General features: G+C 66.5%; 41 protein-coding genes and 1 pseudogene (1 of these 42 only partly in view). 26 read left to right on the forward strand and 16 right to left on the reverse strand.

Going from position 1 to position 42345, the window contains the following annotated elements:
* The 3 genes in view from A5732_RS25360 to A5732_RS25370 are tightly spaced (each overlapping or abutting the next) and all read left to right on the forward strand, a layout consistent with a single transcriptional unit that may run on beyond the window.
* Window positions 1–1079, forward strand: partial view of a PHB depolymerase family esterase gene (locus A5732_RS25360; RefSeq protein WP_076103614.1) — the 3' portion only. Its footprint begins 58 nt before the window's first position; the window shows 1079 of its 1137 coding nt (coding positions 59–1137); its start codon lies beyond the left edge, outside the window; its stop codon occupies window positions 1077–1079.
* Window positions 1079–1459: a nuclear transport factor 2 family protein gene (locus A5732_RS25365; RefSeq protein WP_064952343.1), complete on the forward strand. Its 381-nt coding sequence runs from the start codon at window positions 1079–1081 to the stop codon at window positions 1457–1459. The genes A5732_RS25360 and A5732_RS25365 overlap by 1 nt, the downstream gene beginning before the upstream one ends.
* Window positions 1456–2505: a TIGR03857 family LLM class F420-dependent oxidoreductase gene (locus A5732_RS25370; protein ID WP_170880002.1), complete on the forward strand. Its 1050-nt coding sequence runs from the start codon at window positions 1456–1458 to the stop codon at window positions 2503–2505. Before A5732_RS25365 ends, A5732_RS25370 begins: the two co-directional genes overlap by 4 nt.
* A 16-nt stretch (window positions 2506–2521) precedes the next feature.
* On the opposite strand, the gene A5732_RS25375 is transcribed toward A5732_RS25370, so the two are convergent.
* Window positions 2522–4018, reverse strand: a complete 1497-nt coding sequence (locus A5732_RS25375) for an acyl-CoA carboxylase subunit beta (RefSeq protein ID WP_076052297.1) — start codon at window positions 4016–4018, stop codon at window positions 2522–2524.
* Window positions 4019–4230: 212 nt separating this feature from the next.
* On the opposite strand from A5732_RS25375, the gene A5732_RS25380 reads away from it, so the two are divergent.
* The 5 genes from A5732_RS25380 (at window position 4231) to A5732_RS25400 (ending at window position 9695) form a co-directional block, all read left to right on the forward strand.
* A complete protein-coding gene (locus tag A5732_RS25380; protein ID WP_076052296.1) occupies window positions 4231–5451 on the forward strand; it encodes a cytochrome P450 in 1221 nt (406 codons plus the stop codon).
* A 57-nt stretch (window positions 5452–5508) separates the two neighbouring features.
* Window positions 5509–6330, forward strand: a complete 822-nt coding sequence (locus tag A5732_RS25385; RefSeq protein ID WP_076103653.1) for an SDR family NAD(P)-dependent oxidoreductase — start codon at window positions 5509–5511, stop codon at window positions 6328–6330.
* Window positions 6331–6479: 149 nt separating this feature from the next.
* A complete protein-coding gene (locus tag A5732_RS25390; protein WP_076103616.1) occupies window positions 6480–7124 on the forward strand; it encodes a TetR/AcrR family transcriptional regulator in 645 nt (214 codons plus the stop codon).
* A complete protein-coding gene (locus A5732_RS25395; RefSeq protein WP_076052294.1) occupies window positions 7111–7788 on the forward strand; it encodes a hypothetical protein in 678 nt (225 codons plus the stop codon). The genes A5732_RS25390 and A5732_RS25395 overlap by 14 nt, the downstream gene beginning before the upstream one ends.
* A gap of 2 nt (window positions 7789–7790) precedes the next feature.
* Window positions 7791–9695, forward strand: a complete 1905-nt coding sequence (locus A5732_RS25400; protein WP_076103617.1) for a YhgE/Pip domain-containing protein — start codon at window positions 7791–7793, stop codon at window positions 9693–9695.
* A 9-nt stretch (window positions 9696–9704) separates the two neighbouring features.
* Here the strand turns inward: A5732_RS25400 and A5732_RS25405 are convergent, their stop codons facing one another.
* Entirely contained in the window at window positions 9705–10862 is a 1158-nt protein-coding gene (locus A5732_RS25405; protein ID WP_076052292.1) for a Zn-dependent alcohol dehydrogenase, read from the reverse strand.
* Entirely contained in the window at window positions 10859–12091 is a 1233-nt protein-coding gene (locus tag A5732_RS25410) for a cytochrome P450 (protein WP_076103618.1), read from the reverse strand. Before A5732_RS25410 ends, A5732_RS25405 begins: the two co-directional genes overlap by 4 nt.
* 356 nt (window positions 12092–12447) lie before the next feature.
* Between A5732_RS25410 and A5732_RS25415 the strand changes: the two genes are divergently transcribed.
* The 3 genes from A5732_RS25415 to A5732_RS25425 all read left to right on the forward strand — a co-directional run bounded on the left by A5732_RS25415 (window position 12448) and on the right by A5732_RS25425 (window position 16018).
* Window positions 12448–13407 carry an alpha/beta hydrolase gene (locus A5732_RS25415; RefSeq protein WP_076052290.1) on the forward strand — a complete coding sequence of 320 codons (960 nt, stop codon included), beginning with the start codon at window positions 12448–12450 and terminating at the stop codon, window positions 13405–13407.
* A 213-nt stretch (window positions 13408–13620) separates the two neighbouring features.
* A complete protein-coding gene (locus A5732_RS25420) occupies window positions 13621–14763 on the forward strand; it encodes an acyl-CoA dehydrogenase family protein (RefSeq protein ID WP_076052289.1) in 1143 nt (380 codons plus the stop codon).
* Between the two features lie 10 nt (window positions 14764–14773).
* Entirely contained in the window at window positions 14774–16018 is a 1245-nt protein-coding gene (locus A5732_RS25425) for an acyl-CoA dehydrogenase family protein (protein ID WP_076052288.1), read from the forward strand.
* Here A5732_RS25425 and A5732_RS25430 read toward each other — a convergent pair.
* Entirely contained in the window at window positions 16015–17982 is a 1968-nt protein-coding gene (locus A5732_RS25430) for a SpoIIE family protein phosphatase (RefSeq protein WP_076103619.1), read from the reverse strand. The two genes, A5732_RS25425 and A5732_RS25430, sit on opposite strands and share 4 nt — an antisense overlap.
* Window positions 17983–18242: 260 nt before the next feature.
* Between A5732_RS25430 and A5732_RS25435 the strand changes: the two genes are divergently transcribed.
* Genes A5732_RS25435 through A5732_RS25445 form a run of 3 tightly spaced genes read left to right on the forward strand, consistent with a single transcriptional unit; the run spans window position 18243 to window position 20571 of the window.
* Window positions 18243–18743, forward strand: coding sequence for an oxidoreductase (locus A5732_RS25435; protein WP_076052286.1), 501 nt, complete (start codon window positions 18243–18245; stop codon window positions 18741–18743).
* 12 nt (window positions 18744–18755) lie between these two features.
* The gene (locus tag A5732_RS25440; protein WP_076052285.1) at window positions 18756–20246 is read left to right on the forward strand and encodes a molybdopterin-dependent oxidoreductase; all 1491 of its coding nucleotides are present in this window, start codon (window positions 18756–18758) and stop codon (window positions 20244–20246) included.
* 1 nt (window position 20247) lies between these two features.
* Entirely contained in the window at window positions 20248–20571 is a 324-nt protein-coding gene (locus A5732_RS25445) for a hypothetical protein (protein WP_076103620.1), read from the forward strand.
* On the opposite strand, the gene A5732_RS25450 is transcribed toward A5732_RS25445, so the two are convergent.
* The 4 genes from A5732_RS25450 to A5732_RS25465 form a co-directional block, all read right to left on the reverse strand.
* Window positions 20519–20893, reverse strand: coding sequence for a hypothetical protein (locus tag A5732_RS25450; RefSeq protein ID WP_076103621.1), 375 nt, complete (start codon window positions 20891–20893; stop codon window positions 20519–20521). The genes A5732_RS25445 and A5732_RS25450 overlap by 53 nt on opposite strands.
* Window positions 20894–20992: 99 nt before the next feature.
* Window positions 20993–22198 carry an amidohydrolase family protein gene (locus A5732_RS25455; protein WP_065056707.1) on the reverse strand — a complete coding sequence of 402 codons (1206 nt, stop codon included), beginning with the start codon at window positions 22196–22198 and terminating at the stop codon, window positions 20993–20995.
* Window positions 22199–22297: 99 nt separating this feature from the next.
* On the reverse strand, window positions 22298–23329 hold the full coding sequence (locus A5732_RS25460) for a hotdog fold thioesterase (protein WP_076103622.1): 1032 nt from the start codon (window positions 23327–23329) through the stop codon (window positions 22298–22300).
* A gap of 81 nt (window positions 23330–23410) precedes the next feature.
* On the reverse strand, window positions 23411–23770 hold the full coding sequence (locus A5732_RS25465; protein ID WP_372237006.1) for a hypothetical protein: 360 nt from the start codon (window positions 23768–23770) through the stop codon (window positions 23411–23413).
* A 225-nt stretch (window positions 23771–23995) separates the two neighbouring features.
* Between A5732_RS25465 and A5732_RS25470 the strand changes: the two are divergent.
* Both A5732_RS25470 and A5732_RS25475 read left to right on the forward strand, forming a co-directional pair.
* Window positions 23996–24289 (forward strand): annotated as a pseudogene (locus A5732_RS25470) (adenylate/guanylate cyclase domain-containing protein); the annotation flags it as partial.
* Window positions 24290–24460: 171 nt separating this feature from the next.
* Window positions 24461–24898: an ester cyclase gene (locus A5732_RS25475; protein WP_076052280.1), complete on the forward strand. Its 438-nt coding sequence runs from the start codon at window positions 24461–24463 to the stop codon at window positions 24896–24898.
* Window positions 24899–24934: 36 nt separating this feature from the next.
* On the opposite strand, the gene A5732_RS25480 is transcribed toward A5732_RS25475, so the two are convergent.
* The 5 genes from A5732_RS25480 to A5732_RS25500 are packed head-to-tail and all read right to left on the reverse strand — an operon-like array spanning window position 24935 to window position 30696.
* Window positions 24935–26440, reverse strand: a complete 1506-nt coding sequence (locus A5732_RS25480) for a class I adenylate-forming enzyme family protein (protein WP_076103623.1) — start codon at window positions 26438–26440, stop codon at window positions 24935–24937.
* A complete protein-coding gene (locus A5732_RS25485; RefSeq protein ID WP_076103624.1) occupies window positions 26437–27372 on the reverse strand; it encodes an acyl-CoA dehydrogenase family protein in 936 nt (311 codons plus the stop codon). The genes A5732_RS25480 and A5732_RS25485 overlap by 4 nt, the downstream gene beginning before the upstream one ends.
* Complete coding sequence (locus A5732_RS25490; RefSeq protein ID WP_171975096.1) at window positions 27369–28526, reverse strand: acyl-CoA dehydrogenase family protein; 1158 nt, start codon at window positions 28524–28526, stop codon at window positions 27369–27371. The genes A5732_RS25485 and A5732_RS25490 overlap by 4 nt, the downstream gene beginning before the upstream one ends.
* Window positions 28523–29620: an acyl-CoA dehydrogenase family protein gene (locus A5732_RS25495; protein ID WP_171975103.1), complete on the reverse strand. Its 1098-nt coding sequence runs from the start codon at window positions 29618–29620 to the stop codon at window positions 28523–28525. The genes A5732_RS25490 and A5732_RS25495 overlap by 4 nt, the downstream gene beginning before the upstream one ends.
* A 5-nt stretch (window positions 29621–29625) precedes the next feature.
* Complete coding sequence (locus tag A5732_RS25500) at window positions 29626–30696, reverse strand: acyl-CoA dehydrogenase family protein (protein ID WP_076103626.1); 1071 nt, start codon at window positions 30694–30696, stop codon at window positions 29626–29628.
* A gap of 76 nt (window positions 30697–30772) precedes the next feature.
* Between A5732_RS25500 and A5732_RS25505 the strand changes: the two genes are divergently transcribed.
* On the forward strand, window positions 30773–31633 hold the full coding sequence (locus tag A5732_RS25505; RefSeq protein ID WP_076103627.1) for an LLM class flavin-dependent oxidoreductase: 861 nt from the start codon (window positions 30773–30775) through the stop codon (window positions 31631–31633).
* A gap of 3 nt (window positions 31634–31636) precedes the next feature.
* Here A5732_RS25505 and A5732_RS25510 read toward each other — a convergent pair whose 3' ends face one another.
* Complete coding sequence (locus A5732_RS25510) at window positions 31637–32353, reverse strand: SDR family oxidoreductase (RefSeq protein WP_076052274.1); 717 nt, start codon at window positions 32351–32353, stop codon at window positions 31637–31639.
* A gap of 19 nt (window positions 32354–32372) precedes the next feature.
* Window positions 32373–33194, reverse strand: coding sequence for a FadR/GntR family transcriptional regulator (locus A5732_RS25515; protein WP_064952369.1), 822 nt, complete (start codon window positions 33192–33194; stop codon window positions 32373–32375).
* A gap of 94 nt (window positions 33195–33288) precedes the next feature.
* On the opposite strand from A5732_RS25515, the gene A5732_RS25520 reads away from it, so the two are divergent.
* Both A5732_RS25520 and A5732_RS25525 read left to right on the forward strand, forming a co-directional pair.
* Window positions 33289–35682, forward strand: coding sequence for a CaiB/BaiF CoA-transferase family protein (locus tag A5732_RS25520; RefSeq protein WP_076103628.1), 2394 nt, complete (start codon window positions 33289–33291; stop codon window positions 35680–35682).
* Window positions 35683–35698: 16 nt separating this feature from the next.
* Window positions 35699–35890: a ferredoxin gene (locus tag A5732_RS25525; RefSeq protein ID WP_064952371.1), complete on the forward strand. Its 192-nt coding sequence runs from the start codon at window positions 35699–35701 to the stop codon at window positions 35888–35890.
* Window positions 35891–35911: 21 nt separating this feature from the next.
* On the opposite strand, the gene A5732_RS25530 is transcribed toward A5732_RS25525, so the two are convergent.
* Window positions 35912–37210, reverse strand: coding sequence for a cytochrome P450 (locus tag A5732_RS25530; protein ID WP_371915809.1), 1299 nt, complete (start codon window positions 37208–37210; stop codon window positions 35912–35914).
* Window positions 37211–37304: 94 nt separating this feature from the next.
* Here A5732_RS25530 and A5732_RS25535 point away from each other — a divergent pair, with 94 nt between their 5' ends.
* The 7 genes from A5732_RS25535 to A5732_RS25565 form a co-directional block, all read left to right on the forward strand.
* Complete coding sequence (locus A5732_RS25535) at window positions 37305–38414, forward strand: aromatic ring-hydroxylating oxygenase subunit alpha (protein WP_139334605.1); 1110 nt, start codon at window positions 37305–37307, stop codon at window positions 38412–38414.
* Window positions 38414–39979, forward strand: a complete 1566-nt coding sequence (locus A5732_RS25540) for an AMP-binding protein (RefSeq protein ID WP_076103630.1) — start codon at window positions 38414–38416, stop codon at window positions 39977–39979. Before A5732_RS25535 ends, A5732_RS25540 begins: the two co-directional genes overlap by 1 nt.
* Window positions 39980–40070: 91 nt before the next feature.
* Window positions 40071–40496, forward strand: coding sequence for a nuclear transport factor 2 family protein (locus A5732_RS25545; RefSeq protein ID WP_064952374.1), 426 nt, complete (start codon window positions 40071–40073; stop codon window positions 40494–40496).
* A 13-nt stretch (window positions 40497–40509) separates the two neighbouring features.
* The gene (locus A5732_RS25550; protein ID WP_076103631.1) at window positions 40510–41037 is read left to right on the forward strand and encodes an FAS1-like dehydratase domain-containing protein; all 528 of its coding nucleotides are present in this window, start codon (window positions 40510–40512) and stop codon (window positions 41035–41037) included.
* Window positions 41034–41489 carry a MaoC family dehydratase gene (locus A5732_RS25555; RefSeq protein ID WP_076103632.1) on the forward strand — a complete coding sequence of 152 codons (456 nt, stop codon included), beginning with the start codon at window positions 41034–41036 and terminating at the stop codon, window positions 41487–41489. Before A5732_RS25550 ends, A5732_RS25555 begins: the two co-directional genes overlap by 4 nt.
* A complete protein-coding gene (locus A5732_RS25560; RefSeq protein ID WP_076103633.1) occupies window positions 41482–42012 on the forward strand; it encodes a maleylpyruvate isomerase family mycothiol-dependent enzyme in 531 nt (176 codons plus the stop codon). Before A5732_RS25555 ends, A5732_RS25560 begins: the two co-directional genes overlap by 8 nt.
* A 112-nt stretch (window positions 42013–42124) precedes the next feature.
* Window positions 42125–42345: DUF222 domain-containing protein (locus A5732_RS25565; protein ID WP_142256675.1), on the forward strand; the 221-nt coding region annotated here is incomplete at its 3' end.

Here is a 42345-nt window from a genome sequence, read left to right on the forward strand (position 1 = left end):
TGGCACCGCGCACGGTGGCCGGCCTGCAGGAGTCGACCGGCTGGGCCCCGCTATCGGTACGCGGTGCGCGTCAGTTCGGCGAGGCGATGCTCGACGAGCTGGTGCTGAGCGCCTTTTCGCTGCTGGGCGGAAGCCCGGCTGCGATGCGGCCACTGGACGCTTGCACCGCGGCCGCGGAGGAGCTCTCCTCGCTGGGTATCGACCGGGCGCACGCCGACCCGAAGCCGTTGCGGGCGACCTCGATACGGAAGCGCAGCATCCCGGGTCTGGCGTATGAACGGATGGCCTTCGAGCACGACCCGGGGTTGCCGGCCACGCTGGAGGCCGATGGCCTGGGCGGCCCGGCACGGGCGGTGGTGCATCTGTGCCGGCACCGCGACGAGCCCAGGCCGTGGCTGGTCTGGGTGCACGGCGCCGGCCAGGGAGGCACCGAAGACCTGTTGTTGTCAGGGATCGGACGCATCCATCACAAGTTGGGTTTCAACGTCGCGCTCCCGGTGCAGCCCGGCCACGGGTGCCGGCGGCGCCAATGGCCGGTCTATCCCGACATGGATCCGCTGGGCAATGTGGCGGGCATGATGCGCGTGGTCTCCGAGGTGCGCGCGGTGGTGCGCTGGGTGCAGCCGCGAGCCACCGCCGTTGTGGTGGCAGGGATTTCGATGGGCAGTCCGGTGGCCGCGCTGGTTTCCCACTTGGAGAAGCAGGTCGACGCGGTCGCCCTCTACACGCCGATCCTGGGGCTCAACGCGATGATCGCGCGCCACCTGCAGCGGTGGGGCTCGTCACGCGAGGGATTCCGCGAATTGCTGGAATCGCCCGTGGTGACCCAGCTGACCTCTGTGATCGATCCGCTGGCGGTCACCCCGTCTCCGCCGCCGGATCGTCGGCTGATCGTCGGGGCGTGGCATGACCGGATGGCGATGCGCGAGCCCGCCGACGCGTTGCAGGAACTCTGGGACGGCCAACTGTACTGGTACGACGGCAGCCACGTCGGGCACATCTTCTCGCGGCGCGTGCAGCGGATCACCGACCGATTCCTGCGCGACGTGGCGGCGCGAAAAGCCGTGGTGCCCGACTGATGGCACCCACGTGGACCGCGCGAACGGTGGTCGAGCTCTACAACCTCGTCGTGTGGAACGAATGCAACATCGACCTGGCCGATGAACTGTTGGCCGACACCGTGATTCGGCATGAGGTCGGTGGTGTGCGCACGCTGACCCACGCCGAAGCGGTGCAGCGGGTGGTGGACATGTGGGAGCTGGCCGACTCGCTGCACTTCGACCTCAACATCGTCATCGAGGGCGACGATGGCGAGCACGTGGCGATCGTCTACGACTCGACCATCAAGACCAAGGATGGCACCGAGACGAACATCGCCAGCATCGAGGTGTTCCGCGTCGTCGATGGCAAGATAACCGAGGTTTGGAACTGCGGCTACCAGCAAGGGGTTTGGAATTGAGCGACCGAGCGCTTGATGAATTGGGCTTCTACCTGCTGGCCGGGGCCGGCGGTGAGGGCCCGGCAACATTGATGGACGAGGCCCGCCGCGGTGAGGAACTCGGCTTCGGCACCGGCTTCATCTCCGAGCGGTGGAACGTCAAAGAGGCGTCGTCTCTGGTCGGGGCGGCGTGTGCGGTGACCAACCGAATGCAAATCGCCACCGCCGCAACCAATCACAACACCCGTCATCCCCTGATCACCGGGTCGTGGGCGACCACGATGCATCGCCTGTCGGGCGGGCGATTCACTCTGGGCGTCGGCCGCGGCATCGCCGCGATCTACGGGGCCTTCGGCATCCCGGCGGTGACGACGGCGCAGATGGAGGACTGGGCGCAGGTCATGCGCCGGCTGTGGCACGGCGAGCTGATCTTCAACCACGACGGCCCGATGGGCAAGTACCCCATCCTGTTCCTCGATCCCGACTTCAACGAAGACATTCGGCTGGCGCTGGTGGCCTTCGGGCCCAACACGCTCGCGCTCGGCGGACGCGTGTTCGACGACGTCATCCTGCACACCTATTTCACCCCGGAGACCTTGCAGCGCAGCGTCAACACCGTGAAGTCGGCGGCGGAGAAGGCCGGCCGCGACCCGGACAGGGTGCGCGTGTGGTCGTGCTTCGCCACCGTCGGCGACCACCTACCCGAAGAACTGCGGCTGAAGAAGACCGTGGCGCGCCTGGCCACCTATCTGCAGGGCTACGGCGATCTACTGGTCAGCACCAACAACTGGGATCCCGCTGTGCTGCAACGGTTCCGCGAGGATCCGGTGGTCACCTCGATCGCGGGCGGGATCGATCACAAGGGCACGGCCGAGCAGATCGAGCACATCGCGACGCTGATTCCCGACGAATGGCTGGAACCCTCGGCCACCGGGTCGGCGCAGCAGTGCGTGGATCGCATCCGCAAGGAATTCGACTACGGGGCCGACGCCGTCATCATGCACGGCGCCACACCCGACGAGCTCGAGCCCGTCGTCGCCGCCTACCGCGCGACGGACCAGCTTTAGCCGGCCGGCGCGGCACTCACGGCATGATGACGGTCCGGCTCACCGGCTCGGCGGCGGCCTGCCTGCTGGACAGGCCACGCCTCAGCGAGGCGAGCAGGACATCGCGCGTCTCACGAGGATCGATGAGTTCGTCGAATCCCATGTGCTCGGCGGACCGGAAGGACGCCTGCAACTCGGCCTCACGCAACTTTGCGGTGACGTCCTCGCCGGCGTGAGTCGCCCGGCCCAGCGCGGCCGCGCTCATGGCACCCATCGTCGCGCCGGGGTAGGCGAAGGTCGCGGACTGGCTGTCGAAACCCAGCAGGGACATGACCATGGAGCCGAACCCGTAGGCCTTGCGCAGCGTCACATGCAGCTTCACCGTGGTGGCCGTGGTTTGGGCGGCGAACATCCGTGCGCCGGCGCGCAGCACACCGCTGCGCTCGGACCGGCTGCCGGGCAGCATGCCGGGATTGTCGGCGAGGAAGACGAGGGGCAGGTGGAACGAGTCGGCCACCATGATGAAGTGCGCCGCCTTGTCCGCGGCCGCGGCGTCGATGGAGCCGGCGAGCACCTGAGGCTGGTTGGCCACCACCGCGACCGGGTGACCACCGAGATGGGCCAGCGCGCAGATGATCGCCTTGCCGTACTGCGGCTGCACCTCGAACCAGTCGGGTCGGTCGAAGATCACGTCGAGCACGGCGCGCATGTCGTAAACGCGGCGGTTGTCGCGGGACACGATGTCGAGCAGCTCCGGCGTCGCACGTGGCTCGGTGTCCTCGTCCGGCGGCAACGATGCCGGGTACGACCATGCGCTCGGCGGAAAGTAGGACAGATAACGCCGGACATCGTCGAGGACGGACTCATCGTCCTCGGCGACATTGTGGATCACCCCGCTGGGCAACGCGACATCGGGCCCACCGAGGTCCTCCTTCGAAATGTCTTCTCCGGTGGACTCTTTGACGACGGGCGGCCCTGCGGTGAAGATCGCGCCCTGCCTGCTCATGATCCGGAAGTCGCAGACCGGGGCCACCAGCGCGCCGTGTCCGGCCGACGGCCCGAACACGGCGCCGACGGTCGGGACGCGGCCCGAGCACTGCGCCTGGGCCAGCAGGTCGGTGGGGGTGCGGCCGTAATGCCCGCCGCCGGGCCGAAAGCCGGCGCCTTCGAGCAGCATCACCAGCGGAATCTTGTCGCGCAGCGCCAGTTCGGCGATCCGGTACCGCTTGGAGTTGCCGCCGGGCCCGATGCTGCCCGCCATGGTGGTGAAGTCCTCAGCGCCCAGCATCACCGGTGAACCGTTGATCTCACCGGAGCCGACGACCAGTCCGTCGGCCGCGATCTCCCCGCCGACCAGGGTGCCGAGCTCGCGGAATGTGCCGGGGTCGAGGAGGTACTCGATTCGTGCGCGGGCGTCGAGCTTGCCCTTGTTGCGGTGCTTGTCGAGTCGCTCCGGCCCGCCCATGTCCCGCGCGTGCTGACGGCGCCGCTCGAGATCCTCGAGCGTTTCTCCCCAATCCTGGGCTTTCGGCATGCCTATGTCCTACCTCATGGAGATTCGTCGCGCGACCAGTTCTATGGTGGCGACCCGCTGCGCCCGGCTACGCCGCGCTTGCGATCACCACAGATTTGTAGGGTCACATACTGGATTGCTTACTGTAAAGTTACCCGCATGTCTGACGCCGCCTGTCCGGAGGTCGACGGGGCGTCCCAAATCGAGGAGTCTCAGCAGTGAGCGCAACGACGATGGACGAGGCCGCGAAGCTATTGACGGACCCGTTGGCCTACACCGACGAACGGCGGTTGCACGCGGCGCTGACGCACCTGCGCGCCAACGCCCCGGTGTCCTGGGTCGAGGTGCCGAACTACCGGCCGTTCTGGGCGATCACCAAGCACGCCGACATCATGGACATCGAGCGCGAGAACATGTTGTTCACCAACTGGCCGCGCCCGGTGCTGACCACCACCGAGGGCGACGAGATGCAGGCCGCCGCCGGCGTGCGTACGCTGATCCACCTGGATGATCCACAGCATCGGGTGGTGCGGGCGATCGGCTCGGATTGGTTCCGTCCAAAGGCGATGCGCGCGTTGAAGATGCGCGTCGACGAGCTGGCCAAGGTCTACGTCGACAAGATGCTGGCCGTCGGGCCCGAATGCGACTTCGTCCAGCAGGTCGCGGTGAACTACCCACTGTTCGTGATCATGTCGCTGCTGGGCATCCCGGAAGCCGACTTTCCTCGCATGCTCAAGCTCACCCAGGAGCTGTTCGGAAGCGAAGACAGCGAATTCCGGCGGGGTGATTCGAACGAGGATCAGCTGCCCGCGCTGCTCGACATGTTCCAGTACTTCAACGGCGTGACTGCCGCGCGGCGCGAGCACCCGACCGAGGACCTGGCCTCGGCGATCGCCAACGCCACCGTCGATGGCGAACCGCTGTCAGACATCGACACGGTGTCGTACTACCTGATCGTGGCCACCGCCGGTCATGACACCACCAGCGCGACCATTTCCGGCGGCCTGCAAGCGCTGATCGAGAATCCGGACCAGCTCGACCGCCTGCGCGCCAACCTCGACCTGATGCCGCTGGCGACCGAGGAGATGATCCGCTGGGTCACCCCGGTCAAGGAGTTCATGCGGACCGCCGCCGAGGACACCACCGTGCGTGGGGTGCCGATCGCCGCGGGGGATTCGGTGCTGCTGTCCTATGTTTCGGCCAACCGCGACGAGGAGGTCTTCGGCGATCCGTTCCGCTTCGACGTCGGGCGCGACCCCAACAAGCACCTGGCCTTCGGCTATGGCGTGCACTTCTGCATGGGTGCGGCGCTGGCCCGCATGGAGGTCAGCAGTTTCTTTTCCGAGCTGTTGCCGAGGCTCAAATCGATTGAGCTGACTGGAGATCCGGAGCTGATTGCCACCACCTTCGTCGGCGGTCTCAAGCACCTGCCGGTGCGCTACTCGCTGACCTGAGCGCGGCCGCGCCCTTCGGTCGGGGTCCTCGCTAAACTCCCCGTGGAGGTCGAGGCAATGGCGCGTAGGACGATTGTCATCACCGGTGCCAGCGACGGCATCGGCGCGGCGGCGGCCCGCCGGATCAGCCGGGGCGGCGACGACGTGGTGCTGGTGGGACGCTCGGAGAGCAAGACCGCGGCCGTGGCCGCGGAGCTCGATGCCGACTACTTCGTCGCCGACTTTGCCGACCTGTCCCAGGTGCGTGCCCTGGCGGACAAGATCCGGTCCGAGTACCCCCGCATCGACGTGCTGGCCAACAACGCCGGGGGAGTGTTCTCCAAGCCGCACCGGACGGCCGACGGCCACGAGATCACCCTTCAGGTCAACTACCTGGCGCCGTTCCTGCTCACCACGCAGCTGCTGGACGTGCTGATCGGTTCGCGGGCCACGATCGTCAATACGTCCAGTTCGTCGCAGCGGCTGCTGCGCAACGTCACGCTCGCCGACTTCGACGCAACCGACCGGCGGCGGCCCAGCACCGCCTATGCGTTGGCCAAGCTGGCAAACATCTTGTTCACCAAGGAGTTACATCGGCGCTTTTCCGCCGACGGCCTTGCGGTGGCGGTGGTCCACCCGGGCTTTGTCAACACCAACATCGGTCACTCGTCCGGTTCGCGGTTCCTGACCACCATGCAACGCACACCCGTCAGCCGAATGATCAAGACCGCCGATCACGGCGCCGATCAGCTGGTCTGGCTGGCGACCAGCGTGCCCGGTGTCGACTGGGCGACCGGCGAATATTACGCGAAAGGCAAAGTCGCCAAAGCCAATCGGGCCGCCAGCGATCCCGTCCTCGTGCGTGACTTGTGGGACCACACGATGGCCAAGCTCGGCTAGGCAAACCCGGGCGCGAATTCGCCCGCGGCGCTGAGCAGGCTCCGTCGGACACCGACCCGCCGCGGATAACCAGCTCAAAGTCGGCCATCGCCCGCCATCCTCTCGATACTCTGCAGTATCCAGTCGATACTGTCAAGTATGCTGTGGCCATGTCGCCCGTCAAGCCACACCGAACCCGCCCCACCCGTGGCGAGGTCCGTGACCGGATCCTGGACGCGGCGTCGAAGGTTTTCGCCGCCGAAGGGTTCGCCGGCGCCACCATCGACGCGATCGGCCAGGCCGCGGGCTTCACAAAAGGCGCGGTCTACTCGAACTTCGAATCCAAGGACGGACTGTTCCTCGCGCTGCTCGACCGGGAGTTCGAGCTGCGCGGCGAGCAGATCGCCACGGTGCTGGACAGCAGCGGCGGCGACACCGGCGCGGCCGCACGCGAATTGAGCCGGTCATGGCTCGACTCGGTTCGCGACCATTCCGACTTCTACGTGCTGTTCGTCGAATACTGGCTGCGCGCCCAGCGTGACCCCCAGCTGCGCGAGCGCCTCATCGAACGCCGCCGCGCGGCCGCCGCCGACCAGGCGGTGCACATCGTCAAATCGACCCCCTCCGTGGCGTCCGATCACGAGCTGGCCGACCTCGCCCAGCTCGTCGTCACGATCAACCTCGGCATCGCGATGGAAGAGGTCCTGCGTCCTGGGACCATCAACCCCGACCTGCTCGCGCAACTGATCACCGCGGTGCTGGAATCGGTCCCGGTTTCCGCCGATCAGGGAGAGCCTCACCATGGATACAAATGACGGGCCGCACGCTGCGGCGCCAATGATCACCGCGCGCGGTCTAGGCGTCGACGGCGAGCACGGCCCCCTCTTCTCGGATATCGATCTCGAGCTCCCGCCGGGTTTTCACGCGATTCGGATGCCCGGCGGACCAGGGCAGACCACGCTGCTGCTGACGCTCGCGGGACGTTTCAAGCCGAGCCACGGCACGCTGACCGTGCTCGGTCAAACAACCCCGCGCGCGATCCGCCGGCACTGCTCGATCGCGGCCTTCGAAGACATCGACGAGCTGGAGGAATCGGTGACCGTGGAGACCGTGCTCGCCGAGCAACGCCGATGGCTGGCGCCGTGGTACTCAGCTGTGCCGCTGCAAGCCGGCCAGGCCGAGCTGACCGAGGTGTTCGGCGAGATGACCCCGCCGTCGCACGACACGTACATCGTCGAATTGTCAGACCTGGAACTGTTTTTGCTGCGAATCACGCTGGCGTTGCTGTCGAACCGTCCGATCCTGGTGGTCGGCGACCTCGAGCAGGTTCGTGACAATTCCCGACGGGCGATCGCGGCCGACCGGCTGGGCGTGATCGCGAAGCAGCGCACCGTCGTCGTCGGGGTCACCAACCCGCTTGGCGCGGACGCACCCGCCCACGAACTTCACGATCACCGCATCCTGACTGGAGAGGACTGACGATGCTGGCTGGACTCGCCCTTGGCTCGGAGATCAAACGTTTCGGCCGCAGCCGATTGACGCGCGTGGCCATCGTCGTACTGATGCTGCTGCCCCTGGTGTATGGGGCGCTGTACCTGTGGGCGTTCTGGGATCCCTTCGGCCACACCAACAAGATGCCGGTGGCGCTGGTCAACTCCGACCGCGGCGCCGTCGTGTCCGGGCAGCAGTTCAACGCCGGCGCGGAGATCGCCAAGAGCCTGACCGCGGACGGCGGGCTGGAGTGGCACGTCGTGGACTTACCGGAGGCGCGCAACGGAGTCGACCACGGCAAGTACTACTTCATGGTCGAGTTGCCGCCGGACTTCAGCGCGGCGATCGCTTCGCCGGTGACCGGGCAACCCAAGAAGGCCAACCTGATCGCCGTCTATAACGACGCCAACAACTACATCTCCACGAGCATCGGTCGTACCGCGATCGGTCAGGTACTCAACGCCGTGTCCAGCCGGATCTCCGGACAGGCCGTCAATCAGATGCTGTCGGTAGTGGTTTCGTCGGGATCGGGAATCAAGCAGGCCGCGGACGGGGCCGCTCGACTCGATGATGGCGCCGGTCAGCTGGTGGCCGGTCTGGACACCGCGCGGTCCGGCTCGGCAACGCTTGCCGCTGGTGCCAAGCAACTTTCAGACGGAATCAACCAGGCCACCGACCCGCTGCTCGCGGTGACCAAGGCGGTGTCGCAAATCGGTGGCAGCACACAGCAACTGCAACAGGGCGCAACCGCACTTCAGCAGGCCAACGACCAGATCGGTGCCATCGCCGGGGCGCAGGATGCCGCCGCGAACTCGCTTTCGTCGGTGATCGATCAGCTCTCGGCACGACAGGATCCGCTGGCAAACAACCTGCGCGGCATCCAAGATCAGCTCCGGGGTCACCAGTTCACACCCCAGATCCGCCAGCAGCTCACCGACGCGCAGAACGCGGCGATCGCCATGACATCGGGGTTGCGTAACCCGGGCAGTCCGCTCGGGTCGGCGCTCGACCAGGTCGGCAGCAAGGGACAGGACCTGACGAACAAGCTCACCCAACTGCGTGACGGGGCCCAGCAAGTCGCCACCGGTAACGCCGAATTGGCCGGCGGCATCGCCAAGCTCGACGACGGCGCACGACAACTCAAGACGGGATCGGCCGAGCTGGCGACCAAACTCGCCGAGGGGGCCAAGCAAGTGCCCAACTGGACAACCCAGCAGAAGGAAGCGGTCGCCGACACCATCGGCGGTCCGGTGCAACTCGAGACTTCGCACGAGAACGCCGCGCCCAACTTCGGCACCGGGATGGCTCCGTTCTTTCTCACGCTCGCCTTGTTCTTCGGCGCCCTGGTGCTGTGGATGGTGCTGCGCCCCTTACAGACTCGCGCGATCGCCGCGGAGGTGCTTGCGCTCCGCGTGGTGCTCGCCAGCTACCTACCTGCCGCCGCGATCGCGGTATTCCAAGCCGTCATTCTCTACTGTGTGGTCCGGTTCGCCCTCGGTATGCACGCTGTGCACCCGGTGGCGATGCTGGGGTTCATGGTGCTGATTTCCGGCGCGTTCGTCGCCGCGACGCAGGCGATCAATGCGGTTGTCGGTCCAGCGGTGGGCCGGGTGCTGATCATGGCCCTGCTCATGTTGCAGCTCGTCAGTGCAGGCGGCATGTATCCCGTGGAAACCACGTCACGGCCATTCCAGGTCCTGCACCGCTTCGATCCGATGACCTATGGCGTCAACGGACTCCGGCAGCTGATACTCGGCGGCATCGATGCTCGGCTATGGCAGGCGATCATCGTGCTGGTTGGGATAACGGCTGTCGCACTGGCGATCTCCTGCCTGTCGGCGCGAAGAGACCGGCTCTGGAATCTCAGCAGGCTGATCCCCGCGATCAAGATGTAGGCAGAGCTGTCAGCCCACGCCGAAATCGATGATGCCGCGGACGATTTTCCCGTTGAGCAGGTCGTCGTAGGCGTCGTTGACCTCGTCGAGGCGATAGCGTTTGGTGATCATCTCGTCGAGCTGAAGCTGGCCCGTCTCGTAAAGCCTGGCCAGCCGGGAGATGTCCGCGTTCGGGTTGCACGAGCCGAATATGGTGCCCGCCAACGTCTTGTTCATCAGGATGAAGTCCTGCAGGTCGATCTTGACCGACCGGGTCAACTGCGAAGTCATGCCGGTGAGCACGCAGGTACCGCCCTTGCGGGTGAGCTTCACGGCGTCGCGGACGTCCTCCGGGGTGATCAACGAGGGCGAGACCACCACCGCGTCGGCCATCACCCCGTAGGTCAGGCCGCGCACCAGATCCAACGCCTCGTCGATCGTCGCCGCGCTGTGTGTCGCGCCGAACCGCAGCGCCGACTTCTGTTTGAAGTCAACCGGATCCACCGCGACGATCTGCGCGGCACCGTTGATGCGGGCCCCCTGGATCGCGCCCGTGCCGATCCCGCCGACGCCGATCACCACGACCGTGTCGCCGGCGCGCATGTTGGACCGGTTGGCGACGGAACCGTAACCGGTCGGGATGGCGCAGGACAGCAGAGCGCTCGGAGTCAGTGGCAGGTGTGGTTCGATCTTCACCAGTGAATTCGTCGACACCACAGTGTGTTCGGCGAATGCGCCGATCTTGGCGATGTGGCCAAGGCTGCGACCGTCGGCGGTGTGGTGGCGGAACGTGCCGTCCGTCGGCATCCCCGGGATCATGGTGCCGATGCCGACATCGCACAGGTACTCGATTCCGCTGGCGCACCAACGGCATTGGCCGCACACGGCCACGAACGACATCACCACGTGGTCACCCGGCTCGAAGTCGGTGACACCCGGGCCGACCTCACGCACGATGCCCGAGCCCTCGTGACCGCCGATCGTCGGGAACATGGTCGGCAGCCCCATCGATCGCATCACCTCGTTGGGCGCCGACATGTCGCCTTTGAGGATATGGTCGTCGGAGTGGCACAAACCGGCCGCCGCCATCTGCACCAGGACCTCACCGGCCTTGGGGGGATCGAGCTCGAATTCCTCGACGGACCACGGCCCGCCGACGTCGTGCAGGATCGCTGCGTGGCTTCTCATGCGGCGGGGGCGAACGTCACCGGAAGCTTGTTCGGCGACCGGAAGGTGAGCCCGACGATCTTGGATTCCTCGCCAGTTCCGTCGTCGGGCACGAACGCGAGATTTTCGACGCGGTCCAACAGGCTGTTCAACATGACCCGGGTCTCGAGTCGGGCCAGGTGCATGCCGAGGCACATGTGGATACCGCCGGCGAAGGCGATGTGGGATTGGCGCGGCCGGCGGATGTCGAACGTATTGGGATCGGTCCAGCGGCTCTCGTCACGGTTGGCCGAGCCCATACACATGTCGATCTGGGCCTCGGCCGGGATTGCCTTGCCGCCGATTTCGACCGCTTCGGTCGTGGTCCGCATGACCGTGGTCAGCGGCGTTTCGAACCGCAGGCCCTCCTCGATCGCCATCGGTATCAGTGACCGGTCCTGGTTGACCATCGCGAGCTGTTCGGGGTGGGTCAGCAGCAGGTAGAGCAGGTTGCCCGATGAGCGATAGGTGGTCTCCAGGCCGGCCGGGAGCAGCAGCCGCAGGAAGGAGATGATGGCCTCGTCGGTGAGTTTCTCACCATCGATCTCGGCGGCGACCAGGTCGCCGATGATGTCGTCGGTGAGCTTGCGCCTGCGCCGCTCGACCTGTTTGAGGAAATAATCGTAGAGCTCCGTAGCGGCGTTCAATCCCGCTTCGATGTCGGTCGGGATCGAGATCAGGTCGAGGGACAGCCGCCGGAAGAAGTCCAGGTCCTCAGCGGGCAGACCGAGCAGCGTCGAGATGATCCGGGTGGGAAATTCGAAAGTCACCGCCTTCACCAGATCGGCATGACCGTCGTTCTTGATCTCGTCGACCAGTCGATCGCAGACCGGCCCGATGACCGACGGTTCCCAGCGTTCCAGCGCGGTCGCGCGGAACGCCTTGGCCACCAGGTTGCGGTGATCGTGGTGTTCCCGGCCGCCCATCGCCAGGATGGTGTGTCCCATCACCAGCCCGATCGTCTTGTCATAGGCGGCCGACGTGAAGATCCGGTCGTCCCGAAAGGCTTGGGACACACCGTCGTAATCGAACAGGACCCACTCGTCACTGGGTCGCAGCTCTTCCGGCAACTGGGAGTTGTCGTTCAGGGAACCATGCCACACCGGGTCGGTGTGCCGCATATGTTGAAAGAACGGGTAGGGGCTGGTTTCACCGGTGAGATCGAGTGAGGGTACGACGGGCTGACCGTTTGGGCCAGTGCTGAGCGTCATCGGCGCTCCTCCTCAAACAACGGATAAGGCGGTTTACGCGGACCGGATGACGAGTGCCCGCGAAATCCACGGCGGGTGTACCGAGCGGAAAATAGCTATCATAGTATAGATAGCAACGAAGCCCAATGGCTGCTGCTCGCCCGGCGGACCGGCGACCCTCCGCGGCGTGCCGAAGGCCCATTCGATATGGCCCCATCTCTACCGCGGCGCCGGTCCGCCGGGGCCGTTCCGCGGCGCCGAGCACCTGGTGTGTCACCGCCTAAAAGCGCAGGTCTACCTTGAAGGTGGTTTACGGTAAGGCTGACCTTCCGGGACCGCCGATGAGCCCGCACGACGAGCCCCCAAAACGAGTTGATATGACACAGACGAACCTTGCCCGGCCGCACGGCCTCAGCCGCATCGATCCGGTGCTGCGCGATGCCGCCGTGGAGTTGGGCGCCTTCGAATTCCGCGCCGAGACACTGCAGGCCGAGCGGGAACACGCCAACCTGCTGGCCGCGCAACGCGCCGCAGCGGCCGATACTTCTGGCGTCGCCATCGATTCACGATCCATCGCCGGTCCGGACGGCCAGCAGCTGGGCCTGCGTTTGTACCGCGGCCGCACCGAATCCCCCGCGCCGCTGGTTGTGTACGCGCATGGCGGCGGGTTTGTCACCGGGAACCTGGAGACCGACCACGCGCACTGCGTGGAGCTGGCCCGTGACGGCGGCTGCCTGGTGGTGTCGGTCGACTACCGGCTGGCCCCCGAAAACGCGTGCCCGGCGGCGCTCGACGATGTCGAGGCGGCCTTCCGTTACGCCGTCGAGAACAGCGCGGAGCTGGACGCCGACGCAAGCCGCGTCGCGGTAATGGGCCGCGATGCGGGCGCGGCGCTGGTCGCGGGTCTGACCCAGCGCATGTTCGACCAGGAGGGGCCGGCGATCCTGATGCAGATCCTGCACCAGCCGATGCTCGATTCCGATGCCACGCCGTCGCGTCGGGAATTCCAGCGCACCCCGGGTCTCAACGGTCCGGCCGTGAGCCGGGCATGGAACCACTATCTCGGCGACGCCCGCGCCAACGGTCAGCACGTCCCCGCCCACCGGGCCAATCTCGAAGGGCTGCCGCCCACATTCGTCAGCTGCTCCGAGATCGATCCGTGCCGGGACGAGGCCATCGACTACGCCAACCGGCTGTTGCACGCGTACGTCCATACCGAATTGCACGTGATCGCCGCGACCTTCAACGGCTTCGACTCGATGGTCCCCGATTGGGTTGTTTCCCAGGAGAATCGGGCGCTGCACGCGCAGGCGGTGCGCCGCGTGTTCGCCATGTAGCGCAACCGTGTGCGAGTGACCCCGCCGGCCGTCTCGACTTAGCTGCTGGTCCCCGCTTTTACCGATTGAACTCCGGTATCTCTTACGGTATTGAGCGTTGCTAACATCGGAATCGGCAGCCAACCGAGGACCGATCGGGCGGATGATCAAACACTCAAACCAATTCCGTTGCAGCCGCAGCGATCGAATGTCAAGAAGGATCCCCTCGGCACTATGACCACCCTCGACTCTCCCGAAAAGGTCCTTTTCACCTCGACCACCCAGGCGTTCCTGGAAAAGGAAGCGCCGCTGCGCCGGGTGCGGGAGCTGCACGCAGCGGGCACGTCATTCGATCCCGGGTGGTGGCAGCGCGCCGCGGAGCTCGGCTGGACCGGCCTGCTCGTGCCGGAGGAGCTGGGCGGCGGAAGCGTCTCGGAGAATGGCTTCGCCGATCTGGCAATGGTCGCCGAGCAACTCGGCAAGACGGTGGCGCCCGGACCGCTGTACCCGGTCAGCACCGTGCTGGCCGGGCTTGTTGAGTGCACAAACTCCGACGAGCACGCCGACGCGATCGAGGCGCTGATAGCGGGTGAATCCGTGGCGTCGTGGGCGGTCTGTGAGCCGGGCCGGGGCTGGGCACCGCTGGATCCGTCCGTCACGGCCACCGAAACCGATTCCGGTTACCGCATCGACGGCATCAAGGACCGCGTAGAGGCGGCCGCCCAGAGTGCGCTGCTGCTGGTGGTGGCGCGCTGCGACGCCGAGATTCGTCAGTTCCTGGTCCCGACGGACGCGCCGGGGGTCCGGATCGAGCCTCAGGAGTCGGTCGATCTGGTCAAGCAATACGGCCGGGTGCACTTCGACGGCGTCGTGGTGCCGCGGTCGGCGGCCGTCGGCACCGGTGGCGAGACGGCTGCGCTCGTCGATCGACAAAGCCAGATCGCCCAGGTGCTGCAATGCGCCGAGGTGGTTGGTGCCCTGCAGACGGTGTTCGACTTCACCGTGCGGTGGGCGCTGGACCGGCACACATTCGGTCGCCCGCTGGCGTCGTATCAGGCGCTCAAGCACAAGTTCGCCGACATGAAGCTCTGGCTGGAAGCCTGTCGGGCCACCACCTCGGCGGCGGTCGCCGACGTGGCGGCCCGCGCGCCGGAGGCGAATGTGTCGGCGAGCATCGCCAAGTCGTACGTGGGCGAGATGGCGGGTCAGATCGTCCAGGCGTGTGTGCAGATGCACGGCGGCATCGGGGTCACCTGGGAGCACGACCTGCACCTGTACCTGCGCCGGATCACGTTGTACCGCGGCATGTTTGGGACGCCGGAGGAGCATAATCTGCGCGTATACGAGTTCGAGAAGGCGGGTCGTTCGGCGAAATGATGAAGATCCGATGACGTCGACCGAGTCCGTTGCCCAGTTCGCCGCCCGGGCGAGGGCATGGCTGGCGGACAACATGCCCACCATCGACAGTGAGGCCCCGCCGGCCGCGCCGCGTGACGAGGAATGGGCCTGGCTGAGGGCCAGAGAACTGCAAAAGCGTTTGTATGAAGGCGGATTCGCCGGCATCTGCTTCCCCCGCGAGTACGGCGGCCTCGGGCTGGACTACGAATACCAGAAGGCCTTCGACGTCGAATCCCTCGACTACGAGATGCCGTTGATTCTGAACACCCCGACGTTCACCATCTGCTGCGCCACCCTGCTCGACACCGGCAGTGAAGACCAGAAGAAGCAGCACATCGCCGCGGCGCTGCGCGGTGAGGAAGTGCTGGTGCAGTTGTTGAGCGAGCCGAGCGGCGGATCGGACCTGGCCGGGGTCCTCACCCGGGCCGAGCGGCGCGGTGACCGTTGGATCATCAACGGCGCCAAGACCTGGAGCACGAGCGCGTTCGCCGCCGATTACGGCCTGTGTCTGGCCCGCACCAACTGGGACGTGCCCAAGCACGAGGGCCTGACGATGTTTTTGGTGCCCATCGCGCATCCGGGAATCACGTTGCGGCACATCACGATGCTGAGCGGTTCCACCGAATTCTGCGAGGAGTTCCTGGACAATGTCGACGTCGGAGATGACGCCGTGGTCGGCGAGGTCAACGGCGGTTGGGCGGTGGCGTCCCGGCAGCTGTATCACGAACGCCGAGCGGTGGGTCAGGGGTCCGAGTTCGCCAGCGGCAGCGGCAGCGAGGGCGGCAACGCGATTCCGGTTGACTACGTGGCGCTGGCGGAGAAGACCGGGCACGCCGACAACGAGCGCGTGCGCGAGATGGCCGGTCGTGCCCTGGTCCATCGCGCGGTGGCCGACCAGCTGATCGGTCACGTGTACCGCAGCGTCAGGGACGGCGCGCTGCCGCCCGCAGCCGGAACGCTCATCAGGCTGTTCCACTCCGAGACCACGACCACCGATGTCGACACGGCGCTGGCGATAGCGGGAAGCGCCGGCGTGGTGGGGGAGCAGGGCGCCGGACTGGAAACGGGCCTGCGGTATCTATCCCGGCAGACGGTCGCCATCGGCGGCGGCACAACGGAGATGGCCCGCAACGTGATCGGCGAGCGGGTGCTGGGCTTCCCGCGGGAGTACGCCGCCGATCGCGGGGTTCCGTTCAATCAGGTGCGGCACGGCGAGCGAGCCGACCGCGCCTAACCCTCGGCGACGACGTTCTCGGCGAGGCCGCTGACCACCGGGATCTGCACCAGCGACAGCACGTGGTGCGCCGGGCTTCCCGGCGGGGCCACCAGCACGTACTCGCTGCCCTGTCGGAGCGCCCGCTCGCGGGCGGCGGCCAGCGCGCTGACCCCCGCCGATCCGAGGTGGGTGACGGCGGTGAGATCGACCGTCAACGGTGCTACGCCGGAACGGCTTTCGACCGCGATCTGACGGTCCAGGGTGGAGGCAGTGTTCGAGTCGACGTCGCCACTGACCACGATGCGGCCCGGTTCGCTGACCTCGGAGACGAATTCTGCATTGGCCCTCCGCCGGTCGGCCGCCCGGCCGATCACCGAGTCGGTGACGAAATTCGCCCGCCGCGAGAGTTGGTGCGTCAGACTGGCGGTCGTCCCGTCGGCGCCGTGACTGACGTGTGCCTCCGACACCAGGGCCTCGGCCATGGCGAGGCCGCGGCCGCGGCCGGCCTCGCCCTCGCGGTGATCCTTCCACCGTCCGCGGTCGGTCACCGAGGCGTGCAGGTTGCCATCGCCGGACAACGTCGCTTCGACGACAACGCCGTCGGGGACCTCGGCCGCATAACCGTGCTCGACCGCGTTCTCGACGAACTCCGAGATTGCGTGCACCACATCGGAGATGTCGTCGGCGTCGGCGCCGATCTCCGACAGCCACTCCCGCAGGCGGGTGCGTACCGCGCGTGCGGTCCGGATGGTCGCGTCCAGTGTCAGGTGTAGGGGTGCGGGCGGTGTCCGGCGTTGCGCCGCAAGAAGAGTCACGTCGTCGCTGTAGCCCGTCGAGCGCAGCAGTAATTCCAGTGTCTCCGAGCAGATTCGGTCGATCGGGCGCACCGATGATTCGATCACGAACCCGCGTTGGCCGCCGACGATGTTTCCGGCCAGCTCGGCGAATTCGGCGGTGCTGGCGACCAGCGGCCGGCCGGGCCGTTCGATCAGGCCGTCGGTGTACAGCAGGATCGAGTCGCCCACGTCGAGGAATTCGGTGCGCACCGGAAAGCCGGTGCCGCTACCGAGCGGACCGCCGCCGGAGGGCTCGAGATAGCGCGCGGTGGCATCCGCCGTCACCAGAAGCGGCGGCGGGTGTCCGGCGGTGCAGTACCGGAATTCGCCGGTGCCGAACTCGAGCGAGCCGACGCAGATGGTGGCCGTGTTCGAGCCGGGGACGTGCTTGCGGAAGCGGTCGACAGCCTCGAGCGCCTCGGCGATCGGATAGCCCGCGACGATCTGCATCCGCAGCGCGGTGCGCAGCTGCGACATCACCGCGGCCGCTTCGACGCCGTGGCCGACGACGTCTCCGACGACGAGCACCAGCCGGTCGCCGAGGGGTATCGCGTCGAACCAGTCGCCACCTGCCGCGGTGTCCTCGGCGGCGACGAGATACTGCGCGCTCACGTCCGCCCCGGGAATGATGGGCACCGACGGTGCCAGCAGCGCCTGCTGCATGACGGTGGCGGAATCGCGGACGTTGCGATACCGCTCGGACATCTCCTCGAGGCGTGCTTCGGCGGCCATTCGCGTCTGCACCCGGCTGGTGACGTCGACGAAGGCCAGCTGCACGCCCTCGATCGAGCCGTCCTCTGCGCGCCGCGCCGTGACGATGAAGTCGAAGAAGTGTTCCTGCGCGCGTCCTTCGCCCTCGAAGTCGGCCTGCACCCGCCATTCCGTGCCCGACTGCGGCTCGCCGGTTTGATATACCCGGTCGAACATCTGCAGGATTTCCTGGCTCTCCAGCTCGGGGTAGATGTCGCGCACAAATAGCCCGATGGAGTCAATTGGCGGACTGAGCGTGCGGTAAGCCGCATTGACCGCGATAAATCGGTGGTCGGGCCCCTCGAGCCCGACCAACAGCGCGGGGACATTCTCGAAGACGCGGCGTACGTCGTCTGCCGCACCGACGGTTCTGTCCCAGTCCTTTTCGGCCACCATCTGGCCGTCCTCCTAGCAGCCTCCGAGCGGCCCGCAACGCAGGGCCGGGTCGAGAACCGGGTCAATGGGTTGACCTAATTTGCACACGTAGTTGTTCAGATTAGCAATGGTTCTTGGATGCGCATTGCAACGGTTTGGTTACCGGTATGAATTGTGTCGGCTAATTCGGTTGGCAAATGCAATTTACGCCTGCGACAATCGCGACCGCCAGCGGCGAAACGGCCCGTTTGCGGCCGGTTGGGCGAGGGTACCTCGCAGTCGTGGCCGATCTCGTGGCGCGACGTACGACGGCGCTGTGGCGGCGCCTCCTGTCGTCGCCAGTGCTGACCTTGAACGGCTGGGTGGCATTCAACCTGCCGCGCGCGGTGACCGCGCTGGGCGGGGGACTGCTGACCGGGCTGGTGGCGGTGCACGTCTACATGCTGGCCACCGAGCCGAACCTGCCGCGGTATTTCGTCGCCTACGTGCTGGTGCTGGCGGCAGGCTGCCTGACCGCGGCGGGCGCCATGGTGGTCGGCATCAAACCTGCTGTGCCCCAGGCGGGTTGGTATCTCGGCAGTATGATCTGCGCGGCCTTTCTCGCTCTCTATCTGGTCACTCGCTGGGTCAACCTGCCCGGGCTCGTCACGGTCACCGCCCGATGGGATTTCGCGCCCGGGACATTGGGGATGGCTTGCGCGGCCGCGTTTATCGCCGTGCACATGACGGTGCTGTCGGGCATCAACGTGGCCTACCCGCGACGCCAGCAGTGGTATGACTGACGGGGCTCAGGCATGACAACGTTGGACTATCCGGCATGGCTGCGCATCGATCACTGGCTGAACGTCTTGTTCGTGACGCTGATCCTGCGCAGCGGCCTCGAGATTCTGGCCACCCACCCGAAGTTGTATTGGCACGACGACAGCAAGCCGGGCACCGAGTGGGCGCGCTTCACCCGAAAGGTGATGCCGCGGGACAGGATCTACGACACTCTGGATGAGGAAGAGGACTACAGCCCGTTCATTTCGTTGCCGGGCCGCGCGCAGCTCGGCGTGGGCCGTCACTGGCATTTTTTCGTGGTCATCGGTTGGATTTTGCTGGGCCTGTCCTACTACATCCTGTTGTTCACAACCGGCCAGTGGCATCGCTACTGGCCCGCGTCGTGGTCGATCTTTCCCGAAGCGTGGGACGACGTCGTCACCTACCTGACGTTCAATTTGCCGCCGGTGTTGCCCGGTGAGCCGTTGGACGCCATGCAGAAGCTGACCTACGCCGGGGTCGTCTTTGTTCTGGCGCCTTTTCAGATCCTGACCGGGGCCGCTCAGTCTCCGGCGATCGAGGCGCGGTTCCCGTGGTACGTGCAAATGTGGGGTGGCCGGCAATGGGCGCGCAGTTTGCACTTCCTGGGCCTCATCGCGTTCCTGGTCTTCATCGTGATTCATCTGTCGATGATTTTCTTCTGGGGCTGGGGAAGGCTCACCGCGTCAATGATTTTCGGGGCTGTCCGCAACACCTATTGGGCGACCACGATCTCGCTGCTGATCATTGCGGCGATCATCGGCGTCCATGTCGCGGCGACGGTCTGGAGTCTGCGCAACCCGCGATCGGTTCAGCGCGTGCTGGGGGCGGTGGTGACCACGGTGCGCCTGCTGCTGCTGCGGCCGCTGAACTCGCGGCAGAACTATCCGGCGCACAAAATCTCCAAGCAACACCGCGTCAACGGAAAGCCGCCCACCAGCACGGAATACAAGGTGATGGCGGTGCATAACTTCGTGGACTGGCGGCTGCGGGTCGGCGGGCTGGTGGAAAACCCCGTGACCTTGGACCTGAGGGCGCTGCGCGGGCTGGCCGAGTCGGAAACGCAATGCGTGATGCACAATTGCGTCCAGGGCTGGACCAGCATCGGAGAATGGACCGGCGTTCATCTCCATCAGCTGGTGGACCTGGTGCGGCCGCTGCCGCAGGCGCGCTATATCTGCTTTTTGACGATGCAGGACAACAGCACCGACGAGCCGTCGTCGCACGGCGGAGGCCAGTTCTACGAGGTTCTCGACCTCGAGTTCGCCGACAAGCCGCAGACGCTGCTCGCCTATGAAATGAACGGCGCGCCTCTGCCAATCCAACACGGTGCGCCCTTACGCCTGCGGGTGGAAACTCAGGTGGGCTTCAAAATGGCCAAGTGGATCAACCAGATCGAATTCGTCGAGGACTACGCCGGAATCGGCATGGGGACGGGCGGCTGGCGCGAGGACCGCGTGTACTACGACAAGGACGTGGAAATCTGAGATGACCGATACGGCGACCCAGGGAGTCGGGGTGCGTCCCGAGCTGATCAGCTTGGATAACGTGGCGCACCACCGCGTGCTCGAGCAGATCGCGGCGAAGGGCGGGCACTGTGAAGCCTGCGGCGCAACCGATTTCGCCGTCGGCGATGCCCTCTACCTCGGTTTTCTATTCTTGAACGAGGATGCCGACGCCTACATGGTCGCGCTGACCTGCCGCAACCCGGACTGCCCCAAGCCGCGGACCGCGATCAGACTGCGCGACATCGACTTTCTCACCTACGCAGGAAGCGACTCGGACCCTTCCGGGCATGACGGCCCCGGTTAGCCTGACCGTCCGTGGACCCCGGGAGCTGCGGCCGCGCGAGGCCGAATCGCTCTATCAGCGGCGACAACTCGCGTAGCTGGTCGCACAGCGATCGAAACCGCCGCTGATCGTCGTCGTCGAGCTGCCCCAGCGAATCGTAATGCGCCATGCGCGGCAGCCGTCCCGCGAGCGCGGCGCCCCACCTGATGCTCAGGTCGTAGATCTCTTCGTCGTCGATGTCGTCGCGCTGCCCCAGTCGTTGCAGCGCCTCGATCTGCTCGGTGAGGAGTGCGACGTCGTCGTCGATATTGACCGGCGTCCCGTCGTGCGCTGCCACGCTCATCTGCCCTCCATCCGCCGGACGACGCGTCGACCGTTATGTCGACGAGTACCCGACGGCGGTCCGGCTACACCGAACCGTCGTCGGGCAGCGATCGGGCGATCAGGCTGAGACCGGCTTCTTCGCCGGCGCGGAAACCTTCATCAGCTTCATCAGGTTGCCACCCATGATCTTGGCGATGTCGGATTCGGAGAAGTCGGTGAGCTCATCGACGAACGAGATCGGGTCTTTCAGACCTTCGGGATGGGGCCAGTCCGAGCCGAACAGCACCCGGTCGGTGCCGACCATGTTGACGATCTCGGTGAACCGGTCCTCCCAGAACGGAGTGATGTAGACGCACCGCTTGAACGCCTCGATCGGGTCCTCGCTGAACGACTGGGGCATCTTCTTGTAGACGCCCTTAAGGCCCTTGAACAGGTCTGGCACCCAGTCGGCGCCGTTCTCGATGGACAGGATCCGCAGGTCCGGATTGCGCGACAGGGCGCCGTGGCACACCAGCGCACCCATCGCGTCCAGGATCGGCCGATGGCCCATCGCGAAGCTGCGGAACGCGGTCGGCTTGAACGGGAGGAACTCGTCGCCGGGCTCCCACACGTTCGCGAACTCGGAGTAACCACTGTCCGACGCGTGCATCGAGACCGGGATTTCGGCGTCGATGCAGGCCTGCCAGAACGGGTCGAACTCCTCGAGCCCGAAGGATCGGCTGCCCTTGTAGCCGGGCACCGGCGCCGGGCGGACCAGCACGGTGCGGGCGCCGCGCTCGAGACACCACTGCAGTTCTTCCAGCGCGCGGTCGACGATCGGCAGCGTGATCACCGGGGTGGCAAAGATGCGGTCCTGGTAGTTGAACGTCCACTGCTCGTGCATCCACTGGTTGAGGGCGTGGATGACGTCGTGGGTCATCTCCGGGTCATCCTTCATCCGCTCCTCGACCAGGCTGGCCAGCGTCGGGAACATCAGGGCGTAGTCGATGCCGAGCTCGTCCATGACCTCCAGCCGCGCGCCCGGCTCACGGAAGGCGGGGATGGCCTTCATCGGCTCGCCGAGGATCTCGCGGTAGCTCTTGCCCTGCGCGCCGTTGCGGAAGTAGTCCTCCTGGGCGCCTGGCTTGGCGACCTTCTCGAAGGTCGGGTTGGGGATGTACTCGCTGATGTGGCCGCGCACAACGATTTTGGTGCGGCCGCGAACCTGCACGTAGTCGATGACGTTCTTGCGCTTGTCCGGAAGGTACTTGGTCAGCGCTTCCTGCGGCTCGTACATGTGGTTGTCTGCGTCGAACACCGGGAAGGAAAGTTCGCGAGAGGGCATGGCGATCTCCTTACAGAAGTCTCAATTCTCGCTGTGTGGTAACGACGTTACCACTTGTGCGCGAGTAGGTGTACCGGATCTGTGGTCGCCTGGGATGGCTCAGGCGTCCGGCCAGCTGGGGAGCTTTGGTGTGGTCCCGTCGATCACGGCGAAGTTGACGGTCGCCGTAGCGAGCAGCTCGCCGTCGCCGTCGCCGTAGATGTCCACCTGCATCACCATCGCTCGTCGCCCGGATCGCAGCATTGTGGGCACCGCGAAGGCCGAGCCCTGGCGGATCGGCCGCAGGTAGCGGATGAACAGATCCGCCGTGGTCATGGTGGTGCCAGGTTGCAGATAGTCCAGCCCGAATTGTCCACCCGCTACGTCGACGAGCGTGGCGATCAAGCCGCCCTGCAGCGCGCCGGACGTGTTGACGACCGCGGGGCTGACCGGCATGGTCATGGCGAATTCGCCGTTGCGGGTGCCGGGGCGCATGCCGATCTGGGCGAACAGTTCGGCCAGCGACGGGGCGGGCGATTCTTGCTCGGTGTCGCGGATGCCCAGGGCACGGCTGCAGAAGTCATATAGCTGGCCGGCGTCGACCGGTGAGCCGTTCAATTCCGAACCGAGCCAATGCAATCGCTGCGCACCCATGATCGTCTGCATGACGATGGCGGCCGCCGCGCCGACGTCCAAACCGGGGTTGAAGACTCCCTCGGTGATGCCCTGCCCGACGACGTCGCGAATCAGGCCGTGCAGGGGAGAGAGCACCCGCGCGTACTCGCGGGGCCTGGTCTCGGCCAGGTGCTGGTTGTAGAGGGTCAAAGCCCGGTTGAGGCTGTCCTGGGTGCTCGACTCCGGTTGCTGGCTGAGCCGGTCGATCAGCAGCTTCAGCGCCGAGGTGCTGTCCAGGCCCGTGGTTTCGGTGCGCCACGCCTGCACCGATTGGGCGATGGTTCGGTCGAACAGCGCCAGCAGCAGCGCATCCTTGCTGCTGAAGTGTTGGTAGAAGGCGCGCAGCGACGTCTTGGAGCGCGCGACCACCTCTTGCACGGTGAAGTCGGTGCGGCCCGTCTCGCCCAGTATCGCCACGGCGGTCTTGATGAAGCGGTCGCCACGGGTGATCTCCGCGTCGTCGTTGGGGTCGGCCATGAGCGATCGGTCCCCTTCCTCGCGCGCTGGTCGCGCTATGAGAATGAGGTTACCGCGACCGGCGCCCGCGCGAGGTAGCGCTTACGCCTTGGGGCAGAAGATCCCGAGTATCTGCTGGCAGTTGTCTCTGGTGATGAGGGCCGGCGGCGGCGGGGGCTTCGGAGGCGGGTTATCGCCGTCCCAGATCATGTTGGAGACATTGCCCATGCCCGGCCAGAGGTAGTAGTAGGTGTGGCAGACGCTCATGTCCCAGCCGCGGAAGGGGTCCGTGACGTGGTTACCGGTCGCCGGTAGCGGCTCGCCCGGGCACCAATGGTGCGCCGGGCCCCAGTCGGGGTTGTCGGCCTGCGCGGTGCCTGCGGCGAGCCCCGCCCCGGCCACCAGGCCGGTCGACAGCAGAGCGCCGGCGATGAGCCTTTTCATGATGTGCATGCGGGCCACGACGCGTTCCTTTCGCTCCGTCGGCCGGTTGCCGACGATTGGCAAAAGTCTTGCGCTTGATTTTGCTACCGATCCCAAACTTTTGCGCGGTTGAGCAGCAGAAACATCTGCCGATACGTCCCGGCGGAAATAGACTTCCGCAATGTTCTCGGAGACGCGGTATGCGCTGAATGGCGACTTGCGCGTCGCTTATCGCACATCCCGCGAAGGTCCTCGCGACATCGTGTTCGCACAGCAGTGGCGATCCGCGACGCGGTGCAGTCCCTCGGCATACAGGTCCGGGCCGGGTTGCACACCGGCGAGTGCGAAGTTCGCGGCGATGACATCGGCGGGATCGGCGTGCACATCGGGGCGCGCGTGAGCGCCCTGGCGGGGCCGAGCGACGTCCTGGTGTCGAGTACGTTGCGCGACCTGGTGATCGGGTCGGGGCTCGAGTTTGACGAGCGCGGCTCTCACGAGCTCAAGGGCGTGCCCGGCGAATGGCGACTGTACGCCGTCGCGTCTGCACGGCAGCGTTAAGTCGGTTGCCGGAGTCAGCCAAAAACGGTGATTCACGAATCCGCTCGCGCGCTTGCTGCGGCACTACCGACGGTGGTGAGCCTTCTACGGCAAAGCTCTCCACGCAGCCGGAAGGTGTTCTAGAGTGACGCCCTATCGGGGGATTCGTCGAGACATCGAGGAGGCCCCATAATGACAGCGATCGACGACATCACCAGCCTTCGCCAGCGCCGCGAGGCAATCGTCAACCAGCATGCTGAGGCGGAAAACCGGCACGACATTGAGGCGACAATCGCGACCTTCGCCCGTCCACGTTATGAGGTGAACGGTGTCTCGAGCGATGGTGCGGAGGCCGTTCGAGAGCTGCTGCGAGGCTTCATGATTGGCCTTCCCGACCTGCACGCCGAGCTCGGTAAGATGCGCCACGCCGACGACGCAGTATTCGGCGAAGGGCTGATCACTGGAACCCATGACGGCGAATGGGCGGGCATCGCGCCGACCGGACGCCGCGTAGAGATTCCGATAGTCGGGATTTTCGAATTCGACGGCGATCGACTCTTATGCGAGAAGGTCTACTTTGATATGGCCGCGGTGCTGACTCAGATGGGCGTTCTTCCCCCGATCAGCTAAAGCCGAGGCTGCCCAAACGCACTTCAGGTTCGCGCGTCAGCCGCCCCGCGCCTGGATCATCGCCGAGCGGTTGACCTTGGTCGCCGCGGTGCGCGGAATCGCATCGACGAACTCGACGGTCTTGGGCGCCTTGTACGGCGCGAGGCGATTCTTCGCGTACTCGATCACCTGCTGTTCGGTCAGTGGCGCGGTGCCGTCGGCGTCGGCGCGCTGAATGACCGCGTGCACCCGGCGTCCCCATTGCTTGTCGGCCAGCCCGATCACGACGACGTCGGCGATGCCGGGGTGGCCGGCGAGCGCGGACTCGACCTCGGCCGGAAAGACGTTGGCGCCGCCGGTGACGATCATGTCGACGCGGCGGTCGACGATGTAGAGGAAGCCGTCCTCGTCGAGGTGGCCGATGTCGCCGGCCGACCGGAAACCGTCCTCGGTCGACGGCAGTGGGGGCGCCCCGCCCAGGTAGCGGTATCCCGCGCTCATCGGCGCCCGCAGGTAGATGTCTCCGTCCTCGCCGGCCCCCAGCGGTCGTTTGTCGGCGTCGAGGATCCGGATCTCGGTATCGCGGAAACCGCGGCCCACACTGCCCGGGTGGGCGAGCCACTCGTCGCCGCGCAGCGCGGTGAGCCCGAGGTTTTCGGTCATGCCGTATGCCGTCACCATCTGCTCGGGGCTGAGCAGTTCGAACCAGGTGTGCAGCAGCGACGGCGGCATCACCGCGGCGCCCTGCAGGACGAACACGATGCTGGACAGGTCCCGCTGCCGCACGTCGGGCCGGGCCGCGATGCGGGCCAGCATCGTGGGCGTGGCGGTGAAATTGGTGATCCGGAAGCGTTCAATGACATCGAGAACCAGTGCCGCGTCAAACTTTTCGAGGATGACCAGATGGTCGCCGGCCAGCATCATCAGGAAGGTGGCGAAGCCGTTGGTGTGATACATCGGTGCGGGCACCATGATGGTCTGCGGCTGGGCCACCGGCGTCCAGTTCGACAGAAAGGGTTCGCCCTGTTGCGGGATCCACAGCGATGGCGCCAGGTTCAGGATTACCTTGGGCACACCGGTGGACCCGCTGCTGCAGATCCCGTTCGCGGTGGGGGAGACGGCGACCGGTAAGGCGTCGGCCGATTCGGCGGCCGCGCGGGCATCGAGCTCCCAGCGGCTCTGTTCGTCGACGACGACGGCGGGGTCGATCACCGCCCGCACCCGATCGCGCTCCCATTCGGGCAGATCCCAGTGCATGGGGACGGGCACGGCGCCGATCTTCCAGCACCCCAGCGTGGCGAGCACAAGATGCCGAGAATTCGGGATAGCAAGCGCGACAAAAGAACCCGTTTGGGCGCCGCTGGCGGCCAAAGCCCGTCCCCACTGGTTGGCGCCGGCATCGAGGTCGCCGAATGTCAGCGGCTCAACGGTGCCATCGAGCGCGACAATGGTGACGCCCGGATCGTCGCGGCGCTCTTCGGCCAGCTGCTGCAGTTTGATCCCGAATGGGATTCCCTCGTCGAACGGATTCGGCGTCACCGCGGCCGCGGGCGATTCGGTCATGCCGATACCGGCTCACTGAACAGTGTCTCGAACGACCCGTCCGTCACGCAGGGCATCAGGCGCAGGGCGAGTTCCTCGGTGCCGAGCGGCAGCCGCATCAGCGGTTGGGTGTGCCGATCGAGCACGCTGACGTCGGACTCGTCGCAGAAGCCCAGCGCTCCGAGCAACTGGTGGGACGAGCGCATCACCTGCCGCGCCGTGTCGGCGGCCTTGAGCCGCAGAATCAGGGCGTCGGCCGAATGAATCTGTGCGGGAAGCGAATCCGGGCGGCAGATGGTGTACTTCGCGAGTTCGTGCAGTCCGCGCACCGCGACGGCCGCATCGGCGACGGCGAATCTGACCGCCTGAAAGTCCGCGAGCGGCTTGCCGAACTGAATCCGGGCGCGCACATGCTCGGTGACAATCCGCAACGATTGCTGCACCGCTCCCAGAATCCGCCATGATCCCAGCACGAGATGAAGGTTAACGTCGGCGGCGGGCACGGTTCCCTCGGGTGCGCTCAAGGTGGCCGGAACCAGGAACGGCCCCAGCTTGGCGCCGGTCCGCACGCCCGGCTGTGGCCGGTACCGATTGCCGTCCAGGTCCGCGGCGACCCAGTCGCCGGCCAGGTCACCGTGGTCGATGCGTGGGGCTTTCGGATTGACCAGGGCCAGGCGCGCGCCATCAATCGCCAGCAGCTCCTCCACCAATGGGTAGGGGAGCACGGTGGCGCCGGCGGCCTGACACAGCACCGCCGCGGCCAGCAGGTCATCCGGCGCCGAGCGGATGTCGAGGTCGAACGCGCCGACGTCGTTCAGCGCGGCACGCGAGGCATCCCGGATGGCGTCGTCGGTCTCGGCGCGCAGCGCGGCCGGCGGTCCGCCCAACCGGGTGAGCCGCTTGCCGGCGACGGCGGCGAAGTCGCTGATGTCTTGTGGTAGATCGGTTTTCACCTGTGTTCTCCCAATACGTCTCGTGCCACCAGCATGCGCTGCACCTCGATGGTGCCCGATGCGACGGTGGCCGCTTGCGCGTAGCGCCAATGGTCTTCGATTGCCCCGTGCAGCGCCGCGGAGGTCCCGCTGTCCAGCGCCGTCGGGCCCAGCACGTCGAAAAGCAACTCCGCGACGAGTTGATCGCACGTCGTGGTGATGATGCGCGCGGCACTGGCGGCAGCCCCCGCCGCCGGGTCGTCCTGCAGTGACACCGCGCGATAGGCCAGCAGCCGGGCGACCCGTAGGTCGACGAGCGCCCGCACCCACCGGGTGCGGATCGTTTCGGGCAGCTGATCCCAATCGTCGCCGAGCTGGGCGCGCATGCGTTCGAGCAGCGACTCACAGCGCGCGTAGCGGGCGATGCCGACCCGCTCGAACGCCAGGGCCTCGCGCATCACCCGCCATCCGTCGCCCACCTCGCCGAGCACGTCGCCGGGGAACGCCTGCACGTCGTCCAGGAACATCTCGTTCAGGTGGTGCGGTCCCAGCATCGACGGGATCGGCCGGACGGTGAAGCCGGCCCGGTCCATCGGGATCAGAAACAGGGTGAGCCGCTTGTGTTTCGGAGCCTCGGGGTCGGTGCATGCCGCCAACACGCACCAGGATGCCATCAGCGCGTACGACGTCCACACCTTCTGGCCGGTGATGCGCCATCCGTCGCCGTCGGCGACGGCGCGGGTGCGCAGCGACACCAGGTCGGTGCCGGCCTCCGGCTCGGAAAAGCCCTGGCACCAGATCACGTCCCCGGAGGCGATGGCCGCCAGGTGCTTGGCCTTCTGTTCGGCCGTCCCGTACCGCATCAGCGCGGGACCGACCCAGTTGATCCCCATGTACTGCGGACCGCGCGGCTCGTGCTGTGCCCACATCTCCTCGCGCAGCACCGTCTGCTGCCAGACCGAACCACCGCCGCCGCCATGCTCTTTCGGCCATGCCAGCGCCAGCAGCCCCTCGGTGGCCAGCAGTTTGCAGAACGTCTCGGTGGTGGCGAGGTCCTGTGGGTTCTCGGTGCAGGCACCCAGAAAGTCGGCGGGGATGTGGTTGGCAACCAGCTCGCGCAGATGGCGGCGCAGTTGCCCGGCGTCGTCGCCGAGGTCGTAATCCATTGTCGTCATCCCTTCGGCAACCCGAGCAGCCGCTCGGCGATGATGTTGCGCTGAACCTCCGACGTTCCGCCGTAGATCGTTGCGGCCAGCGCGTCCTGACGTTCGAACAGTAGATCCGGATCGGTGGCCGATTCGGGGCCCGCGGCAGCCGCACTCAGTTCCCAAACACGCTGCAAGGTAAGCGATCCGAGCAGCTTCATGGTGTCGGCTTCCGGGCTGGGCCGCCCCGCGAGTTCGTTGCCCAGAGCGCGATAACCGGTCGCCCGCAACGCTTCGGCGTCGGCCAGCAGCGAACCGAGTTCGGCGTACGTGTCCTGGCTCGACTCCGCGGCGCCGGCCTCGCGCACCGAGGCGAGCCCGCGTTTGATCTCGACCCAGTTCATGATCCAGATCATCTGGCGCTCATGGTGCAGCGACGACATGGCGACGTTCCAGCCGCCGTTCAGTGGCCCCAGCAAATTTTCGGCCGGCACCTCGACGTCGTCGAGGAAGACCTCGCAGAACGTTTCGTCGGAGATCGACGCCATCCGGATGGGCTCGATCCTGACCCCGGGCGACTGCAGATCGAGGATGAGGCACGAGATGCCGCGGTGTCTCGGCGCTTCCGGATCGGTGCGGGCGTACAGGGTGCACCACCGCGACAGGTGCGCGTGGGTGGTCCAGATCTTGTGGCCGTTGACCCGGAACACGTCGCCGTCGCGCACCGCGCGGGTGCGCAAGCCGGCGAAATCCGACCCGGCTTCGGGTTCGGACATGCCCAGCGCCCACCACTCATCGCCGCGCAGCAGCGGTACGAGCAGACGCTCGATCTGGGCGGGTGTCCCGAACTGACGGATGCCGGGCGCGGCGACACCGGGACCCTGAATGTTGGGCAGCTTGGGTGCCGACCGCAGCGCCGCCTCGATCCGGATTTCCATGGCGTCGCGCAGGCCCAGCGATCGGCCGCCATGCTCGCGGGGCCAGGTCGGCTGCAGCCAGCCGGCCTCGAACGAGGCCCGCTGGTAATCGCGCCGCAACCCCAGATCCCAGCGGTAGTGCCGATAGTTCGCGTAGTAGTCGCCGGGCAGAAAGTCCGCCAACCACGCGCCGAATTCCTCCACCACCGGGCTCACGCGGCACCCCCGCAGAATCGGCGGCCCAACTCGTAATACAGGGAGCGACTGTCGCCCAGCATGGCGGCGCCCTGCCAGGCGCGGCGCACATAGAGGTGGGCGTCGTGCTCCCAGGTCTGGCCAAGGGCGCCGTGCACCTGGACCGCGGTGCGCGCACAACCGGTCGCCGCGTCGTTGGCCGCCGCCTTGGCCAGCGCCGCGGCGGTCCACATGTCGGACGGGGAGGTGGTCGGGTCGGCCAGCCGGTTGGCCGCCGCGTAGGTCAGGCTGCGGGCACGCTCGACGCTGACGTAGTTGTCGGCCAATGCGTGCTTGACGCCCTGGAACGCGCCGATCGGCTGGCCGAACTGACGCCGTGACTTCGCGTACTCGACCGAGCGGTGCAACGCCGCGCTCGCAACGCCGAGGAGGTCGGCGGCCGAGGCCACCCAGGGCGCCGCGAATGCCGATCCGAGGTCGACCGGTGCAACCGCGATGGGCTCCGCGTCGATCTCGACGCTCGCCAACGGCTGAGCGGGATCGGTGGATTCGGCCGCCGGCAGCGCGGTGACCCCGTCGCCGCAGCGGGCCACGGCCGCCACGGTGTCATCGTCGTCGGAGCGGGCCAGGGTGACGACAAGCTCGGAGCGCTGCAGGTTGGGGACGGCAACCGCCGTGCCGCGCAGGCGTCCCTGGCGCAGTGTCATGGGCGCCCCGGGGAGTCGGGATCCCTGGGCGTGGACGGCCAGGGTGGCCACCATGCCGCCGGCGATGTCGGTCAGCACGGAGTCGAGCCCGGTGTCGCGCAGTAGGCCCGCGGCCAGACCGACGCTGCCCAGCAACGGAATTGGCGCGAGTGCCGCACCGCATTCCTCGAGGACCACGGCCAGCTCGACCGGTCCGTAGTCGCCGGTGTCCGGGGCGGCGAGCTCGGTCCAGCCGAGATCGACGACCGTCTTCCACAGGGTGCGCCAGCGCTCCGGATCGGTGATCGCTTGACGTGCGGCGTCGGGTTGGCACTCCGTACGTAATATGTCGCGTACGGTGTCGCGCAGCGACAGCTGCTCCGAGTTCAGACCGACATCCATAAGACCTCTAACATAGTAAAGATAATAAACTAGCCGTGCCGTCGCAATCGCACGGAACCCGACGTTGAGGTGGCGCATGGCCGAGTGGTATCTGTTCCTGCCGCAGGTGCGATTGTCGGCGGGCGACATCGCGGACCGGGCACGTCACGCCGAGGCCAGCGGCTTCGACGGGATCGCCTTCATCGATCACCTCGAGGCGCCCGGGCTGCCCGACGAAAGCATCTGGGAGGCAATGGGCATTGCCACCTGGGTGGCGGCCAAGACCGAGCGGCTGCGGATCGGTCACCTGGTGCTGTGTGATGCGTTCCGGCATCCTGCCGTGCTCGCCAAGCAGGCCGTCACGTTGTCGGAGGCATCCGGGGGCAGGTTCGAGTTGGGCCTCGGGGCGGGATCGTGGCCCTCGGAATTCGCGAGATTCGATATCGGCCAACAAGATCCGCGGGCCAGGGTCGAACAACTCGGCCGCCACCTCGAATTGATCAGACGCTACTGGGACGACGCCGACGACCAAACCGGCCCGGCCCCGCAGGCCCCGCGCCGTTCGCACCCGATACCGCTGGTCTTGGGTGGCAGCGGGCCCAAGATGATGGAACTCGTTCGCAGCTACGCGGATTGGTGGAATCTGCCGGCGAACCAGCTCGACAGGCTGCCGAAGCTCGCCCCGGCCGCGGGAACGGCCCGGATGTCGATCCAGCAGATGATCGGCTTCGTGCGGTCCGGCGACGACCCCGACACCGTGCACGAGGTGAGCACCCGTCGATTCGGCAACCTCGGGTCCGGACTGGTCTGCGGCGATGCCGACGAGCTGATCGGGCACTTCCGCGGTTTGGCCGCCCAGCGGGTCGAGCGGTTCTACGTGTGGTTCGCCGACTTCGCGGCCCCGGACTCCCTGCACGAGTTCGGCGAATCGGTGATCAAAGCCTTCCCGGCGGCCTAGACCTCACCCTCGTTGCGCGCGGCGCCGCGCCTCGGTCGGCACCACCGGCGGCCGCGCGAAGGGGCCCCGCTCCACGGCGGACAACCGGATCTCCGGCAGGTCGACCGACGGATCGACGGTGTCCAGCCAGGCAACCGCCTCGGCGACGTCGGACACCCCGATCGCGTACATCTCGAACGGGACGTCCTGCAGCATCTCGGTGGCCACGGGTCCGGGCGTGACGATGTGCACGCTGATGCCGTCGCGGTCGACCTCAAGCGCCAGGGCACGCGCGAACGCGTTCATGCCGGCCTTGGATGCGGAGTAGGCGGTGCGGGCCGGCATCGGCTCGTGCGCCGCCGACGACGAGATGAACACCAGCCGCGAGCCCGCCGCCATTTTCGGCAGCACCGCGGACGTCACCACGAAGCACGAATCCAGGTTGGCCGACATGATGGATTGCCACTGCTCGAAGGTCTGCTTGCGCGCGTAGGTCCCCCCGAGCGCACCGGCCGCGTGAACGACCAGGTCGATCTTCTCCAATGTGCTTATCGCAGCAGGGAATCCGCTGGGGTCGGACGCGTCGGCCACGATGTGGCGGGCACCGATCTCCTCGGCGGCGGCGCGTAACGGCGTCTCGCGGCGCGCCGAGAGCACCACGTCGTAGCCACGCTCAACCAGCTTGCGCGCGCACCCTTTTCCGATCCCGCCGCTGCCGCCGGTGACCAATGCGGTTCGCATGACGGTTGCAGGCCGCTCGTCAGGAGTGCCGGATATCCCGCGGCCGCGACAACGCCTGCGGGGAGAGCGCATAGATGCGTTGATCGTGCTGGCCGGAGAGGACATAGGTCTGCGTGTCGGCCAGATGGCGACCCGCGATGCGGCGAGCCCGGTCGACGTTACCCTCGGCGATGGTCTCGGTCAGCTTGACGTGCGTGTTGAGCACCGCGCGACGCTGAGTGAGCGACGGGTAGGTGCCACGGGCCGCACTCTCGTCGGCCCACTGCCGTTCGTGACTGGTCCACAGCGTCTCCAGGCTGCCGACGACCGCGATGATCGTGTGATTGCCGCAGCCGCGGACGACCTGATCGTGGAATTCGCGCCCGATTTCGGTGAAAAGCCGCCCGTCGTCCAGGTTTTCGGCCATCGACTCGTTGATTCGGGTGAGCTCGGGTACCAGGGTGTCCGCCCGGTCCGGCCGGCGGGCGGCCAATGCGGCGCACGCGGGCTCGAGTTCCTGCAGGGCCATGCCGAGGTCGGCGACCTCGACGGACTCGCTCTGCAGCAACAACCCGAGCATGTAAGCGGCGCTGGTCTTGGCCGGGGCGTGGACGACGGCACCACCACGGTTGCCGCGCCGCACCGAAACCAGCCCCTCGGTCTCTAGGATCCGCAGGGCTTCGCGCAGGGACACCAAACTCACGTTGAACTGTTCGACGAGCACCTCTTGGCGGGGCAAGAGATCACCGTCCGCGAGCTCGCCGTCAATTATCTGACGGCGCAACTCGTCGGCTACGATTTCGGCGATGCGCGGCGCCGACAACCGGCGCCGGGCGTCGGGGCCAATTCCCAAGGCGGTCATCCGATCCTCGAAACACAAGCAACTCGCTGGCTTAGCTATTTTAGCAGTAATGATATAAATAGCTTCTCTGGTCGCATGTCGATCGGAAGGGCGGGTGCAATTGAGCGAGCGGTCCGAAAGCCGGCCGACGCCGCTACACGATTTGCGTGTCGTCGAGATCAGTGACCGGATAGCGGGCAGCTACTGCGGGAAGCTGCTGCGCGACGCCGGCGCGCAGGTGCATAAAATCGAACCGCCGCAAGGGGATTGGTTGCGGCGCTACTCCGCCAGCGCTTCCCCGGTTCCCCCGGGACGCAGCGGGCCGTTTTTCAGCTACCTCAACGCGGGCAAGCGCAGCATGACATTCGCCCCCGACTCGCAGCGCTATCGCGACGAACTGGCCGGCGCCGACGTCGTCGTGGTGACGGCGGGCCGGGAGGGCGCCGCGGCGCTGGGCATCGACCCACAACAGCTGCTGGAACGCTCGCCGCGGGCGATCATCGTCAGCATCTCCGACTTCGGCTGGGCCGGACCCTACGCCGACCGGGCCGCCACCGAGTTCACCCTGCAGGCGTGGGCGGGTTCGCCCGGCTTCCGCGGCGATCCGGCCGGGCCGCCGATCTCCATCGGCGGCGATCTGGGCGAGTACATGGGTGGCGTGTTCGCCGCGTTCGGCGCCCTGGCGCTGCGCCGTCGCGTCGAGCGCGGCGGGCCCGGCGAACACCTGGACCTGTCCATGCTGGAAGCGTTGACCACGATGCAGAGCAGCGAATGGCTGCACTCACAACTGCTGCGCGTCCCACCGATCCGGCGCACCACCGAGGTCCCGTCGATCGAACCCGCCAAGGACGGCTACGTCGGGATCACCATGGTCACCGGTCAGCAGTGGCTCGACTTCGCCGCGATGGTCGAATGCCCGCAATTGGAGGAGATCGAACAGCTGCGGTTTCAAATCGGCCGGTGGCAGTATCGTGACCTGATCCGCGAACAGATCCGTCCGTGGCTGGCCGAACGCACCGTCGCCGAAATCGTCGAACTCGGACAACTGTTCCGGCTGCCGATCGCCGCGCTGGGTAATGGCTCCACCATCCGGGAGCTGGAGTACGTGCGCGAGCGACAGGTCTTCACCCGCAACCCCGCCGGGTTCGATCAGCCCCGGCCGCCCTGGCTGATGTCGGTGTGTGCGCCCGCGCCCGTGGGTGACACGCCCCTTTGCGGTGAGGCCGATGACGAGTCTCCTTGGCGCCGTGTGGAATCCGACACCGAGCCCGAACTGGACGGGCTGCCGCTGGCCGGTGTGCGCATCGTCGACCTCACCGCGTTCTGGGCCGGCCCGGCGGCGACTCATCTGCTGGCCGCCTTCGGCGCCGACGTCGTCAAGATCGAGTCGGTCCAGCGTCCCGACGGCATCCGATACTCCGGCGGAATGCGCACCGACGTGGACGACTGGTGGGAGTACGGCTGGGTGTTCCACGCGATGAACACCAACAAGCGTTCGGTCACACTGGATTTGGGCTCCGAACAGGGGCGCCGCCTGTTCACCGAGTTGGTCGCCGGCGCCGACGTCGTGATCGAGAACTTCTCGCCGCGGGTAATGGAGCAATTCGGGCTCACCGACGATGTGCTGCGCGAGGTCAACCCGAAACTGGTGTTCGCCCGGATGCCCGCGTTCGGCGTCGAGGGCCCGTGGCGCGAACGCGTCGGGTTCGCTCCCACCATGGAACAGATCGCCGGCCTGGCCTGGGTGACCGGCCTGCCCGACGCGCCACCGGTGACACCGCGCGGGGCCTGCGATCCGCTGGCCGGTGTGCACGCCGCGTTCGCCGTGCTGGCCGCGCTGAACTTCGCCGAACGGACCGGGGCGGGCCAGCTGGTCGAGCTGCCGATGCTCGAAACCGTGCTCAACGCCACCGCGATTCAAGCGATCGAGTCCGAGGTCTTCGGCGTGACGCTGAGCCGTCGCGGCAACCGCGGTCACAGCGCGGCGATCCAGAACATCTACCGCTGCGCCGGATCCGACGACTGGATCGCGGTCACCGTTCGCGACGACGCGCAGTGGCGCGCGCTGGTGGATGTGATGGATGCACCGGCGTGGTGCGGCGATGACGAGTTGTCCGCGGTCGCCGGGCGGCACGGTCGGGCCGACGACATCGATGGCCGGCTGGCGGACTGGTTCGCCCGGCAGCCACTCGACCCGACGGTGGAGCGGTTGGCCGGCGCGGGTGTTCCCGCGGCCCCGGTGGTGTCGCCGTCCCTGGTCACCGACAATCCGCAACTGCGTGAGCGTGGTTTTTTCGAGTCGTTGCATCATGCGAGTACCGGCCTCGGCCTGTACCCCTGCCCACCGTTCGCTCGGCTCGCCGGTCAGGATCAGTGGCTGCTGCGGCCGCCGCCGAGGCTGGGCGAGCACAATGAAGAGATCCTGCGCGATAGGTGCGGGCTGACCGACGAAGAACTGACACGCCTCGCGACCGGCGGGGTGATCGGGACCCGACCCAAGGGCCTCTAGAGAAATGGAGGGCATGATGCGCGTAACGGTCGACGAGAACTTGTGCGAGGCCAACGGCTTCTGCGAATCGCTTGCGGCGGAAGTGTTCGAGCTGGGTGACGAAGACGTGGTGCAGATCGCGGACGGGCCGGTGCCGCCGCGGCTGGAAATCGACGTGCGCGCCGCGGTGGACCAATGTCCCAAGGCCGCGTTGCGCCTGCTGGACTGACCGCCGCTTAAACGCGCTGACTCAGCGCCGCTCGGTCAGCGAGATGGCCATCTCGTCGTAGATCGACATGTTGGTGGTCAGGTTCGGATGTGCCACCTTCGCCGGGCCGATCTCGATGTCATCGCAGCGCAGGAACAGCTCGTCGAGCACCGCGCGGAGTTCCGCGCGGGCCAGCATCGCGCCCAGGCAGTGATGCGGTCCGCCACCCCCGAACGCCACGTGGGGATTGGGCTGCCGGCTGATGTCGAAGGTGAACGGGGACTCGAAGACCTCCTCGTCGCGATTGGCCGAACGCAGTGTTGACACCACGCGGTCGCCCTTGGCGATGTGCTGGCCGTCCATCTCGACGTCGACCTTTGCGGTGCGCGTCCAGTAGGCCACCGGCGACGCCCAGCGCAGCACCTCCTCGACCGCGCCGGCCCGCAGCGCTTCATCCGCGCGATAGCGTTCGATCTGCTCGGGGTTGGCGACGAACGCCTGCAGCCCGATGGCCAGCGCGTTCTTGGTGGTGTCGCTGCCCGCGAAGGCCAGCACGAAGAAGAAGAACTCGAGTTCGTTCTCGGGCAGGCTGAACTGTTCGCCGTCGTCGCCGGTTATCACCGCGGTGGCCAGCGTGCTCCAGATGTCGTCTGTCGGGTTGCGCCGCTTTTCGGCGGTGAGCTCCATCGCGTAGCTGAAGACAGAGCCAAACAGCTCGAGTTCCACCTGTCCGCTCGGGCCCGCCTCGGGCGCAAGGGCCTTGAGGATGCGGTCGAAGATGTCGAATATTCGCGGCCGGTCCTCGTCCGGGATGCCGATGATGTCGCCGATCACCGTCATCGGTAGCGCGTCGGCGACGTCCTCGATCCAGTCGCCGCCGCCGTTGGCGAGCAGACCGTCGATCATCCGCGCCGCACGTGCCCGGATGCCGTTCTCCAGCTTGGCGATCGCACGCGGGTTGAAGGCGTTGGAGATCAGTTTGCGGCGCTTGTTCAAGTCCGGCGGGTCGAGCGTGATGATCGTCGGGGACGCCGAGAACATGGCGACCGGCTGGATGAGCGGGCCGTCGGCCGCGGTGAACGAGTCGGTGTCGCGGTGCAGGCGAACCGCGTGCCGGTGTTTGGTGGCCACCCAGAACTGGCGCCGGACGGTGTCGGCGACGCCAGGTGTCAGGTCGTGCTTGAAAAGTGGCATGTTGCGCCGCAGGTCGGCGAACAACTCATCGGGAAACCCGTTACGCCACAAGGCGAAGTCGGAAAGGTCCACCGCAGCGGCCGTCATGCGAACCCCCATTGGCTCAGGCGCCACGCGGCCACCCGCCGGCGTCGCGTTGACGTTCAATGTCTAAGATAGTAAAAATAGACTTTAGTCGTCGAAACGCGGTGAGGTAAGAGCGGCCCAAAGTGCGCCCGGCCGCGTGGGAAACGGAGTAATCGTGACCAATACGATTCCAGATTCAGACCCTTCGGAACGGGAGTTCGGCCCGGGCGGCATCGCCCTGTCGACCTACCGTTTCCCGACGGGCTGGTTCATCGTCGCCTTCGGGACCGATCTGGCGCCCGGCCAGGTCAGGCGCGCGCACTACTTCGGTGAGGAGTTGGTGCTGTTCCGCACCGCGTCGGGCCAGGTTCACGTGATGGAGGCCTACTGCCAGCACCTCGGCGCCAACCTCGGGGTGGGTGGCACGGTGGAAGGCGAAAACATCGTCTGCCCCTGGCACGGCTGGCAGTGGCGTGGCGACGGAACCAACGCGCTGATTCCCTACAGCAAGATCGGCTGTAAGAACAACGTCCGCATCCGGACCTATCCGAGCATGGAGTGGTACGGCTTCATCCTGGCCTGGCACGAGCGCCACGGCCGGGCGCCGTACTGGCAGCCGCCGGTGCTGCCGGAACTGGAAACCAACGAGTACTACCCGCTGCACCCGCACACCCAGATGCTCAACCGTGTCAAGGTGCATCCGCAGATGATCATCGAAAACGCCGCCGACCCCTACCACGTTCAGTACGTGCACAAGGCCGCCAACCCGGCGACCACGGCGTCGTTCGAGGTGGCCGGCTACCACCTGCACGCCACCGTCAACGCCCATTTCGGCGGCGGCCGGGCGCAGACGTGGCTGACCCCCAACGGTCCGGTCGACGCCAAGATCATCTACGACAACTACTCGCTGGGCCTGGGCGTGGTGCGCTTTCCCAGCGAGCTGGTGGCGACCGTGCAGGTCACCGGCCAGACGCCGGTCGACGAGGACTACACCGACTACTTCTACACCCAGGCGTCCGTACGCGAACCGGGCGACAGCGGTGACGTGCCCACCGGCCGCGCCGCCCGGTTCCTCGCCCTGCAGCAAGAGGTCATCAAACAGGACTTCTTCACCTGGGAGAACATGAAATACCTGGAGAAGCCGAACCTGGCTCCGGAAGAGGCGCACGACTACGCGGCCCTTCGTCGCTGGGCGCACCGCTTCTACCCGGGGGAGCAGCCGTCGCCCTCCGACTTCGGTTACAGCGCCGACGGCGAGCCCGACCCGGCGGCCGCGAAAGCCTGATGCCGCGGCCCTCCGATTACGGCGTCGACCGTTTCACCGTGCCGGCCGTGCTCGATCGCCGCGCGCAGCAGTACCCCGATCGGGTGATGATGTCGGTCGCCGGAGTCGACGTGACGTTCGAGCAGATGCGCCAGCGGTCCTGCGCGGCGGCAAACCTGTTGACCGACTTGGGTGTCGGCCCCGGTGACCGCGTCGCGTTGTTCACCGGCAGCTGTCCGGAATGGGTGTACTTCTGGCTGGGCGCCGCGCGGATCGGGGCGGTGAGCGCGGCGATCAACGCCGCGAACAAGGGCGACTTCCTGCTGCACGCTCTGCGGCTGTCACAGGCCAAGGTGATGCTGACCGACGCCGAACGCCACCCCCGCGCCGCCGAGGTCGCCGACGCAGCGGACTCCCTGACGAGCATTGTGGTGCAGGATGATTCACTGACCGCGATGCTTTGTCAGGACACCGACCGCGCACCGGCCAATAGCGCCGGGGGGCCGGGCGATCTCGGCTGCTTGTTCTACACGTCGGGCACCACCGGCCCGTCCAAAGCGGTCGCCACGACCTGGCACTACCTGTTTTCGGTGGCCGCGACCGTCTCATCGGCCTGGGAATTACGCGAGGGCGAGGTGCTGTGGACGGCGATGCCGCTGTTTCACCTCAGCGCGGCGCCCAGCATCTTGGCGCCCATGCTGGTCGGCGCAACGACGGTGCTGGCCGGGGCTTTTCACCCCGGCGCGGTGTGGGAGGACGTACGTGCCCGCGGTGCGATCGGATTCGCCGGCGCCGGGGCGATGGTGTCGATGCTGCGGAATCTGCCCCCCGACCCGGGCGATGCGCGGCTGCCGTTGCGGTTCATCTCCGCCGCGCCGATCGACGCGGACTCCTACCGTGACATCGAAAAGCGTTACGGCTGCCGCATCGTCACGATGTATGGGCTCACCGAGGCGTTTCCCATCGCGGTCAAGAAGCTGGCCGACGACGGGGTTCCCGGAACCTCGGGGCGGCCGAACCCCGATTTCGACGTGCGCATCCTCGACGAAGAAGGAAACCCACTGCCCGCCGACACCGTGGGTGAGATCGCCTGTCGGCCCAGGCATCCGCACGTGATGAGCGAAGGTTACGTCGGCGCGGATTCGCAACTGAAGCCGCATCCGGAATGGTTTCGCACCGGCGATCTCGGGCGCCTCGATCGCGATCAGAATCTGACTTATGTGGATCGAATCAAGGATGCGTTGCGCCGCCGCGGTGAAAACATCTCTTCGGTCGAAGTGGAGAGCGTTGTCATGCGCCATCCCGCCGTGGCGGAGGCCGCCGCGGTCGGCGTGCCCAGCGAGCTGGGGGAGGACGACGTCCTGGTAGTCATCACGTTGCAGCCCGGCGCCACAGTGGATTTCGCGGAACTCCTCGACTTCTGCGCGGCCCGCATGCCCTACTTCTGCGTGCCGCGATTCGTGGAGACCGTGAGCGAACTCCCCAAGAATGTGATCGGCCGGATTCGTAAAGACCTATTGCGCGAACGTGGCGTCAATCCGGGAACGTGGGATCGTGAAAGTAGGGGGTATATCGTTAGCCGTTAGGTTCCATTAATGTCACTTAATAGTCGTTGAGTTGCCTTAATGTTCCATCAGCCGATTGCTGGCAGTCATTTCCGAGAGAGGCTGGAAAGCGATGACCATGACTTATCAGGAACAGCAGATGCTCCAAGCCGTCACCGGGCGCGCTGCCATCCTGGACCTGAATGCTCGGCACAATCGGGCTTATTCCGACGGAAACCGCAAGCGCTGGATCGCGACCTTCCGCCATTCCGGCGCCAGCTACACCCGCGATGGCGAGGTGTTCGACGATCTGAGCGCGGCCTTCGATGGCGGTGATGGACAGCGCATGATCACCGTCGACCACGAGATCAAAGTCGACGGTGTCGATGCGGTCCAGCATTGTGTCGTCGTGCTGTTCGCCAGCATGTTCGGCGACATCACGCTGCGGGCCACGGGCACCTTCAAGGACAAGTTGATCTACGAGCGCGGCGGTTGGTATTTCACTTCCCGTGTGCTGGAATGGGATTCGGTCCCGAGTCGGCACCCGCTCGTCATGTGAGCGACACCGATACGTGGATCAGGATTTCAGTCAGCGGCTGGCCTTCGGCAGCTACGAAGATGCGCTGCGGATGGTCGGCACGACAAGCGAGCCCCGCACCGCGGCGACCGCGGTCAGCGCCGCACGCATCCAGTTGTTCGCCGCGATGGTCCGGGACGGCAATCGCTCGTACTGGGATTCAGAGTTCGCCCGGCAGCACTGGGGAGGCCTGCTGGCGCCGCCAGCGCTGTTGATGGGCTGGCTGATCGCACCGCCGTGGCAACCCGGGGGTCGCGGGACCGCTTCGTTGATCGCCCTGCGGGTGCCGCTCCCCGGTACCACATTCATCAACGCGGCCAACGAGGTTGAGTTCGGCGAGCCCATCGTCGAGGGCGACGTGTTGACCGTTGTCGACGAGCTGGTCTCGGTGTCACCGGAAAAGCGGACGCGACTCGGCGTCGGTCATTTCGTCGAGACGCTGGAGACCTTTCGCCGCCAGGACGGGACCGTGGTGGCCACCTGCCGCAATACCTTGTTCCGCTTCACTCCAGGAGCCTCGTGAGCGGCGACGGCCTGGACTGGAGCCAGCTCACCGTTCCGGTGGAGCTGCCGGAAGTGATCGACCACATCAGCTACCAGCGGGTGGTGGAAAACGCCGGAGCGACGTGGGACTATTTCCCGGGCCATTTCGATCCCGATTACGCTGCGGCTCAGGGGAATCCGACGATCTACGTCAACACGATGCACCTGGCGGGTTTCGCCGACCGGGTCGCGACGGACTGGGCGGGTTCGCGGTCGCGGGTGGTGCGCCGGTTCATGCGGCTGGTCGGGTCGGTGTATGCCGGCGACACGATGATCGGCCGGGGGCGGGCCGTGGCGAAGCGCCGGGACACCTCGGTGGACCCGCCGCGCTGCCTGGTCGACGTCGAAATCCAGGTGACCAATCAGCATGGCGCGCTCTGCTGCCCGGTCGAGCTGACCTTGCAGGTGCCCGAATCTTCCGGCGATGGATGACATTCCCGGACTGCACCTGGCGGTGTGCCGACGGTTCGGTGAGGCGGTCTGGGCGGCGGACGGCAAATGGCACCGGCCATCCCCGTGCGATGCGTGGGACGCCCGAGCGGTTCTCGAGCACGTGATCGGCTTTCATGATGTGCTTCTGTTGCGTGCCCTGGGATTGAAGCCCGACCGACCACCCGACGACCCACGGGCGCGGTGGCGGCTGACCTATGACGCGCTAGCAACGGCGTTTGAATCGGGTCGAGCGACACAGCTCGACGAGTACCGGCTGATGCCGAACCTGACCCGTGATGTCCTGGTTCACACCTGGGACCTTGCCCGCGCGGTGGGCGCCGATGACGGCCTGGACCCCGCGTGGTGTGAGCTGTTCTGCGCCGGCCTTCCGGAAGCTGCGCAGGCCTTGGCCGCGTCCGGGATGTTCGGTGCGCCGGTCCCGGTCGGCGACGAAAACGATGTGCAGGCCAGGCTTTTGGCGCGGCTCGGCCGCGACCCGGGGTGGGAACCGGCGATCTCATAGGGGGGCGGTAGCTATCCGCTGCGTATTAGTGTCTGAAGATCTGCGCACACCACCTTTGGGCCGGGGATCGAGCGAGGCCGTTTTTGTCGGTGGTGGCTGTCATGATGGCGTCATGTCTTCGACGGCATCTGCTGGCGCTGTGGTGGTGAGTCCGAGCGAGCGTGTTGAGGTGTTGTTCGAGGAGTGGGCGGAGTTGAGTGGTCAGCGCAATGCGATTGATGGGCGCATGGTGGAGATCGTGGCCGAGATCGATCGTGACGGGCTGTGCGGGGTGACCGGGGCGCGGTCGGTGCCGGCGTTGGTGGCGTGGAAGACTGGCTGCTCGCCGGCCAA

It is taken from the genome of Mycobacterium colombiense (assembly GCF_001953985.1).
Taxonomy (GTDB): domain Bacteria; phylum Actinomycetota; class Actinomycetes; order Mycobacteriales; family Mycobacteriaceae; genus Mycobacterium; species Mycobacterium colombiense_B.

Bases quoted from the DNA above. Each gene is read 5' to 3' on its own strand.
- A5732_RS25365 (WP_064952343.1), top strand. From the start codon at position 1,079: ATGGCACCCACGTGGACCGCGCGAACGGTGGTCGAGCTCTACAACCTC.
- A5732_RS25375 (WP_076052297.1), bottom strand. From the start codon at position 4,018: ATGCCGAAAGCCCAGGATTGGGGAGAAACGCTCGAGGATCTCGAGCGG.
- A5732_RS25380 (WP_076052296.1), top strand. From the start codon at position 4,231: ATGGACGAGGCCGCGAAGCTATTGACGGACCCGTTGGCCTACACCGAC.
- A5732_RS25385 (WP_076103653.1), top strand. From the start codon at position 5,509: ATGGCGCGTAGGACGATTGTCATCACCGGTGCCAGCGACGGCATCGGC.
- A5732_RS25390 (WP_076103616.1), top strand. From the start codon at position 6,480: ATGTCGCCCGTCAAGCCACACCGAACCCGCCCCACCCGTGGCGAGGTC.
- A5732_RS25395 (WP_076052294.1), top strand. From the start codon at position 7,111: ATGGATACAAATGACGGGCCGCACGCTGCGGCGCCAATGATCACCGCG.
- A5732_RS25400 (WP_076103617.1), top strand. From the start codon at position 7,791: ATGCTGGCTGGACTCGCCCTTGGCTCGGAGATCAAACGTTTCGGCCGC.
- A5732_RS25405 (WP_076052292.1), bottom strand. From the start codon at position 10,862: ATGAGAAGCCACGCAGCGATCCTGCACGACGTCGGCGGGCCGTGGTCC.
- A5732_RS25410 (WP_076103618.1), bottom strand. From the start codon at position 12,091: ATGACGCTCAGCACTGGCCCAAACGGTCAGCCCGTCGTACCCTCACTC.
- A5732_RS25415 (WP_076052290.1), top strand. From the start codon at position 12,448: ATGACACAGACGAACCTTGCCCGGCCGCACGGCCTCAGCCGCATCGAT.
- A5732_RS25420 (WP_076052289.1), top strand. From the start codon at position 13,621: ATGACCACCCTCGACTCTCCCGAAAAGGTCCTTTTCACCTCGACCACC.
- A5732_RS25425 (WP_076052288.1), top strand. From the start codon at position 14,774: ATGACGTCGACCGAGTCCGTTGCCCAGTTCGCCGCCCGGGCGAGGGCA.
- A5732_RS25430 (WP_076103619.1), bottom strand. From the start codon at position 17,982: ATGGTGGCCGAAAAGGACTGGGACAGAACCGTCGGTGCGGCAGACGAC.
- A5732_RS25440 (WP_076052285.1), top strand. From the start codon at position 18,756: ATGACAACGTTGGACTATCCGGCATGGCTGCGCATCGATCACTGGCTG.
- A5732_RS25445 (WP_076103620.1), top strand. From the start codon at position 20,248: ATGACCGATACGGCGACCCAGGGAGTCGGGGTGCGTCCCGAGCTGATC.
- A5732_RS25450 (WP_076103621.1), bottom strand. From the start codon at position 20,893: ATGAGCGTGGCAGCGCACGACGGGACGCCGGTCAATATCGACGACGAC.
- A5732_RS25455 (WP_065056707.1), bottom strand. From the start codon at position 22,198: ATGCCCTCTCGCGAACTTTCCTTCCCGGTGTTCGACGCAGACAACCAC.
- A5732_RS25460 (WP_076103622.1), bottom strand. From the start codon at position 23,329: ATGGCCGACCCCAACGACGACGCGGAGATCACCCGTGGCGACCGCTTC.
- A5732_RS25475 (WP_076052280.1), top strand. From the start codon at position 24,461: ATGACAGCGATCGACGACATCACCAGCCTTCGCCAGCGCCGCGAGGCA.
- A5732_RS25480 (WP_076103623.1), bottom strand. From the start codon at position 26,440: ATGACCGAATCGCCCGCGGCCGCGGTGACGCCGAATCCGTTCGACGAG.
- A5732_RS25490 (WP_171975096.1), bottom strand. From the start codon at position 28,526: ATGACGACAATGGATTACGACCTCGGCGACGACGCCGGGCAACTGCGC.
- A5732_RS25500 (WP_076103626.1), bottom strand. From the start codon at position 30,696: ATGGATGTCGGTCTGAACTCGGAGCAGCTGTCGCTGCGCGACACCGTA.
- A5732_RS25505 (WP_076103627.1), top strand. From the start codon at position 30,773: ATGGCCGAGTGGTATCTGTTCCTGCCGCAGGTGCGATTGTCGGCGGGC.
- A5732_RS25510 (WP_076052274.1), bottom strand. From the start codon at position 32,353: ATGCGAACCGCATTGGTCACCGGCGGCAGCGGCGGGATCGGAAAAGGG.
- A5732_RS25515 (WP_064952369.1), bottom strand. From the start codon at position 33,194: ATGACCGCCTTGGGAATTGGCCCCGACGCCCGGCGCCGGTTGTCGGCG.
- A5732_RS25525 (WP_064952371.1), top strand. From the start codon at position 35,699: ATGCGCGTAACGGTCGACGAGAACTTGTGCGAGGCCAACGGCTTCTGC.
- A5732_RS25540 (WP_076103630.1), top strand. From the start codon at position 38,414: ATGCCGCGGCCCTCCGATTACGGCGTCGACCGTTTCACCGTGCCGGCC.
- A5732_RS25545 (WP_064952374.1), top strand. From the start codon at position 40,071: ATGACCATGACTTATCAGGAACAGCAGATGCTCCAAGCCGTCACCGGG.
- A5732_RS25560 (WP_076103633.1), top strand. From the start codon at position 41,482: ATGGATGACATTCCCGGACTGCACCTGGCGGTGTGCCGACGGTTCGGT.